The sequence below is a fragment of the Pseudoduganella albidiflava genome (genome assembly GCF_004322755.1).
GTDB lineage: Bacteria > Pseudomonadota > Gammaproteobacteria > Burkholderiales > Burkholderiaceae_D > Rugamonas > Rugamonas albidiflava.
This window is the reverse complement of record NZ_CP036401.1, coordinates 626,982-683,619: the sequence shown is the minus strand read 5'-3', so window position 1 is coordinate 683,619 and position 56,638 is coordinate 626,982. Positions and strand designations below refer to the sequence as shown.

Genomic DNA, 56,638 nt, shown 5'->3' with positions numbered 1-56,638 from the left:
ACCGCGCTTGAACGCTTCCAGCGCGGCCATGCGTTCCTGCTGCGTCTTGTCGCCGTGGATCGCGGAAGCCTTCATGCCTTCCTGTTCCAGGCCGCGCGCCAGGCGCGAGGCGCCGATCTTCGTATTCGAGAAGACGATCACCTGCTTCAGCTCGCGCTGGCGCAGGATATGGGCGACGGCGTCGCGCTTGTTTTCCTCGGTGACCTTGTAGACCACCTGGGTCACCTTGTCGGCCGTGGCATTGCTGCGCGCCACTTCGATGGTGACCGGGTTGCTCAGGAAGGTCGCCGCCAGCTTCTTGATCTCGGCCGAGAAGGTGGCCGAGAACATCAGGTTCTGGCGCTGCTTGGGCAGCAGGTTGATGATGCGCTGCAGGTCCGGCAGGAAGCCCATGTCGAGCATGCGGTCCGCTTCATCCATCACCAGCATCTGCACCTGCGACAGCGAGATGTTCTTCTGTTCCACGTGGTCCAGCAGGCGGCCCGGCGTGGCGATCACGATCTCGACGCCGCCGCGCATGATCGCGGCCTGCGGCTTGATGTCGACGCCGCCGTACACCACGGTCGAACGCAGCGGCGTGTGCTTGCAATAATTCGCGACATTCTCCGCCACCTGCACGGCCAGCTCGCGGGTCGGCGCGAGGATCAGCGCGCGCACCGGGTGGCGCGCGGGGCTCATGCTCGCGTTGGCGTGCGCCAGCAGCAGCTGGATGATGGGCAGCGAAAAGCCGGCGGTTTTACCGGTACCGGTCTGGGCCGCTCCCATCACGTCGCGTCCCTGCAACACCACCGGGATCGCCTGCGCCTGGATCGGCGTCGGGTGTTCGTAGCCCTGTTCGGTGAGGGCGCGCTGGATGTCGGGAGAGAGGCCGAAGTCGGAGAAACGCACCTGGGCGGGCGCCTCAGGCTGGGCGGTTGTTTCGATGTCAGACATAAATGATTGGTCGTACGACCATGCTTTCCGATAAATAACTACTGCTGTAACCGGGACTGCCAACCCCGCTGAGGCCGGGAGGCCAACCGCGCTGAGGCTGAACGGCCAACCACGCCAAGGCTGGAACACCAACCCTGTCAAGGGTGGAATGGCCAACCTCGAATAATACCTGTTTCAAGCGGGATACGCACAGAATAGCCGTACAGAGCGGCATTTTATTGCATAAAGGGAAAACGATTGCTGGCATAATCGCCGGATGCGCGCTCATCTCTTCTACCTGGCGCGGCCGCTGCGGGCCGCCGCAATGACAGCATTCACGGTGCTGCTTGTGCTAGCTGCCCTGCCCCCGGCCGCGGCGCTGGCCGACACCGGCGCACCGCCGACCTTGCGCTTCAAGAAGCTGGGGCCGCTCGGCAACGACGAACCGTCGATGCTGTCGCTGCTGCAGGATCGCCAGGGCTTCATGTGGATCGGCACCCACGTGAATGGCCTGTACCGCTACAACGGCTACCAGGCGGTGCGCTACCAGAACCGGGCAGGCGACCCGAAAAGCCTGCCGCACGACCGGGTTTCCACGCTCCACGAAGACCGCCAGGGCCGAATCTGGGCCGGCACGCAGAACGGCCTGGCGCTGTTCAACCCGGCCAGCAACGATTTCACCGTGTACGTGGCGCCACCGGGGCCAAGGGGTGCAAGCTCGGCGAACCGGGGCATCATCAAGCAGATCATTTCGGACGGCAAGGACGGCATGTGGCTGGCCAGCTGGGGCGGCCTGCAGCACTTCGATCCGGCCACCGGCAAGTTCACGGTCCACCAGCACGACGCGCAGCGCCCGGGCAGCCTGGCCAGCAACGACGTCAACGCGCTGGCGCGCGATGCGAAAGGCGGTTTGTGGGTGGCCACCTGGCCGGGCGGGCTCGATTACCTGCCGCCCGGCGGCAGCGAATTCGTGCACCACCATGTGGACCCGGCCGGGCAGACCGATCCGCGCACCAACATCGTGCGCGCGCTGCAGTTCGATGGCGACGGCGCGCTGTGGATCGGCACCGAGAGCGGTGTCCTGCGCTGGGATGGCAAGAGCGACTGGAGCACGCGCCAGCACGTGCCGGCACCGAACAGCCGCGTGACCAGCTTCTATATCGACCGCACCGGCACGCTGTGGGCAACCACGCTGTCCGCCGGCCTGCTGCGCTGGAACGCGGCGGCCGGCACGTTCACCCAATACCGCCACACGCCGAACGACCAGTATTCGCTGCCGGGCGACAGCACGCGGGCGATGCTGCAGGACCGCGGCGGCATGCTGTGGGTGGCCACCTTTACCGATGGCATCGGCCTCGTCAACCTGAACAGCACAGGATTCACCCGCTATGTGCCGCAGCAATTCGATCCCGGCGCGGGCGGGGCCGGCTTCGCCACCGGTATTGCCCCCATCAACACATCCAATAACGCGGCCAATACCGCCGTGCTGACGGTGGCGCGCGCGCCGGGCGGCAAGCTCTGGCTGGGCGGCAACGTGGGCATCAGCCTGTTCGACCCGGCCGCCAACACCGTGGTGCGGCGCCATACCTCCGATCCGCGCCAGCCGGGCTCGCTGTCGCAAAACATCGTCTACAGCCTGTACCAGGAAGCCGACGGTCCCCTGTGGGTCGGCACGTCGAATGGGCTGAACCGCCTGGACAATCCGGCCGGCCCGTTCAAGACCATCCACTTCGGCAACCCGGCCAGCGATTACATCAATGCCATCGCGCCGGGGCGCGGCGGCATCCTGTGGCTCGCCACCGGCAACAGCCTGATCCGCTATGAACCGGCCACCGGCCAGCACCGCATGTTCCAGAACGATCCGGCCGACCCGGCCAGCCGCGCCGTCAACGGTACCTCGTCGGTACTGGAAGACCGCGCCGGCCGGGTATGGATGGGCTCGGAGTGGAATGGCGGCGGCCTCGACCTGCTCGACCCGAAGACCGGCAAGTTCCGCCATTTCACCCACCGCGGCGGCAGCCCCGCCGGCCTGGCCGACGACAACGTCTCCTCGCTGCACGAGGATTCGCTGGGCCGTATCTGGATCGGCACCGCGAAAGGCTTGCAGCAGGTGGTGCAGTCGGGTGAGAACATCACGTTCCGCTCGTATGCCGAAGCGACCCGCGGCGCCAAGATCCTGTCGATCCGCAGCGACCTGGACGACCAGCTGTGGGTCAGCACGATCATCGGCCTGTTCCGCGTCGATCCGGCCACCGCGAAGTCCACGCTGTACACCGCGGCCGACGGCATGACCGACGGCTTCACCGTCAACTCGTCGACGCCCGGGCCGGACGGCATCCTGTACTTCGGCGGCGTGCATGGCCTGACGGCGGTCTCGCCGCGCGAGGTGCGCAGCCAGTCCGTGCCGCCGCAGCTGGCGATCACCGACATCAAGGTCTACAACCGCTCGCTGGCCGAGCCGGGCCCGCACGCGGGCGTGACACTGGACGGCACGGTGACCACCCCGCGCGTGCTGACACTGTCGTCGCGCGCGCCGGCCTTCTCGATCGAGTTCGCCGCCCTGCACTACACGGAACCGGCGCTGAACCGCTACGCGTACCAGCTGGAAGGGTTCGACCGCGACTGGATCGAGACGGACGCCACGCGCCGCGCCGCCACCTATACCAACCTCGATCCGGGGCGCTACGTATTCCGCGTGAAGGCGGCCAACCACCGCGGCCAGTGGAGCCCCGAGCCGGTCACGCTGGCGGTGACGATCACGCCGCCGTTCTGGGAAACCTGGTGGTTCCGCGCGCTGGCCGCGCTGCTGGTGCTGGCACTGCTGTGGGCCGTCTGGCACTGGCGCGTGCGCCAGCTCAAGGGCGTCAACCGCTTGCTGGAAGACCTGGTGCGGGCGCGCACCGCCGCGCTGGAGGAATCGCACCTGAAGCTGGCGGCGCAGGCGACCACGGACGGGCTGACCGGCCTGTCGAACCCGCGCGATTTCGGCGCCCGGCTCGATGCCGAATGGCGCCGGGCCGCCCGCACCGGCCAGGTGCTGTCGCTGGCCCTGGTCAATCCGGACTGGCTGCGGGAATACAACCACGAATACGGCCACGCCGCGGGCGACGACGTGCTGCGCGCCGTGGCCGGCGTGCTGAAGCGCCACGGCCGGCGCACCACCGATTTCGTGGCGCGCCACAGCGGCGGCGAGTTCGCCCTGCTGTGGGCCGCGGGCGATGGCGCCGCCGCGCTGAAGGAAGCGCAGGCGATCTGCGCCGAGGTGGCTGCGCTCGATATCCCGCACGGCAAGTCCCCGCTGGGCAAGCTGACCGTCAGTATCGGCGTCGCGGCGATGCAGCCGACTTCCGAGGCATCGGCCGAACTGGTGCGGCGCGCCGACGAGGCGGTGCTGCGCGCCAAGGAGCAGGGGAGGAATGGCGTGGTGCCTTCGACCGCGGACGCTTGAGCGCATTTCGCAAGAAAGTCCCGTCACCAACGACGACACCTGGTCAAAGCGAACAGCGCCTTCACTAAACAGGACGAAACACGGCCCCCTGCCGGGCACCGGCATTGCCGCGCCAGGTACGCGCCGCTACAGTGCGGCACCGGTGCCCTTCGGGTGGGCGCCCGCCACCACAGGATCACATACCATGTTTCGTACCGCGCGCCCGCGTTGCTGGATGCTTCACGCCATGTCGGCCCTGGCCGGATGGGCCGGTCTTGCCGGCGCCACCCCGGCGGCAACCGCCGCCCCCGAGACCTGCACCGTGAACGGCAAGGCCTGGGCCCTGTGCGCGCGCGGCGACGGCTGGGGCTTCGAACAGGGCGCCTACTGCATCGCGCGCAGCTTCTGCCCGGCCAGCCGCGACAGCCTGCCGGCCGGCACCGGCCGCGCCGCGCCGGTGGACGCGCAGGCCGACCGGACCACCCGCGAGACCTACGCCTGGCTGCGCGGCACCTGGGGCCGCGCCATCATCGCCGGGCAATCCGACCTGACGTGGAAGGATGCGATCGACATGGCCGGACGGGTCCATGCCGACACGGGCAGGTATCCGGCGCTGATGGGCTACGATTTCATGAACTACGGGATGACCGGCGCCGTGGATGGCCAGCGCCAGACCGAGGAAGCGATCGGCTGGGCCAGGCGGGGCGGCCTGGTGGCATTCAGCTGGCACTGGCGCGACCCTTCCCTGCTGCGCACGGCATCGGTCAACCGGGCCAACTTCTATGCCCGCGAGCCCGACCCGAACAAGAACACGTCATTCACGATTCCCGTCGCGCAGGGCGCGCTGGACAGGAACAGCCCGGCCCTGCGCCAGATCGACGACGGCATCGACCTGGTCGCCGCGGAATTGAAAAAACTGGCCGGCGCCGGCGTGACCGTGCTGTGGCGGCCGTTGCATGAAGCCTCGGGCAATGACGGGGATGGCTGGTTCTGGTGGGGCCGGCAGCGCACCGACGGGGTGCCGCAGGCCTATGCGAACATCCTGCTGTGGCGGCACATGTACGACCGGCTGGTCAACGTGCATGGCTTGCACAACCTGATCTGGGTCTGGAACGGCCAGGACCCGGCCTGGTATCCCGGCGACGACGTGGTCGACATCATCAGCTGGGACATCTACGACGATACCGACAACAAGACCTACGGGTCGCAGGCGCGGACCTACCTGAAGGCCCGCAAGACCACGGCCGACAACAAGCCGGTGGCGCTCAGCGAAAACAGCTACATTCCCGATCCGGACAAGATCGCCGCCGACGGGGCGTGGTGGCTGTGGTTCATGACATGGAACGACCGGGACACCCCGGCCGGCGTGACCGCCAGGGAGAATTTCTGGACCGGCGAGTACTACAACACCAACGCGCACAAGCGCAAGGTGTACGGCGATCCCCGCGTGATCACGCTGGAGCGGTTGCCACGGTTCGGCGCGCCACGCTGAGGCCACGGTGAGGTCACGCTGAGGCCACGATGAGGCCACGCTGAAGCCACGCCGAGGCTTCCGGCAGTTAATGGGGCTCCCACGCATCCTTGCCGGCGGCGCGGGGCAGCAAGGGCCGTGCGGCCGCGGCGCGCGCCGGCGTCACCACCGCCTGCGCGGCAACCCCGGCCATCGCATCGGCATTGACGCGGAACGTGGCGACCAGTTCGGCCAGCCGCGCAGCCTGCTGCTGCATCGCTTCGGCCGCCGCCGCCGACTCCTCGACCAGCGCGGCATTCTGCTGCGTGGCCTGGTCCATCTGCACCACCGCCTCGTTGACCTGCTCGATGCCGGCGCTCTGTTCGTTGCTGGCGGCGGTGATCTCGCTGACGATCTCCGACACGCGCGCGATGCTGGTGACGATCTCGCGCATCGTGTTGCCGGCCTCGTCGACCAGGCGCGAACCGGCGTCGACCCTGGCGACCGAATCGCCGATCAGCTGCTTGATGTCCTTCGCGGCGGCGGCCGAGCGGTGCGCCAGGCTGCGCACTTCGGAAGCAACGACGGCGAAGCCCCTGCCCTGCTCGCCGGCGCGGGCCGCTTCCACGGCGGCGTTCAGCGCCAGGATATTGGTCTGGAAAGCGATGCTGTCGATGGTGCCGATGATCTCGACGATCCGCTGCGACGCCGCGTTGATGGAGGCCATCGTGCCGACCACTTCGCCCACCACCTGCCCGCCGCGCACGGCGATGCCGGAAGCCGATTGCGCCAGCCCGTTGGCTTGCCGCGCGTTGTCGGCGTTCTGGCGCACGGTCGACGTCAGCTGTTCCATCGACGACGCCGTTTCTTCCAGCGAGCTGGCCTGCTGCTCGGTGCGCGATGACAGGTCCTGGTTGCCCGCCGCGATCTGGCCGGATGCGGTGGAGATGGTCTCCGTGCCGGCGCGCACTTGCGCCACCAGGCTTTGCAGGCTGGCCATCATGTCCTTCAAAGCCATCATCAATTCACCCGTCTCGTCGCGCGAACGCGCCACGATTTGCCGCGTGAGATCGCCGCCTGCCACCGTGCGCGCCACGTCGACCGCCTCGCGCAACGGCTTCGCGACGATGCCGGCCACCCACAGCGCCAGCGCGATGCCGGCCGTGATCGCGCCAACCAGCAGGGCGATCGTCCAGCCGCGGGTGCTGTCATACAGCTGGGTGGCCGCCGCGCTGGCCCGGTCGCCGCCCGCCACGTTCAGCTGCACGAGCTTGTCCAGCGTGCCGTTGATGTCGCGCAGCAGGCGCGACGCCGCGCCGTTGGCGATCGCCCGGGCCTCGTCGACGCGGCCGGCGCGGCCGAGCGCCATCAGGTTGCCATGCTCGGTGAGGAAGGATTGCCAGCTGCCCCGGAAACTGTCGAACAGCGCCCGCTCTTCGGGACTGGAGATCAGCTTCTCATAGCTGGCCACGTTGGCGCTCGAAGCCGCCAGCACCGTCTCCATCTGCTGGCCAATACGGGTTCTTTCCTCGGCATTGTCGGCCAGCAGGAAGGCCAGCTCCTGGCGCCGCAGATCGCCCGCGTCGGTGCGTACCTGCATCACCGCGCGCACGCTGGGCAGCCAGTTTTCCGCCAGGTCATCCGACGCGAAGTTAATCCGCGACATCGACTGCAGGCAGGCGATGCCGAGCAGCAGCATCAGCAATTGCACCACCGCGAAGGCAAGCAGCAGCTTGCGGGCGATCTTCAGGTCACGAAACCATTGCATGGCCGACTCCTTCCACTGGATGAAGACAGGCGCAGGTCCGGCGGGCCGGCGCCGCGTGACTTCCAGCATGCCACGCCTGCCAAGTACGGGGAGCCACGCTGGCCGGGGATGGCGCGCCTACCACACTTTCAAAACGGTCTTATTGGGAAAGATATAATGCCTTGTTGAAATTTAATGTAACCCGAGGTAGACTACGCCCCTGGCCAAAGAGTCGCCACCTTCTCACATCTGCTCCCTGCCCCGACAGATCCCCTCTTCAAGGAAGCTATGAATCATTCGACGATGACGAAAGCGCTGCTGTTGTGCGCCCTGGCGGCTGGCACGGTTGCACACGCTGCCAACGACAGCAAGCAGGTGGTCAAGGGACCGAAGATCGGCAAGGCCAGCGTGGACGATGTCAAGCTGGACAAGTTCGACGCCGACAAACTGGCCTTCTCCACCATCAATCCGATGCAGTACGGCGGCAATACGGCCGGCTTCGCGAACGTGTTCGGCACGAACGACTGGGAAGTGCTGGGCACGCAGGAAGCCAAGACCACGCTGGTCGATTCCTCGGACCTGTTCGACTTCACGTTCACGGGTGCCGGCGGCACCAGCGGTACCTGGACGATCACCAATACCGGCAGCAGGAACGCCGTGCTCGACCTGACGGTGGCGATCCACGCTTCCAAGGCCAGCACCGCCTTCCTGTTCGATGACCAGGCCGTGGCGGCCGGCCAGACGCTGAACGGTACCTGGCAGATCGAATGGCTGAACGGCGGCGGGCAGGTTCCCGGCTTCTCCAACGTGGTGTTCTTCGGGCGCGACGTTGCGTCGCCGGTACCTGAGCCGCATGTGTTGCCGATGACCCTCGCTGGCCTGGCCGTGCTGGGCACCGCTGCATGGCGCCGCCGGGGCAAAGGAAGCAGCGGCAACGTTGCATGAATGTGACATTTCCCAGGCGAATAGCGTATTTCTTTCTTGAAATTCTGCAAAAGCTTGTTTAATATCATTAACAGATTTCAACGCTCCAGCCCCGCTGGAGTACCGGAATAACATCAAGAACACCTCGTTGTACCCTCGGCCCGCAGTGCAAACTGCGGGCTTTTTCTTTGGCGCTGTCCAGCGCCGTTCCTCCTTCACGTAACCACCATCTGTGTGTGCGCGCACGCAAGGCGGCCGGTGTGCGCGCTACCTTTTCGTTTGTCATGAACACACTGGAAAGGGCCACGCCATGGGAGCTCCCCCGCGCTGTCCGCTGACGATCACCGTCAACGGGCAACAGCACACGATGAACATTGAAGCCTGGGTCACCTTGCTCGACCTGCTGCGCGACCGGATGGGGTTGACGGGCACCAAGAAAGGCTGCGACCACGGCCAGTGCGGCGCCTGCACGGTGCTCGTCGATGGCCGCCGCATCAACGCCTGCCTGACGCTGGCCGTGATGAACGACGGCCGCGAGGTCACCACCATCGAAGGCCTGGCCGACGGCGACGCCCTGCATCCGATGCAGCAGGCTTTCATCGAGCACGATGCCTTCCAGTGCGGTTACTGTACGCCCGGCCAGATCTGTTCCGCGGTGGGACTGGTGAACGAAGGCCGGGCGAGCTGTTCGGCCGAGGTGCGCGAGCTGATGAGCGGGAACATCTGCCGCTGCGGCGCCTATCCGCAGATCCTGCGCGCCGTGTCCCAGGTGGCCGGCGTGCCGGCGGACAGCGAGAATGCCGAAGGCCCCGTCATCATCGGGACGGTGCCGGCATGAACCCGTTCGCCTACGACCGCCCCGCCACCGTGGAAGCCGCGCTGCAGGCCATTGCCGCCCATGCCGCCCATGCCGCCAGTGGCACGACGAATACCGGCGCCGCCAACCAACACGAGAGCCGCTTCGTGGCCGGCGGCACCAACCTGCTCGACCTGATGAAGGAAGGCGTGACGATCGCGCCGCACCTGGTCGACATCAACCGCCTGCCGCTGGACGCCATCGAGGAAAGCCCGGACGGCGGCCTGCTGCTGGGTGCCCTGGCCCGCAACGCCGATACCGCCTACCACCCGCTGGTCGAGCAGCGCTACCCGCTGCTGTCGGCCGCCATCCTGGCGGGCGCCTCGCCGCAATTGCGCAACATGGCCAGCAATGGCGGCAACCTGCTGCAGCGCACGCGCTGCTGGTATTTCTACGACGTGGCCACGCCCTGCAACAAGCGCACGCCCGGCAGCGGCTGCTCCGCCAACGGCGGCATCACGCGCCAGCACGCGATCCTGGGCGCCAGCGAGCACTGCATCGCCACCCACCCATCCGACATGTGCGTGGCGCTGGCCGCGCTGGAAGCGGTGGTGCACGTGCAGTCGGTGCGCGGCAAGCGCGAGATCCCGTTCGCCGAATTCCACCGGCTGCCCGGCGACCGGCCCGACATCGACACCACGCTGGCTCCCGACGAGCTGATCACCGGCATTGCCCTGCCGGATGCCGCGCGGTTCGTGCGCCACTCGGCCTACCTGAAGCTGCGCGAGCGGCTCTCATATGCGTTCGCGCTGGTATCGGTGGCCGCCGCGCTGGACATCGGTGAAGACGGCACCATCGCCGAGGCGCGTATCGCGCTGGGCGGCGTGGCCCACAAGCCATGGCGCCTGCCCGAAGCGGAGCAGCTGCTGGCCGGCGCCGCGCCGGGCGAGGAAGCCTTCGGCCGCGTGGCCGATGCGCTGCTGCACGGCGCCGTGGGCCGCGGCGCCAACGACTTCAAGATTCCGCTGGCCCGCAACGCCATCGTGCGCGCCCTGCACGTGGCCAGCCAGGGAACGGTAACGAACCAGGGCATGCGGAAAGGGGAAGATCGATGACCGACCTGATCGAAGCACTGCAGGCACCCGTGGCGGACCGCGGCACCGGCCCGGTGCGTACCGGCACGCCGGTATCGCGGGTGGATGGCCGCGCCAAGGTGACGGGCCAGGCGAAATACGCGGCCGAACACGCGGCGCCGGACCTGGCGTACGGCGTGGTAGTCAGCTCGCCGGCCGCCAAGGGCACCATCGTGTCGATCGACACGCGCGCCGCGCTGGCGGTCGAGGGCGTGGTCGAGGTGCTGACCCACCTGAACCGCCCGAAGATCCGCTCCTTCGATATCGCCTACAAGGACATGACGGCGCCGGCCGGCTCGCCCTTCCGCCCGCTGTACGACAACCATGTGATGTACAGCGGCCAGCCGCTGGCGCTGGTGGTGGCGGAAACGTTCGAGGCGGCCCGCTATGCGGCATCGCTGGTGACTTTCGAGATCGACGAGGAACCACACGGCACCAAGCTGTCGGCCAACCTGGATCGCGCCTACAAACCGAAGCCGCTGAAGGCCGGCTACGAGCCGCCGCCGGACGAGAAAGGCGATACCGACGCGGCCTTCGATGCCGCCCCCGTGAAGATCGACGCGGAGTTCTACAGCGGGGTGGAACACCACAATCCGATGGAGCTGTTCGCCTCCACCGTGATCCGCGGCGACGACGGCCACCTCATCATCCATGACAAGACGCAGAGTTCGCAGAACAGCCGCTGGTACGTGTCGCACGTGTTCGGCCTGCCGAAGAACAAGGTCACCGTGCGCAATACCTACGTGGGCGGCGCGTTCGGTTCCGGCCTGCGCCCGCAGTACCAGCTCCCGCTGGCCGTGATGGCGGCGCTGCACCTGAAGCGTTCGGTGCGCGTGGTGCTGACGCGCCAGCAGATGTTCACCTTCGGCCACCGGCCCGAGACCGTGCAGCGCGTGAAGCTGGCGGCCGAGCGCGATGGCACGCTGCGCGCCATCTGGCACCAGGCCATCGCGGAAACCTCGCCGATCGAGGACTACGTGGAAGTGGTGGTCAACTGGTCGGGCCTGCTGTATGCCTGCGACAACATCAAGCTCGACTACAAGCTGGTGAAACTCGACCAGTACACGCCGATCGACATGCGCGCCCCGGGCGCCGCGCACGGCGTGCATGCGCTCGAGGTGGCGATGGATGAACTGGCCTACGCGCTGAAGATGGATCCGCTGGCGCTGCGCCTGAAGAACTACGCCGATCGCGTGCCGATCGAGGACAAGCCCTACTCCAGCAAGGAGCTGCGCGCCTGCTACGAGCTGGGTGCCCGGCGCTTCGGCTGGGACCGGCGGCCGCTGGAACCGCGCTCACGCAAGGAAGGCACCGAGTGGGTCGGCTGGGGCATGGCGACCGGCGTGTGGGATGCGATGCAGATGTTCGCCCGCGCCAGCGCCGTGCTGCATGCCGACGGCAAGCTGGTGGTGTCCAGCGCCGCCACCGACATCGGTACCGGCACCTATACCGTGATGGCGATGATCGCCGCCGAGGCCATGGGCCTGCCGCTGGAAGACGTGACGTTCCAGCTGGGCGACTCCACGCTGCCGGTGGCGCCGATCGAGGGCGGCTCGTCGCACGTGACCACGGTGGGTTCGGCGGTGGCCGGGGTGTGCGAAAAGCTGCAGAAGACCCTGTTCAAGCATGCGCAAAAGCTGCGCGGCTCGCCGTTCGCTGACGTGAAGTTCAAGGCCGTGGAATTCGCCGGCGGCATGCTGCGTCTGAAGGAGCGGCACGAAACGGCGATGCCGCTGACGGCCCTGTTGAACGACAGTGGCCTGGTCAGGCTGGAAGAAAAATACCTGATGCTGCCGAACATGCTCAAGCAGCGCAAGTTCCGCCGCCTGGTGCACTCCGCCGTGTTCGTGGAAGTGCGCGTCGACGAGCAGACCGGCATGGTGCGCGTGACGCGCGTGACGAGCGCGATCGCCGCCGGCCGCATCATGAACACGAAGACGGCGACCAGCCAGATCACCGGCGGCATCGTGTGGGGTATCAGCCAGGCGCTGCACGAGGAGTCGTACGCCGACCACCGGCTGGGCCGCTTCATGAACCACAACTACGCGGAATACCACGTGCCGGTGAATGCCGACATCCATGCGATGGACGTGATCTTCGTGGAAGAGGATGACCGGATCGTCAGCCGGCTGGGCGCCAAGGGCGTGGGCGAGATCGGCCTCGTCGGCGTGGCCGCCGCGGTCAGCAACGCCATCTGGCACGCCACCGGCAAGCGGCTGCGCAGTACGCCGATGACGCCGGACAAGGTGCTGGGCGGGGGGCCCTAGTCCGCGGCGGGTGAAATCCTGGTGTCAGACTCAATGCCGTTAAGTTAAGCAATACCCGGCACACTGAAAGCGCATGCATTCACCCCAACAGCGAAGGGCTGGGGTCAGACCCGCCGGGTCTGACCCCGGGGTCTGCATTTGGGGTTCTGCTTGAGCCCCAAACCCGCCAACCTCAGATGTAATAAATCAGCGCGCCCAGCCCGACGATCAGCGCCACCTTGGTGAGCTTGTACGCCGTCTTGTTCCACGCCTTGTAGCGGCGGCGGTAGATGCCGGCGTAGTGGGAAACGCGGAACAGCTTCGACACCATGCCCACCTGGTCGCCCGTTTCGTTCGGCGACGCGGCGGCCGTCATCATCGTGCGGCCCAGGAAGCGGTTGACGGCCTGTGCCCAGCGGAATCGCATCGGGCGTTCCACGTCGCAGAACAGGATGATGCGGTCGCTCTCGCTGCCGTTGATGGCCCAGTGGATGTAGGTTTCGTCGAACATCACGCCCTGGCCGTCGCGCCAGCTGTGGCGCACGCCGTCGACGTCGATGAAGCAGCGGTCGTCGTTCGGCGTGGCCAGGCCCAGGTGGTAGCGCAGCGAACCGGCGAACGGGTCGCGGTGCGGGTTGAGCTTGCCGCCCGGCGGCAGTTCCGCGAACATGGCCGCCTTCACCGACGGAATGCCCTGCAGCAGCGCATGCGTCTTCGGGCACAGCTCGGCCGCCGACGGGTGGCTGGCGTTGTACCACTTCAGGTAGAAGCGCTTCCAGCCCGCCTTGAAGAAGGAGTTGAAGCCGGCATCGTCATTCTTTTCCGACGCCTTGATCTTTTGCAGGCGGATCAGGTTCTCCGCCTCTTCCCGGATCACCTGCCAGTTCTCCTGCAGCGGCGCCAGTTCCTTGAAGTCCGCCACGGGCAGGTACGGCGTGGACGGCACGCGCGAAAAGAAGTGCATGAAGATGTTGATGGGTGCCATGAACGACGAGTGGTCGAACAGCTGGCGGCCGATCGGCAGGCGCACCTTGCCGCGGAAGTGAATGTGCAGCACGGACAGGACGTAGAAACCAACCAGGGCCCATTTCATTGCGCTTACCTCGAGTATTGCCGAAACCGGCCATTTTAACGCAGCTTTCCCGGCCGGGTTCGCGACCGGATTTGCGGCCGGATCGACGGCCTGATTCCCGCCCCGGCCGGCGTTATCGCGGCGTTATGCGTGGCGGGTACTTGCATATCTGTTTTTCGCCCAGGCGCGCGCTGCCGGCACGGCATCGATGTTAAAATTTCTCATAGGAAAAAATTGCAGGGTGCAAGCATGTCGGTTTCCGAACGTACGTCGCAGGTCCACGGTTCCGTCCTCGAGGCCATCGGCAACACCCCGGTGGTACGCCTGGAACGGCTGTTCCATGGCCATGACATCGTGGCCAAGCTCGAGTTCATGAACCCGGGCGGCAGCATCAAGGACAGGATGGTGCGCTACATGCTGCGCTACCTGCCGGCCGGCGTGGAACACGTGGTGGAAAGCTCGTCCGGCAATACCGGCGCGGCGCTGGCGATGGCGGCCGCGGTGCGCGGGCTGCGCTGCGATGTCACGCTGCCGGACCGCACCAGCAGGGAAAAGATGCGCCGCATCGAAGCCTACGGCGCCGAGGTGCACATGTGCGCGTCGGACGTGCCCGAGGCGCACGAAGCCAGCTATCACAGCATGGCCGAACGCATCGCCGCCGAGCATGGCGCCTTTCACCTCGACCAGTACCGCTCGGCCCTGAACCGGCAAGCCCACTACACGGACACGGCGCCCGAACTGTGGTTCCAGCTCGACGGGCGGATCGACTGCTTCGTGTGCGGCATCGGCTCGGGCGGCACCATTTCCGGCATCGGCCGCTTCCTGAAGGAACGCGACCGCCGCATCACGGTGATCGGCGTCGAACCGCTGCACTCGTCGTACCGGGCGGCGGTGACGGGCGCGGTGGCCGACGGCGAATTCGGCTCCGTCATCGAGGGCGTGGGCAAGCGCGCGCCCTCCGGCACGTTCGACGCGGACGTGGTGGACGACGTGATCCAGGTACCCGACGACGACGCCGTCGCCTGGTGCCACCGCCTGGCGCGCGAGGAAGGCATCCTGGCGGGCGGCTCGTCCGGCTGCGTGGCGGCCGGCATCGCGCGCCTGCTGCCGAAGCTGTCCGGCCGCGTGGTCACGGTTTTCCCGGACTCCGGGGTGAACTACCTGTCCAAGTATTTCTGACCGGCGCCAGCCAGCGCAGGCACAGCGCCAGGCCCGCGATCACGTAGGCCAGCCCGCCCGGGATCCACATCACCAGGCCGCCCAGCTGCTGGTCTTCCAGCGGCATCAGGCCGAAGGCCAGCGGCCCGTCGCCATAAGCCGGATACCAGACAGTGCCCGACAGCGCGAACAGCGCGCCGAGCGCACCGGTGTGCATCATCGTCGTGAACAGGTACAGCATGGCCGCGCCCGGCGCCGGGCCGCGCGCGCCCAGCACCGCCCACCAGAACAGCAGTGCCGGGAACAGGAAGCTGGCGTGCTGCCACGCATGCACGGTATCGTCGCGCAGCGCCAGCTGGAACAGGGGCGGCGCATGCCATACCCACAGCGCGGCGAAGTGGATCAGCCAGGCGGACATCGGCCGCGTGACGGCTTGCCAGGCCACCGCCCAGGGCCGCCAGTGCACGCCGTGGCCGATGGCGCGGCGCCAGGCGGCCGGCAGCGCCCACAGCCACGGCCCGAACGGCCGGCCCAGCACCAGCAGCGGTGCCGCCACGATCATCAGCAGCTCGTGCTGCACCATGTGGGCCGCGAACAGCATGGCGCCGGCCGGATCGAGCGGCGAGGCCAGCGCCGCCGCCATGGCCAGCCAGCCGGCGCCGAAATACGCGGCGCGGCCCAGCGCCGGTCCCCTGCCCTGCCCCAGCCGCGGCCACAGCTTTGCCAGCCCGGCCGCGTACAGCAGCAGCGACAAGGCCAGGCAGGCCAGCACCCACCAGTCAGCGCCCCAGCGGAGTGCTTCTGGCTGCGCTTTCGACACGATGTGCGCATGACCAGGCAAAGGAGCCACCAGCAAGATTGCAACCCCCAAGGCAAACCCTGGGGTCGGACCCGGCGGGTCTGCCCCCCGTTTCTGAAGTGGGGTTGAACAGCATCTCCCGCCCGCCCCCATCACATCCTCGCCCCGAAGTACACGGTGGCATAGACCGGCAGCCAGCTGCCCACCACGAAATACCAGTAGCCGGCATTTTCGCTGACGTCGACGAAGCGCTTGCCGTCGATCGGCCCGGTGTGCATCAGCACCGCCAGCACGCCGGAATCCCACATGTCCGTGACCAGGTGCAGCGTGTGCAGGCCCATCATCATCCACACGACGGAGCCGTAGGCATCGTCGTCCCATGCGCAGTTGAGCGCCGTGAACTCCAGCGCGCGCACGGCAAGGAAGGCGACGGAGAACGCCATGCACCAGATCAGGCTGGTGCGCACGCGCCGCAGGTCCAGCCGTTCCGCGGCGCGCCGGGCCATTTCGTTGGGGATCATGCTGAGCAGCAGCACGGCCGTATTGAGCGTGCCCCACAGCAGGTCCGGCGGCGGGCTGCCCGACAGCGGCCACGCATCGGCCAGGCCGCGCAGGTAGAAGTAGGTGACGATGACCAGCGCGAACACGGTCGACTCGATCGCCACCAGCCCCAGCGTGCCCCACCACATGGGGCTGCGGTGGCCGAACGCGAACGTGGGCAGGTGGCCGACGTGCAGGCAGCGCTCATCTTCCTCGCCGTTCTTCTCTGGCCCCGTCACGGCCGCACCTCACGCTGGTGGCGCTGTTCGCTTTCACTGCGCCGCGGCCAGAACCACAACGTGGCGGTGATCGCCACCGGCAGCGTGGCCCACACCACGGCCCACGGCGTGAAGATCGAGGCGACGAAGAACACCGTGGTGGCCAGCGCCGTGACGAAGGGCCAGGGCGATGGCGACGGCATCAGCATCCGGTGGTCCGGCTCGGCCGCGGTCACGCTCGTCAGCAGCACTTCGCGCAAGCCCGGATCGATGCCGGCCACCCGGTCCGGCAGCGCGGCCGGCTGCCACAATGGATAGCGGCCGTGCACTACCGGCAGCACGTCGAAATTGGCGGCCGGCGGCGGCGACGCGGCGCGCCATTCCAGCGTGCCCGCGCCCCACGGATCGGCACCGGCCAGCGCGCCCCGCCGCCGGCTGCGCCATGCGTTGACGATGAACAGCAGCACGCTGGTGGCGATCATGAACGCGCCAATGGTGGCGCCCAGGTTGATGGTGTTCCAGCCCATGCCGTCCGGGTACGTGTACACCCGGCGCGGCATGCCTTCCAGGCCCACGATATGCATCGGGAAGAAGGTCACGTTGAAGCCGGTGAAGAACAGCCAGAACTGCCACTTGCCCAGCTTCTCGCTCATCATGCGGCCGGTGAACTTCGGGTACCAGTAGTAGAACGCGCCGAACAGCGGGAAGACGGCGCCGCCCATCAGCACGTAATGCAGGTGGGCGACGACGAAGTACGTGTCGTGCAGCTGCGTATCGAGCGACACCGAGGCAAGCATCAGCCCGGTGAGGCCGCCCGCCAGCAGGATGACGAAGAAGGCCAGCACGAACAGCAGCGGGGTGCGCAGCACCAGGCGCCCGGTCCACAGCGTGGCGAGCCAGCAGAAGATCTGCACCGCCGTGGGGATCGCGATCATCAGGCTGGCGGCCGTGAAGAATGTCTTGCCCAGTTCCGGCAGGCTGGTGGCGAACATGTGGTGCACCCACAGGCCAAACGACAGGAAGCCGGTGGCGATCAGCGACAGCACCATGGCCCGGTAGCCCACCATCGGGCGCCGCGAGAACGTGGCGATGATGGCCGAGATCACGCCCAGCGGCGGAATGAAGATCAGGTACACCTCGGGGTGGCCGAAGAACCAGAACAGGTGCTGCCACAGCAGCGCGTCGCCGCCCAGTTCCGGGTCGTAGAAATGGGTGTCGACCAGCCGGTCGGTGATCAGCGCGGTACTGGCCAGCATCACGGCCGGCATCGCGAACAGCACGATAAACGAGGTGACCAGCATGGCCCAGGCGAACAGCGGCATGCGGTCCAGCGTCATGCCCGGCGCGCGCATCTTGAAGATCGTGACGATGATGACGATGGCTTCCATCAGCGCCGCGGTCTCGGTGAAGGTGATCATCTGCGCCCAGATGTCGATCCGCTTGCCGGGCGAGTAGTCGGCGTTCGCCAGCGGCACGTAGGCGAACCAGCCGGCGTCCGGTCCCATGCCGATCAGGAATGCCGCGAACAGCATCACGCCGCCGAACAGGAAGATCCAGAACGCAAACGCGTTCATGCGCGGGAAGGCGACGGTGCGGGTGCCCAGCATCAGCGGCAGCAGCCAGATGCCGATGGCCTGCATTACCGGCACGGCGAACAGGAACATCATCGTCGTGCCGTGCATCGTGAACAGCTGGTTGTACAGGTCCGGCCCGATCAGCCGGCTGTCGGGCCGCGCCAGCTGCAGCCGCATCAGCAGCGCCAGGATTCCGCCGAGGACAAAGAACGCAAACGCGGCGTAGAGGAAGCGGGCGGCGATGGTCTTGTGGTTGACGGCGCTCAGCCGGCCCCACAGCCCGGGCGGGTCGCGCCACGTCTGTTCCAGCACTTCGGCAGGGTCGGCAGGGCTGGCGGGGCCGGCAATCTCGGGGCGGCTCATTCCAGGCTCTCCAGGTAATCGAGCAGCGCATGCATGTCGCGCGCCGGCAGCGGGCTGGGCGGCATGTTCGCGCCCAGCTTGAAGCGGTGCGGGTCGACGATCCACGCCTGCAGGTTGGCGCGGTCGTTGGGCAGCATGCCGGCAGCCAGCGTGGGCCGGCTGGCCAGGTGCGTCAGGTCCGGCCCCAGCGTGCCGTTGGCCATCGTCCCCGCTACCGTGTGGCAGGCGGCGCAGGCGGCGCGCACGAAGACGTCGCGGCCCAGGCGCCGGCTGTCGGTGGCCGGTTCCGGCGCGACTTTGCCGCGCGCCTGCGTCCACCGGGCGAACTGCGCCGGCGCCACGGCCGTCACCGGTAAGGCCATCAGCGCGTGCTGCAGGCCGCAGAATTCGGCGCATTGCGCGCGATAGACGCCGGGCTGGTCGGCGCGCAGGGCGATCGTCGTGGTGCGGCCGGGGATCATGTCGCGCTTGCCGGCCAGGTTCGGCACCCACAGCGTGTGGATCACGTCGCGGCTTTTCAGCGTGACGACGACCGGCCGGCCGACCGGCACATGCAGTTCGTTGGCGGTGGTCACGCCCTCTTCCGGATAGCGCACTTCCCACCAGAACTGGTGGCCGGTCAGTTCCACCTTCACGGCTTCGTTCATCGGCAGGCGGGCCAGCATGCGGCCGGTCCACACGTCCGCCACCAGCAGCATCACGAGGCCCACGGTGGCGATCGCCGTGCCCCACAGCACCGCGCGGTGCACGCGGCGCTCGGGCTGCTGCAAGGATGCGAGGTCTGGCGCCAAGTCCGGTGCCAGACCCGGCGAGGCGCCCGCCGCCCGCCCTGCCTTGTGTGCCCGCCACAGCGCCACGCACAGCGCCAGCACGATCGCTGCGAACACCGCCGCGCACAGCGCCAGCGTGAAGTTCCACAGGCTGAAGATCGTCGCGGCCTGCACCCCGGCCGGCCGCAATGCGCTCTGCTGCACCGCCTGCGCGGCGGCGCCGGATGGCAGGCAGGCTAGCGGCAGGACAACCGTGGAAAGGACCAGGCGGAACATGTTTTCATTTTTACAATGCAGTGTTCCGACTGTGCCAAAAATCTCGGCCATGCGACGCACGCCTGTGGCTGCTCAACCACACCTTCGAATGAGATGCAGCGCCGCGAACGACCACCGGAACGACGACGAAAAAAAACCGGTGACAGGCTCGGATTATTTTCGAAACATTTCCGCAAAAATGGAGCCTGTCGCCGTTTTTCAAAAATGGAGCCTGTCACCGTTTTTTGCGCCCCCGTTTTTTGGGGGCCGGCCGGGCGGGTTACTTGAGGAAGTAGCCGGACACGCGCCACTTGCCGTCGGCTTCCCGCATCGGGGTCACCGTTTCCACGGCGTTGGCGCGGTCGGCAAAACGGGTGGTGTATTGCAGCACCACGTACTGGCCCTGCGGTGCGCCCGGCAGCGTGGTGGTGTAGGTGGACGATGCCAGCGTGCGCTCCTGCAAGGCGCCTACCGGCATGCGCACGGCGCGGCCGGCCTGTTCCCACTGCGCGACCGCGATCGCCTTGCGCAGCGGCTCGGCGGCCTGCTCCCAGGAAGCCTTGTACTGGCCGGCATCCACCAGGGCCAGCCACTCGGTGGCCGCCTGCTTTGCTTCATCGATGGCTTGCTGGTTCTGCGCGTCCTGCGCATGGGCGAAAGTGGTGGCGGACAACAGGAGCAAGGTGGCGAACAGCTTCATGAAGATCCTTTCATGGCGATAGTGGGGAAGCGCGGTAAACCCACCCGCGCGACCCGTGATGTTGCCATGAAATCAGCTGCGCCCCGGCGACGGTTGGGCCGCGTGCTACGCCACCTGCGGCAGCTTGTCGATCAGCTTGTCCAGCGTGACCGGATACTCGCGGATACGCACACCGATGGCGTTGTAGACGGCATTCGCGATCGCCGCCGCCACGCCGCAGATGCCCAGCTCGCCCACGCCCTTGGCCTTCATCGGCGACGACATGGGGTCGGTCTCGTCGAGGAAGATCACTTCCTGGTGCGGGATGTCGGCATGCACAGGCACCTCGTAGGTGGCCAGGTCGTGGTTGACGAAGAAGCCGATGCGCTTGTCCACCGCCAGTTCCTCCATCAGCGCGGCGCCGGCACCCATCGTCATGGCGCCGATCACCTGGCTGCGTGCCGATTTCGGGTTCAGGATGCGGCCGGCCGCGCACACGGCCAGCATGCGCCGGATGCGCACTTCGCCGGTGTAGGCATCGACCGCGACTTCGACGAAGTGGGCGCCGAACGTGGATTGCTGGAATTTCTTGTCCAGGTCGCCGTACTCCATCTTGTCCTCGGCCACCAGCTCGCCACCGGCCGCCGCCTCGCGTAACGGCACGGACTTGCCGCCGGCGCGCACGGTGCCGTCGGCGAATTCGGCGGTCGCGGCCAGGCCCAGCTTCTTCGCCACCGCTTCACGCAGTTTCACGCAGGCCGCGTACACGCCCGCCGTGGAACTGTTGCCGCCCCACTGCCCGCCCGAGCCGGCCGACACGGGGAAATCGGAATCGCCCAGCTTCACCACCACCTGGTCGAGCCCCACGCCCATCATCTCGGCGGCGGTCTGCGCGATGATCGTGTAGCTGCCGGTGCCGATATCGGTCATGTCGGTTTCCACGGTGACGATGCCCTTGCCATCGAGCCGCACGCGCGCCGCGGACTTCTGCACCAGGTTGTTGCGGAAGGCCGACGCCACGCCCTGGCCGATCAGCCAGCGCCCTTCGCGCACCTGGGCCGGTTGCGGATTGCGCTTGTTCCAGCCGAACCGGTCGGCGCCGGTACGCAGGCATTCCACATAGCGCCGCTGGGAAAACTTGCGGGTGCGCTTTTCCGGATCGACCGTGGTGTCGTTGACGATGCGCAGCGTGACCGGGTCCATCCTGAGTTTCTCGGCCAGTTCATCGACGGCGATTTCCAGCGCCATCATGCCCGGCGCCTCGCCCGGGGCGCGCATCGCGTTCCCTTCCGGCAGGTCGAGCACGGCGAGCTTCATCCGCGTCATCCGGTGCGGCCCCGCGTACAGCAGGCGGGTCTGGTTGACGGCCGTTTCCGGCTTGCCGCCCGGCAGGTCGCCGGACCAGCTTTCATGGGCGATCGCCGTGATGCGCCCCTCGCGCGTGGCGCCGATGCGGATGCGCTGGATGGTGGCCGGGCGGTGCGTGGTGTTGTTGATCATCAGCGCCCGCTGCAGCGCCACCTTCACGGGGCGGCCCGCCTGCTTCGCGCCCAGCGCGGCCAGCAGCGCCTCGGCACGCAGGAACAGCTTGCCGCCGAAACCGCCGCCGATGTAGGGCGATACCAGCCGCACCTTGTCCTTGGCGATGCCGAGGGTCTTCGCCATGTCGCCCTTGCCCCAGTCGATCATCTGGTTCGAGGTCCACACCGTGAGCTTGTCGCCCTGCCACGCCGCCACGGAAGCATGCGGCTCCATCATCGCGTGCGTCTGGTCCGGCGTGGTGTAGGTGGCGTCCAGTTTCACCGGCGCGCTGTCGAAGGCGCTTTGGAAATTGCCGGCACTGCTTTCCGGATCTTCTTCCTTCTTCGGCACCTTCGCCGAGTCCTTCGCCTTGGCCAGGTCGTACTCGCCCTTGATCGGCGAATACTCGACCTTGACGAGGGAAGCGGCGGCGCGCGCCTGTTCGAACGTTTCGGCCACCACCAGCGCGACAGCCTGGTGGTAATGCTCGACCTGCGGCCCGGCCAGCAGTTTCGCGGTGTTGTAGTCGCCCTTCTCCAGCTTGCCGGCGTTTTCGTGGGTGACGATGGCGATCACGCCGGGTGCGCGCCGCGCGGCGGCGCTGTCGATCGCCGTGATGATGCCCTTGGCGACCGTGGCGCCGACCACGTAGCCGTAGGCGGCATTCGGCGCCACGTCGTGCCGCTCGTAGGCGTAGCGCGCGGTGCCGGTGGTCTTGTAGGGGCCGTCGATCCGGTCGACGGGCTTGCCGACCACCTTCAGCTGGTCGATCGGGTTGGTGGTGGCGGGAGTGGTGAACTTCATCGCATCATCCTTTCTTTGCTTCCGCCAGCACGGCGTCGATCGTGCGCTGGACAAGGGGCACCTTGAAGGCGTTGTCGTGCATCGGCTTGGCGCCGGCGAGCAATTGCTCGGCCACCGCGCGGCCGCCGCGCGGCAGGCTCTGGTCCGCCGCCGGCACGCGCCACGGCTTGTGGGCCACGCCGCCCACGGCCACGCGGCCGGTGCCGTCGGGCTGCACGATGGCGGCCACCGACACCAGCGCGAACGCATACGACGCGCGGTCGCGCACCTTGTGGTACAGCTGGCGCCCGCCGACCGGCTTAGGTAGCGTTACCGCGGTAATCAGCTCGCCGGGCTGCAGCACGTGTTCGATGTGCGGCGTGTTGCCCGGCAGCTTGTGGAAGTCGGCGATCGGGATGGTGCGCGTGGCGCCGTTCGGCTGCACGGTTTCCACGCTGGCCTCCAGCGCCGCCATCGCCACCGCCATGTCGCTCGGGTGCGTGGCGATGCAGGCGTCGCTCGTGCCCACGATCGCGTGGTGCCGCGTGAAGCCGCCGATCGCGGAACAGCCGCTGCCCGGATCGCGCTTATTGCACGCCTGCGCCGTGTCGTAGAAGTACGGGCAGCGCGTGCGCTGCAGCAGGTTGCCGGCCGTGGTGGCCTTGTTGCGCAACTGGGCCGAGGCGCCGGCCAGCAGCGCGCGCGACAGCACGCCGTAATCGCGGCGCACCCGTTCATCCGCGGCCAGGTCGGTATTGCGCACCAGCGCGCCGACGCGCAGGCCGCCGTCGCGGGTCGGCTCGATCTTGTCGAGGTCCAGGCCATTGACATCCACCAGGTGCGGCGGCGTCTCGATTTCCAGCTTCATCAGGTCCAGCAGGTTGGTGCCGCCGGCGATGAAGCGGGCGCCGGGTACGCGCGCGGCGGCGGCCGCCGCCTCGGCGGGGGTGCGCGCCTTTTCATAGGTGAAGACTTTCATGCGGGCCTCCCGGACACTTCGACGATCGCGTCGACGATGTTCGAATAGGCGCCGCAGCGACAGATGTTGCCGCTCATCCGTTCGCGGATTTCCAGTTCCGTCAGCGGCGGGCGTTTCGTCAGGTCGGCGGTCACGTGGCTCGGGATGCCCTTCCTGATTTCATCGAGCACCGAGACGGCCGAACAGATCTGGCCGGGGGTACAGTAGCCGCACTGGTAGCCGTCGTGCTTGACGAACGCCGCCTGCATCGGGTGCATCTTCTCGGGCGTGCCGAGGCCCTCGATGGTGGTGATCTCGGCATTTTCATGCATCACCGCCAGCGACAGGCAGGAATTGATGCGGCGGCCGTCGGCGATCACCGTGCAGGCGCCGCACTGGCCCTGGTCGCAGCCTTTCTTGGTGCCGGTCAGGTGCAGCTGTTCGCGCAGCAGGTCGAGCAGGGTGGTACGGGTGTCGACGGCCACGCTGTGCTGCTGGCCGTTCACCTTCAGCGTGACTTTCGAGGAAACCGGGGTTTGCGGCTGGGCCGCTCCGGTCACGGTGGCGGCAGCGGGCTGCGCGCCCGCTACCGTGGGCACGGCGGCGGCCGTGGCGGTCAGTGCGCCGGCGATGAGCAGGTCGCGCCGGGTCGTGTCGATATCATCCATGTGTTGGCATCCTTTGGCGGTGGGGTATGGCCGGGGAAGGTTCGCTGCGGGCAGGCGGGCTCGTGGCCGGGCGCGAACCGACAATGATAGTAATGGCAATACGGGAAATGGCTCAACACGGTTGGGATGCCCCGGGAAGCACGCCGATACCGCGAGATGAAGCGCGAATAAAGACCGTTCGCGGCGGTAGTGGATGAAAAAAGGGCGCTGTTGCAAACAGCGCCCCTGGTGCTTCGATACGGATCACGCCGCCTGGATCAGAACTTCCAGAGCAGGCTGGCGGTGGCGCTGGTGATGTCGCTTCCCGGCTTTTGCAGTTCGACACGGGCGGACAGGTTGCCCATGACGTGGTAGCCCAGGCCTACGCCGAAGATGCCTGTGTCGACATGGCCCCCGCCGGGGTAGCCCGCGCGGTCGGCCTCGAACCGGCCGTAGCCGTAGCCCACGCGGGCAAACAGGTCAAGGTTACGGCTCAGCGGCGTCGAACCGACCATGGAGAACTGGGTCTCCTTCAGTTTGACGCCGGTGCCGTAGTAATGCCATTCGCCATGCTGGCGGTAACCGGCTTCGAACGCGAGACTCTGGTTGAAACCGTAGCCGGCGAAGGCGCCGAAGTGGGACTTGTTGCCGTCCAGGTCGCTGAAATGGGTGGCGCCGGCATTGACGCCGGCATACAGGCCGGTCGGGCCGGCGCAGGCGGACGATGCGGCCAGTGCCAGCGCGGCGGCGGCGAGAGAATTGCGAAACATGTTTTCCTGTCGTGGTTGCGATCCGTGCCGGATCGGAGGGCAGGAATTATGGTTCCGGATTGCGTGTTGCACAAGCTGGCTTGCCTGTTGCATGCGAATGGTACGATGCCCCCATGAATCGACCGATGAAATTCCTGCTGAAGGTGATTGGCGTGATCGCCGTGGTCCTCGCCGTGCTCGGCGCCTTCCTGCCGCTGCTGCCGACCACGCCGTTCCTGCTGCTGGCCTCGGCCTGCTTCGCGCGCAGCTCGGTGCGGGCGCACAACTGGCTCCGCACCAACCCGCTGTTCGGCAAATACCTGCGCGACTGGGAAGACGGCCGCGGCCTGCCGCTGCGCGGCAAGGTCGTGATCCTGCTGTTCATGTGGGGGTCGATGGGCTACTCGTTCACGCGCGTGGCGCACATCCCGGCGCTGGTCGCGCTGCTGGCGGCGATCGGCCTGGGCGTGACCGTCTTCCTGCTGCGCTTCGTGCCCACCAAGCGCTGAACCGCGGGGCTTCCTACCGCCCCTTGCGCCGCCGGGCCGCCAGGCCCAGCAAACCAAGCCCGCCGAGCAGCATGCCGTAGGTGGCCGGTTCCGGCACCGCGGCCACCGACAGGTGCAGGTCGTTGACGGTGACGAAGCTGTCCGGAATATCGTCTTTCCAGACGGTCAGCGAGGTCAGGTGGCCGTCCGACACGAAACCGACGAACGAGTGCACGTCCGGCGCGTCGATGGTCCACGTCAGCGTGGCACCGGTGCTGTCGGTGGCGGTCAGCTGGATCGCGTCGATCGGCATCGAGGTGCCGTTGTACCAGGAGCCGAAAAAATAACCGCCGGCGCCGGCGATGTCCGGGCCGAAGCCGTCGAAGGTCAGCGGGTTGTGGCTGTAGCCGGTGGACATCCACCAGTCCACGCCGTCATCGGTGGCGCCCCAGTATTCCGGGGCGGCGGCGCCGGCCGTGACCGTGTAGCCGAACCCGCCCGCCTGGCGCGGCGCGGGAGTCGGGTAATTCAGCAGCGCCAGGTCGTCGAACGTGTCGACACCGGTCGTGCCGGTGGCGGCCAGGTACTCCGCCTGGGTAGTGTAGGCGGTAATGCCCGCGTTGGCGGACGTGGCGAGGATCAGTGAAGCGACAGCAACGGCCTTGTGGGAGAGGGACATACGCACGATGGAACTCCTCGGGGTGGTTGGGAAGTGTCGATGGCATGGCAACATCAGCGCTGCGGCATTGGGTGAACCAACCCGCCCACTGTAGCGCTACCACGACCGCTCCGCACTCCCCCGATGGGGGAGCGGGTGATTCCGGAATGGAATCGCAAACACCGCCGCGTGATCGACGCGCCGGCGCCCGTGCCCGACGATGAAGCCGTTGCATTCATCGATGGAAGGGGCACGATGCAAGACACTTCAGGACGGGGCGCCAGCCGGCGGCAGGTGCTGGCGATGCTGGGCAAGACGCTGGGCGGCGCGGCGATGTACCACGGCATGGCCTCGCTGGGCTTTGCGCAGCCGTCGACGTTTTCCGGGCCGTTGCGCCTGGATGGGGCGCCGAAAGGCAGCCATGTGCTGGTGCTGGGCGCCGGCATGGCGGGCCTGTCGGCCGCCTACGAATTGCGCAACGCCGGCTACCAGGTCACGGTGCTCGAGTACAACGGGCGTGCCGGCGGGCGCAGCTGGGCGATCCGCGGCGGCGACCGGTATACCGAACTGGGCGGTGCCGAGCAGGTGTGCCACTTCGCCAAGGGGGAATACGTGAATCCCGGTCCGTGGCGGATCCCCTACCACCACCACGCCATGCTCGACTACGCCCGGCGCCTGAACGTGCCGCTCGAACCGTTCATCCAGGTGAACTACAACGCCTACCTGCACAGCACGGCCGCGTTCGGCGGCCAGCCGCAACGCTACCGCACCGTACAGGCCGACTACCACGGCCACGTGGCCGAACTGCTGGCCAAGGCTGCCAATGCGGGCCGGCTCGATGGCGACATCACCGCCGAGGACAAGGACAAGCTACTGGAATCGCTGGCGTCGTTCGGCGGCCTGAACAAGGACATGCTGTATGCGAAAGGCTTTCCCTCGAGCGACCGGCGCGGCTTCGACGTGGCGCCGGGCGGCGGCCTGATGCCCCGCGCGCAGTATTCGGCGCCCGGGGACCGCGCCGCGCTGATGCGCTCCGGCCTGTGGGCACACCTGGCCGTCGCGCACCAGTACGAGTTCCAGAGCAGCATCTTCCAGCCGAAACACGGCATGGACCAGATCGCGCTGGCGCTGTACCGCCAGGTCAGGCAGCACGTGCAGTTCCACGCGAAGGTCACGAAAATCGACCAGGATGCGCGCGGCGTGACCGTGACGGTGGAAGATGCGCGCCTTCCGGGCCAGGGCATCCGCCAGGTGAAGGGCGACTGGTGCGTGTGCACGATTCCGCTGTCGATCCTGAGCCAGGTGGACGTCACGGCCGGGCCGGACCTGCTGGCCGCGATCGGTGCCGTGCCCTACGCGGCGGCGTTCAAGGCGGGCCTGCAGTTCAGGCGCCGCTTCTGGGAGCAGGACGAAGGCATCTATGGCGGCATTTCGTATACCGACCAGCCGATCGGCCGGATCTGCTATCCGCCGTCGAACTTCCAGGCCAGGGGACCGGCCGTGCTGCTGGGCGCCTACATGTTCGGCCCGAACGCCTTTGAATTTTCCGCGATGGACACGGAAGAGCGGCTGCGCGAAGTCGTGCGCCAGGGCGGGCAGATCCACGCCCAGTATGAAAAGGAATTCGACAACGGCGTGACCGTCGGCTGGCACCGGGTACCGTGGATCAACGGCTGCCTGGGTATGTGGACCGAGCAGGCGCGCGCGCAGCACTACGACAAGCTGTGCGCGATCGATAACCGCCTCGTGCTGGCGGGCGAGCACGCCTCGTTCATCGGCGGCTGGCAGGAAGGCGCCGTGCTGTCGGCGCACGATGCGATCACCCGGCTGCACGCGAAAGCCAGGGCCACCACGGGGAAAGCGACATGAAAAAATTGATCCTGACGGCTGCCCTGTACGCGTCGGCCGCCGGCGCGGCCGACGTGCCGCAGATGTCCAGCGGCTATGTGTTCGCGCAAAAGGATGGCAAGGCGCTGTATGCGGCCAGCTGCCAGGGCTGCCACATGGCCAAGGGCGAAGGCGCGCGCGGCGCCGGTTTCTATCCCAAGCTGGCCGGCAATCCGCTGGTGCAGAGCCCGGAATACATCGTTTACCGCGTGGCCAACGGCTACCGGGGCATGCCCGCGTTCGCCGGCATGATGAACGACGAGCAGATCGCCGCCGTAGCGACCTATGTGCGCCAGTCGTTCGACAAGCCGGACGCGCCCGCCGTGACCGCCGGCGACGTGCGCAAGCTGCGCCAGCCTTGAAGGCGGCGCGCGTTCAGGCGAAAGCGAGATCGCGGATGCGCGCCAGCGACTTCGTCATCGACACGAATTCGGCCACGCCGCCATGCGGCTGGCGCGAACCCTTGGTGATGATGGCCACTTCGCGCTCGGCCACCGGCTGGCCCGCCACCGACATCTTGTGGATGCGCCGCGCCGCGACCGGGTGGCTGAAGACGCGCTCGGGCAGCAGGCAGCAGGTATCGGTGCTGGCGACCTGGTCGAGCGCCGCGATCAGTGAACTGGACGAGTATACGGTGGCCGGCATGCGCCAGCCCCAGCGCGCGAACACCTCGCGCAGCGCATCCTGCGGGTGCCTGGCACTGTTGGTCTCGCCGAGCACCAGCCAGGGCCGCTCGGCCAGCGCGGCGCCATCGGCCGCATCCGCCGGGCCGCCGCGGCAGGCGATGAACAGCGCTTCCCGGTAGATCGGCTCGACACACAGGTTGCCGGTGTTCAGCCCGCCGGGCAGCTCGGACACGACGAGGTCCAGGCGCCCTTCGCGCAGCATGTCCACCAGGTCGCCCGGCGCGCCCTGCTGGATATGCACGTTGGCCTGCTGGTTGCGGCGCTTGAAATCCTCGGCGACGCGGGGCACCAGGGTGAGCGCCGGATCGAGGCTGGCGCCGACCACGACCGTGATGCGTTCGGCCAGCCGTTTCGCATCGAGCATGGCCATCGCATCGTCGACGTCGCGCAGGATGGCCCGCGCGTAGCTGAGCAATTGCCGCCCCGGCTCCGTCAGCAGGACGCCCGATTGCAGGCGCAGCACCAGCTCCACGCCGTGCGCGGCCTCGAGCTTGAGCACGCTTTTCGTCAGCGCGGCCTGGGATACGCGCAGCGCCCGCGACGCCGCCCGATAGCCGCCGTGCTCGATGACGGCCACGAAGTCGCGCAATTGCTGCAGTGTCATGCTCCTCCCCGGACGTTGTTTTCCATCGATCGTTATGCGATTTTCGTGCCAACAACTTTTCCAGCGTTTCGCCATGCCCGGGGCCCATCCCGCGTCAAAGCGGTGCGGCCGGCTTCTCCGGCTGGTGCACCAGCACCGCCACCGTACCGAAATGTTGCGCGAAAAACGGTGACAGTCACCATTTTTGAAGAAACATTTCCTGGAAAATGGTGACTGTCACCGTTTTTTTTGTGTGCCGGGAAGCGGCGTACGGGCCGCTGTCACATCGTGTTACATCGGGTACTTTGCCGCGATTGAAGCCTGGCGGAATGGGCGTATATTCGGTACACGAATCGAAAAGGACTTTTATCATGAAGAAATTCATACGCATGGCAGGCGTTGCCGTGCTGCTGGCAGCGTCCAGCGTGGCCAGTGCCGGTGCCAAGGTGACTTATGTGGAAACCGCGAAGATGACCGATGTGCCGCGGTTCTCGACCGACCGGGAATCGATGGAAATCCACTTCCGGGAGCACCTGGAGTTGCTGTCGAAGCAATTACCGGCGGGCCAGCAGCTGAATGTGGAATTCCTCGACATCGACCTGGCCGGCGACCAGTTCCCCCGCGTGGCGATCCAGGACGTGCGCGTGCTGAAGGGCCGTGCCGACTGGCCGCGCATGCATTTCCGCTACACCATCGAGCAGGATGGCAAGGTGGTCAAGAGCGGCGAGCCGAAGCTGGCCGACCCGAATTACCTGATGGGCTCGAATCGCTGGAACAACGAGCAGTACAGCCACGAGAAACAGATGCTGGAAGACTGGTTCCGGAAGGACGTGCTGGGCAAATCGCGGTAGGCGGTGCGGGGTCGCGCCGGGCGGCGGCCAGCGGCGGAATGCCCGGGCACGGGCAATCATGACGGTGGCCGCCTGAACAGATACCTTGCGAGATAGCCAATATATGCGCGCGCATGTATGATTGCGGATCATCCACTGTCCGATCTCCATGTCAGCGTCCATCGCAGCCACAGAAGAAAAGCAGAGCAGCGGTGCGAGCTCGAACGACATTGCCGACGATATCGCTTCAGCCATCGCGGCGCGCAAGCTCCCCCCAGGCACCAAGCTGCGCGAGGAAGCACTGTCACGCCTCTACCATGTCAGCCGCACCAAGATCCGTGCCGCGCTGCTGATCCTGTCCAAGGACAAGCTGATCCGCATCGTGCCGGACAAGGGCGCATTCGTCAGCCAGCCCAGCGAAAAGGAATCGCGCGACATCTTTGCCGCGCGGCGCATCATCGAGGGCGCGCTGGCCCGCGAATTCGTCGCCAAGGCCACCGCGGCCGACTACCGCAAGCTGGAAAAGCACCTGGAAGCGGAGCGCCGCTCGCTGGAAGGCGACCACAAGGTGCGCTCGCGCCTGCTGGGCGATTTCCACGTGGTGCTGGCCGAAGTGGTGGGCAACGACGTGGTGCGCGAGATGCTGCATGAACTGGTGGCGCGCAGCTCGCTCATCACGATGCTGTACCAGTCCGACCGGGATGCGGCCTGCTCGGCCGACGAACACGCTGACTTCATCGCCGCCGCGCGCTCCGGCGACGCCGACCTGGCGGCGCGGGTGATGCTCGATCACCTCACCCACGTGGAAGCGGCGCTGCGCTTCGATAGCGGTACCCAGGTCGAAAAAGATCTGGTGTCGGCGTTGCTGAAGTAATCCGGCCGGGGAGCACCTTCTGGACGAGTCGAGCGGCGCCCCGGGCGCCGCTTTTCGCATCACGAGCCAGTGCTCACCCTCGCGGCTCCCCGGCTCAGGCGGCTTTGCGCGTACCCGTCTTCAGCGCCAGCTCGCTGGCCAGCGCATTGTGCCGCTCGATCACCACCGGCAGGTCGACCGTTTGCAGCTGGCCGTCGCGCACCACCACCTTGCCGTTGATGACGCTGTGCGTGACGTTCGACGGCGTGCAGAACACCAGCGCCGCGACCGGATCGTGCAGCGCGCCGGCAAAGCCGATCTGGTCGAGCCGGAAGGTGACGATGTCGGCCGACATGCCCGGCTTCAATGCGCCGATATCATCCCGGTTCAGCACTTTCGCGCCGCCCAGCGTGGCGATTTCCAGCGCCTGGCGCGCCGTCATCGCATCCGGACCGAAACCGACGCGCTGCAGCAGCATCGCCTGGCGCGCCTCGCCCAGCATGTGGCCGGCATCGTTCGACGCGCAGCCATCCACGCCCAGCCCGACCGGCACGCCGGCATCGATCATCTTGCGGATCGGCGCGATGCCGGAAGCCAGGCGCATGTTCGAGCACGGGCAGTGCGCGATCCCCGTGCCGGTGCGGCCGAACATGTACACGCCGTCGTCGTCCAGCTGCACGCAGTGGGCATGCCACACGTCGTGGCCGACCCAGCCGCAATCCTCTGCGTACTGGGCCGGCGTCATGTTGAACTTCTCGCGGCTGTAGGCGATGTCGTTGACGTTTTCCGCCAGGTGCGTGTGCAGCGACACGCCGTAGCTGCGCGCCAGGCTGGCCGCTTCCTTCATCAGCTCGCGCGACACGGAAAACGGCGAGCACGGCGCCACCACGATGCGCTGCATCGCATGGCGGCCGGCATCGTGGAAGGTTTCGATCAGGCGCTGGGTATCCTTCAGGATCGCCGCTTCCTCCTCGACCACGGCGTCCGGCGGCAGGCCGCCCTTCGACTGCCCCACGCTCATCGCGCCGCGCGCGGCATGGAAGCGCATGCCGATCTTCTGCGCGGCCTCGATGCTGTCTTCCAGCCGGCAATCGTTCGGGTAGATGTACAGGTGGTCGCTGCTGGTGGTGCAGCCGGACAGGATCAGTTCCGACATCGCCGTGAGGGTGGAGACATGCACCATCTCGCCGGTGAGGTTGGCCCAGATCGGGTACAGGTTGGTCAGCCAGTTGAACAGCTCGCCGTTCTGCGCGGCGGGGATCACGCGCGTCAGGCTCTGGTACATGTGGTGGTGGGTATTGACGAGGCCGGGCATGACGACCTGGCCGGTGGCGTCGATCACCTCGTCCGCCGTTTGCGGCAGGTCGGCGGTGGCGCCGACCGCTTCGATGACGTTGCCGCGCACGAAGATGGCGCCATCGTCGATTTCGCGGCGGTCGTCGTCCATCGTCACGACGACGCGGGCATTCTTGATCAGCAGTGTTTTGGTCATGTCATTGATTCCATCAAGGAGTATGACACTGCGGAAACAATGCTAGTGGTTCGCACTACGGCACCGCGGAAACAATGTCGAAAAAACCGCGCGGCCTTTCGTTGGCCGCGCGGCGTCAGGAGAGGAAGCTTACGCCGCCTCGATGTTTTTGACCAGCAGCGGTTGAGGCGGTTCTTCGGACTCCTCGTCGTGCGCTTCCGCTTCGCGGCCCGGCAGCACCAGGTTCAGCAGCACGGCGACGATGGCGCCGGTGCTGATGCCCGAACCGAAGATCTCGCTGACGATGGCCGGCATCTTCGCCAGCAGTTCCGGACGGGCGCTGACGGCCAGGCCGCAACCCAGCGACACGGCGATGATCAGGCCGTTGCGCTTGTTGTGCTCCATGCTGGCCAGCATCTGCACGCCGGCGGCCAGGATCATGGCGAACATCATCAGGCCGGCACCGCCCAGCACCGGCTGGGGAATCGTGACCACGACGGCGCCCAGAACCGGGAACAGGCCGGCCAGCAGCAGGAACGCGCCGGTCAGCGCCACCACGTGGCGGCTGGCCACGCCGGTCAGCGAGATCACGCCGACGTTCTGAGCAAAGGTCGACACGGCCGGGCTGCCCAGCACGGACACGAAGGCCGAGCCCAGGCCATCGCACAGCACGCCGCGGCACAGGTGCTTGCCGCGTACTTTCGTGTTGGTGGCCGTGCCCAGCGCCATGAAGGTGCCGGTGGTTTCCACGATCGTGACCACGTAGGCCAGGCCCATGGCGAGGATGCCGCTGATCGGGAAGGTCATGCCGTATTGCAGCGGTTGTGGCAGCGCGAAGGTGGTGGCCTTGGCAACCGAGCTGAAATCGACCAGGCCCAGCGCCAGGCAGACGATATAGCCGATGGCCATGCCGATCACGACGGCGGCGGCGGAGATGATGCCTTTGCCGAACTGCACCAGGCCGATCACGGTCACCAGCACGAACAGCGCGATGCCCAGGTTGATCGGCGCGGCGTAGTTGGCGGCGCCCTTGCCGCCGGCGGCCCAGTCGATCGCGACCGGCACCAGCGACAGGCCGATCATCGTGACGACGACGGCCGTGACGGTGTGCGGGAACAGCTTGCGGATCTGCGGCATGAAGAAGCTGCCGACGATCATGATCGCCGAACCGGCCAGCGACGAACCGAGGATGCCGGGCACGCCGTGCTCGAAGCCGATGCTGATGGCGGCGCCGACGAAGGCGAAGCTGGTACCCATCACGCAGGGCAGGCGGATGCCGACCGGCCCCACGCCCTTGCACTGGATGATGGTGACGATGCCGGAGCCGAGCAGCGCCGCGTTGACGAGTGCGACGATCTGGTCGGCCGGCAGTTTCAGCACGGCGCCGATCACCAGGGGCACGGCGATGATCCCGCCCAGCGCGGCAAGCATATGCTGGGCGGCCAGCAAAACAGTGGTGAGCATCGGCGGACGGTCGTCCACCTGGTAGAGCAGGTTGTTCATCTGTGTCTCCAAGATGTTGTGGTTGAACTTGCGTTCTGTTCGGCATGCCTCGCTGGCGGATCGTCGCGTCCGCTGGTCAGGTCGAGGCCGGGCGTGTGAGTTGAACCGTTGCCGTCGCCGGCGCCCCCGTCGGGCGCCGGCTTCGGCTGGCAGCGCAAGCCGAGCTTATCGGCGCCGCGCTGCCTGGACGGTTTTCCAGGTGCCCCGGCACTGCTCTTTGGCAGGTTGGATGGGAAGTCATGGTGCCCAGTCGCGAAAAAGTTGTCAACAGATTTTGTATACAATTTCAGGCATGATGGGTATGGCATGGCGTGTAGGTCACACCGGAAAGTGCCAGGGTGTGCGCGCTGATATTGGCCCATGGAAATGTGGATGCGCCGCCTGTCGCCCGGGGACGATGAAACGCGTATATTGGCCGCGCGATGTCCAACCAACCAACCAACCAACCAACCAAGGAGACCATGACATGAACGATGCGGCCGCGGCCCCCTCCCCCACCGACCTGATCGACGCGCGCATCCACGAACTGGCCGACTGGCGCGGCGCCGCGCTGGCCCGCGTGCGCGACGTGATCCGCCAGGCCGATCCGGGCGTGGTCGAGGAGTGGAAATGGAATGTGCCCGTGTGGTCGCACGGCGGCATCCTGTGCACCGGCGAAACCTACAAGAAAGCCGTGAAGCTGACGTTCGCCAAGGGCGCCGCGCTGGCCGATCCGGCCGGCCTGTTCAATTCCAGCCTGGACGGCAACACGCGGCGCGCCATCGATATCCACGAGGGCACGACGATCGATGCCGCCGCCTTGCAGGCGCTCGTCAAGGCGGCGATCGCGCACAACGCGGCGACGGCGAAGAAGACGGCACGCAAGCCTGCCTAGGCCGCGTGCGGGTAGCCGGGCATGGCGGCGAATCCGCTGGCATTCCCTAAACGCTGTTTGGAAGAGCTCACCCCAAGTGCAAATTCCGGGGTCAGACCCGGCGGGTCTGACCCCTGCCCTTCGCTGTTGGGGTGAATGCATGCGCTTCCAATGTTTCGGGTAACGCTTTACTTAGCGCCGTTACTGCCATTTCCGGTCTTTGCGGCTTTTATTGGCGCTTGCCGCCTCTTCGTAACCCTTACTAGCGCTTGTTGCCGCTGGCCGCCACATCCTGGCGCTTGCCCATGATGTAGGTGCGCTCCACCGTGCGGTCGTCGCCCAGCGTTTGCAGCACGAACAGCTTTTCTTCCAGCGTGGTGGCGCGCGCCGAACGGAACTTCAGCAGCTCGGTGGCATTCGGATTGAGCACGACGAAGTCGGCCTCGTTGCCGGCCTTGAAGCTGCCGATCCGGTCGTCCAGGTCGAGTGCCTTGGCCGCGCCCAGCGTGGACAGGTAGAACGACTTCAGGGCGGTCAGCGGCTTCTTCTCGGCCGGGGTGTCCGTGAAGGCCTTGTGCAGCTGGATCACCTTGTAGGCCTCGCCCATCGTGCGCAGCGCCGAGAAGCTGGTGCCGGCGCCCACGTCGGTGCCCATGCCCACTTTCACGCCATGCTTTTCGGCGGCCTGCAGGTCGAACAGGCCGCTGCCCAGGAACAGGTTCGAGGTGGGGCAGAATGCGATGGCCGAGCCGGTCTTCGCCAGCGAGGCGAATTCGTCGTCACGCAGGTGCACGCCATGCGCATACACCGAACGCTTGCGCGACAGGCCGAAGCTGTCGTACACGTTCAGGTAGCCGGTGGACGACGGGAACAGTTCCTGCACCCAGGCGATCTCGCCCTTGTTCTCGGACAGGTGGGTGTGCATGTACACGTCCGGGTATTCCTGCAGCAGCTTGCCGGCCATGGTCAGTTGTTCCGGCGTGGAAGTCGGCGCGAAGCGCGGCGTGACGGCATACAGCGCGCGGCCGCGCTTGTGCCAGCGGTTGATCAGCGTCTTCGAATCGGCATACGAGGTTTGTGCCGTATCGAGCAGGTAGTCGGGCGCGTTCCGGTCCATCATCACCTTGCCGGCGATGATACGCATGTTGCGCTTTGCCGCTTCCTCGAACAGCGCGTCGACCGATTCCGGATGCACGGTCGCCATCACCAGCGCGGTGGTGGTGCCGTTCTTCACCAGTTCGTTGACGAAGGTCTTGGCGACACCTTTCGCATAGTCCTTGTTGCCGAACTGCTTTTCGGTGGGGAAGGTGTAGGTGTTCAGCCACTCCAGCAGCTGCTCGCCGAAGGAACCGATCATTTCCGTCTGCGGGTAGTGCACATGGCTGTCGATGAAGCCCGGCACGATCAGGCGGCCGCGGTAATCGACCACCTGCACGTTCTGGTGGTTCGACAGCACGGTGCTGGCCGGACCGATGGCCTTGACCTTGCCGTCCGCGCCCACCAGCAGCACGCCATCCTCGTAGTACTCGTACGACTGCTGGGTGGCCGACGGATCGCCGGTGAAGTGCAGGACGGCGGCGCGGTACGCCACGCTGCCCTGCTGCTGTTGCTGCTGCTGGTTTTGCTGGCTGGCCTGCGCGGAGGGCGCGGCCGTCGCGGCGGTGGCGGCCAGGGCGGCGGCGATCGCGGCGGTCAGGCATGACAGACGTGCTTTGTTCATGGTGTCTCCAATGTTGGGTTGTTATGGTGCTGTGATGCGGTGCTGTGGTCGCACCTTGTCAGTGGATGCAGAAGTTCTCCCTGCCGGGCTGCCAGCCCTCTCCGGTTCTTGCGCGCAGGCGTACCCGCATGGCCGTTCCTGGCGGCCATGGCGTGTCGTCCCAACGTGGTGTCAGTGTCTGTACTGTTGTTGAACCGGCGTGACGGCCGGTGCGCAGCGTGAGGAAGAGTGCTGTCGAATTCGACAGTGGCGGAAGAGAATGTACCGCCAGAAGCCGGCCGGCTTATATGGCGCCGGATATCATGCTTATCAGCATTGGCTACTGGCGGCGAGGCAAAAGGCGCGCTGCCTAGCCCTTGCTGCCGCGCGCCCAGCGCAGGCCGAAGCCGTACTTCCGGTCCATCGCCTCGTGGTTGCTCATCTTGCCGTCCGAGACGATGTAGTCCACCAGCTTGGTGACCTGCAGCTGGCCGTTGCGGTTCTCGATCGACGCGATGGCGCACATGCCGCCGGCGCCGCCGTGGTCGAGCCGCACTTCGACCGGCGCATTGTCCGGCACCTCGATCGTGACGACGCCATCGGTGGCGGCCCAGTTCGGCACGCCCTGGTAGATGAACGTGAACACGAGGATGCGCTTGATCTGGTCGAACTGGTCGCCGTTGATGAACAGGTTCTCGCCGTTGGTGCTGGTGCCGGTGCGGTCGTCGCTATCGAGCTTGATGAACGGCCGGCTGTCGAAGCTGCCCCACGAGTCGCCCAGTGCCTGCACGCCGCCCGGCGTGCCATCGGCCAATTCGTACAGGCAGCCCAGGTCCAGGTCGACACCGTTCGCGCCTTTCGGCCGCAGGGCGCCACCGAGCATGCCGAACAGGCCGCCGCTCTTCTGCTCCGGCTGCACGCCGGAAGGATTGCGGTTCCAGTTCAGGTTGACGCGGATGCGGCCAAAGCCGCGGCGCGATGCGCCCTTGGCCAGCGATACCTTGTCGCCGCGTTTTTCCAGCGTGACTTTCGACAGCGACACCTTGGGTGCCGGTGCCGGTGTCGGTGCTGCCGCGGGTGCCGGCGCAGGTGTGGACGCAGCGGCAGCCTCGGTGCCGCCGAAGTGCGCCAGCAGCGCGGACAGGCCGCCATTGAAGCCCTGGCCCACGGCACCGAAGCGCCACTGGCCATCCTTGCGATACAGCTCGCCCAGCATCACGGCCTTTTCTTCCTGGAAGTCGGCGCCGGACAGCGCGAACGTGGCCGCCTCGCCCAGCACCATGGCGCCGCTGCCGATGCCGCGCATGGTGCCGCTCCCATCGATCGCGCCGGTGAAGACCAGCTTGTCGATGGCGGCCGGCAGCGCATCCAGGTTCAGCTGGAACTGCGCCCGCGAACCGGACAGGTTCACGCGGATCGCCCCTTCGGGACTGGCCAGCTGGTTAAAGAAAATCATGTAGCGGTCGTCGGCCAGTTTGCCGGCCGCATCGAGACCGAAGCACGATAGGTCGACCGACATGCCGCTGGCCGGCAGGTCGATCGTCACGTTGAAGGCGGAGCCCAGGCCAAGGTCGGACAGTTTGGTTTTCTGGCCGCGGATGATGGTTTTCATGGAGGTCGTTCCCGTTCTGGTTATTACTGCTTATATCACTACTTATCACTGGAAATGGCGATGGTAAGGCATGCGCGGCGGAGGCGATACCGTCCCCCGCTTACGCCGCAGTTCTTGTAACCGCCCGGCACAAAAGGCCAGGCACCATCGATTTTCTATAGCGTAAGCATATGGTAAGCAAGGGTACTTAGGATCAACCATAGCCGACTTATCTTAATAAGCTGTGCCTCATAAAATTATTGGAGACAAAAAATGGAACAAGACATGGTTCGACGGGTCAAGGCCGACCCCAATTACCAGAAACTGGTCAAGACCCGCTCGCGTTACGGGTGGATGCTGACCTGGGCCGTAATGATCGCCTATTACGGTTTCACCGCGCTGAATGCGTTCGACAAGGAATTCATGGCCGCCAAGATCGGCGACGGCGTGATGTCCCGCGGCGTGCCGCTCGGGCTGTTCGTCATCCTGTTCACGGTGGCTGTCACGGCCATCTACGTGCGCCGCGCCAACCGCGAGTTCGACGCGCTGACCGACGCCATCCACGCCAACGCCGCCGCCGGCCAGGCTTCCTCGACCGGCGCCGCCAATGCCGCACCGAAAGAGGTGCGCGCATGAACCGCCCCGTGACCCGTACCGCCGCCGCCCTGGCCTGCCTGGCCGTGGCCGGCAGTGCCCTGGCCGCGCCCGACCTGGGCGAAGCCACCAAGCAAGCCACCAACTGGACCGCGATCGCCATGTTCGCGGCGTTCGTGCTGCTGACGCTGTTCATCACCAAGTGGGCCGCCAAGCGCACCCGTTCGGCATCGGACTTCTACACGGCTGGCGGCGGCATCACCGGCTTCCAGAACGGCCTGGCGATCGCCGGCGACTTCATGTCGGCCGCGTCCTTCCTCGGTATTTCGGCCGCCGTGTTCGTCAGCGGCTTCGATGGCCTGATCTACGCGATCGGCTTCCTGGTCGGCTGGCCGGTGCTCACCTTCCTGATGGCCGAGCGCCTGCGCAACCTGGGCCGCTTCACCTTCGCCGACGTGGCCGCCTACCGCTTCGCCCAGAAGCCGGTGCGCATGTTCGCGGCATCCGGCACGCTGGTCGTGGTGCTGTTCTACCTGATCGCCCAGATGGTCGGTGCCGGCCAGCTGATCAAGCTGCTGTTCGGCCTGGACTACTGGATCGCCGTGGTGCTGGTCGGCGTGCTGATGATGGTGTACGTGCTGTTCGGCGGCATGACGGCCACCACCTGGGTGCAGATCATCAAGGCCGTGATGCTGCTGGGCGCCACCAGCTACATGGCGTTCGCCGTGCTGGCGCTGTATGACTTCAGCCCGTCGGCGCTGTTCGGCAAGGCCGTGGAAGTGCATGCCAAGGGCGACGCCATCATGGGCCCGGGCGGCTTCATCAAGGATCCGATTTCCGGCATTTCGTTCGGCATGGCGCTGATGTTCGGCACCGCCGGCCTGCCGCACATCCTGATGCGCTTCTTCACGGTACCGAGCGCCAAGGAAGCGCGCAAGTCCGTGCTGTGGGCCACCACCTGGATCGGCTACTTCTATGTGCTGGTGTTCATCATCGGCTTCGGCGCCATCGTGCTGGTCGGTACCAACCCGGTCTTCAAGGATGCCGCCGGCGCCCTGCTGGGCGGTAACAACATGGCCGCCGTGCACCTGGCGAACGCCGTCGGTGGCGACATCTTCCTGGGCTTCATCTCGGCCGTGGCCTTCGCCACCATCCTGGCGGTGGTGGCCGGCCTGACTTTGTCCGGCGCGTCGGCCGTGTCGCACGACCTGTACGCCACCGTGATCAAGAAAGGCAAGCCGGCGCCGGGCAGCGAACTGCGCGTGTCGAAGTTCACCACGATCGTCCTCGGCGTCATCGCCGTGTTGCTGGGCATCGTGTTCGAGAAGCAGAACGTCGCCTTCATGGTGTCGCTGGCCTTCGCCATCGCCGCCTCGGCCAACTTCCCGGTCCTGTTCATGTCGGTCCTGTGGAGCAAGTGCACCACGCGCGGCGCCACCGTCGGCGGCTTCCTCGGCCTGATCACCGCCGTGACGCTGACCGTGCTGTCGAAATCGGTGTGGGTCGACGTGTTCCAGAACGCCGAAGCGATCTTCCCGTACACCTCGCCGGCACTGTTCTCGATGACCGCGGGCTTCGTCGGCATCTGGCTGTTCTCGGTGACCGATTCGAGCAAGCGGGCCGCCATCGACAAGGCCGGCTTCGAGGCGCAGGAAGTGCGTTCGGAAACCGGTATCGGCGCATCGGGAGCGCACGCGCACTGATGTCCTGATCCGGATCCGACGGCCCGGGCGTGCGAGCGCCCGGGCCGTTTTTCATGCTGCCCGGCCCATCCCATGCACGCTGGCTGGTGATTAGCTGACCGGCTCTACTGCGGGCGTGGCGCCGGCAAGGTCGGCAGGGCCGTATCGCGCATCCGCTGCAGCGTCCTTCAGCCATTCCCAGAGCAGTTGCGCTGGCTTGCTCAACGCGCGTCGCGGCTTCACGAGGTAGAACGCGCTCGGCGATGGCACCAGGTCGGCAAGCGGCGCGACGAGGCGGCCGGAAGCCAGCAAATCCATGACCAGGCCCGACCTGCCCATTGCCACGCCGATGCCATTGAGGGCCGCGTCGAGCACGAGATTGTAGTCATTGAACACGGTACCCCGGTGCGGCCCAAGCAGGTCCGCGCGGCCTGCCGCTTCGAGCCACGCGCGCCAATGCATGTCATTGGAATCATGCAGCAACGGCAGTTCGAGGCGGCCGTCGCACAGCGCTGCAACCTGCGGCAGCAGGTCCGGCCGGCATACCGGTGTCAGCGTATCCCGAAACAGCAGCTCAGCCTGCATCCCGGCCCAGTTTCCCGATCCATATCGCACGGAAAAATCGAACGGTGACCGCTCCAGCCTGGCCAGCGCCAGCGAGGCATCGAGTTGCACGGTGACTTGCGGATGCAATGCATTGAACCGCGCAAGGCGTGGCAGCAGCCAGTGCGATCCGAACGACGGCGTGATGCTGATGCTGACTTCTCCGCCTGGAACGTCGTCGCGCAACTCGCGCGACAGAACTTCCAGGTCGCCCAGCATCGCCTGCACCGTCTGGTACAGGCGGCGCCCGGCCTCGGTCGGCGTAACGCCTCGCGCCATGCGGGCAAAAAGCGGCCTGCAGAAATGCTGTTCAAGCAGCGCAACCTGGCGGCTGACCGCGCCATGCGTGAGATGCAATTCATTGGCGGCCTTGGTAAAGCTGTGCAGGCGTGCCGCCGCCTCGAAGGCGACCAGGGCTTTCATCGGAGGGAGTGGCATCTGCTTTACCTGTGACTTTTTCTCATGGCTAAAGTGAGATCTTATCGTTTGTGCGTATCGCTTTCCACTCATAAGCTTCTTCAGGCAGGTCGACATCGACAGCATGGCGGCCACCGGAGCGCCCGCGCGTGCGCGGATGCCCGGCGATGGCCCGAATTCAAGGCAAATGGGGGAACAGTGAAAAAGGTTGGGTTGGTAGGCTGGCGTGGCATGGTCGGATCGGTACTTCTCAGGCGGATGGCGCAGGAAGGCGATTTCGGGAAGATATCGCCGCACTATTTCAGCACGTCCGCAGTCGGGCAAATCCATATCGATGCACAGGGCAAATCGCATACCTTGCGCAACGCAAAATCGATCGCGCAACTGGCGGAAATGGACATCGTCATCAGCTGCCAGGGCGGCGACTACACCAAGGCGGTGTATGCCGATCTGCGCGGAAGCGGCTGGGATGGCTACTGGATCGACGCGGCTTCGGCAAAACGCATGGATAGCGATTCCGTCATCGTGCTCGATCCGGTAAACCGTGTCCAGATCGACGGGGCACTCGATGCCGGCATCAAGAATTTCATCGGCGGGAATTGCTCGATTACGCTGAGCTTGCTCGGGCTGGCTGGACTCTTCCGCGCCGGGCTGGTCGAGTGGATGAATGTCATGACGTACCAGGCGGCCTCCGGTGCCGGCGCCGCCCATGTCCGCGAGTTGTTGGGCCAGATGTCGCAGGTATCGTCCGCGGTAGGTGCCGGGCTGGCCAACCCGGCCACACCTGTGCTGAGCCTGCTCGAAAGTGCCCGCCGCGCGATGGATGAAGAGGCATTCCCGATAACCCGGTTCGGCGCGCCACTGGCCGGGAGCATCATTCCATGGATCGATACGGATCTTGGCGATGGCCGCAGCCGCGAGGAGTGGAAAGGCGAGGTTGAAACAAACAAGATCCTGAATCTGCCGCCCGGCACGATCGCCGTGGATGGCTTGTGCGTGCGCGTCGGCGCGCTGCAAAGCCATTCGGCGGCGATAGCGTTGCAGTTGAAGGAGAATGTGCCACTCGGAGAGCTCGAGGCGCTGGTCAGCACTGCCCATGCATGGGTTGATTTCGTACCGAATACGAAAGCGGACAGCATGCAGCGATTGTCGCCTGCCGCGGTCAGCGGTTCGCTCAAGGTCGCCGTCGGCCGGCTGCGCCGGCTGAACGTCGGCAGCAATCTGTACAGTGTCCTGACGACAGGAGACCAGCTGCTGTGGGGGGCCGCGGAGCCGCTTCGCCGGATGCTGAACATTCTGCTGGAAAGGTAAGGCTCGATCGCCCCGGCCAACGCCCCGATTCCTGCTGGGCCCATGGCGCCTCCGGATATATATGCAGTATCTCGAAGGCGTTCGAACAGTGGTGCCAGCGGGAAGTTTCCATTCACGGGGCACGGTGCCGTTTCATTCCTGCCGGCCCAGCACGGCCTGCGCGGCCGCACGCGTGGCTTCCATCGCGAGCAGGTAAGGCGCAGGGCCATGGCTGATGCGCGCGACGCCCGCTTCGGCAAGGCTGCGGCTGTCCGCCATGCCGGGCATGACCATCACGTTCAGCGGCAGCGCGATGGTGGCCGCCAGTTCGCCGATCAGCGCCAGGTCAACCAGGCCGGGCACGAAAAAGCCGGAGGCCCCCGCCCTGGCATAGGCGGCCGCGCGCTCCCTTGCTTCGTCCAGCAATGCGCCGGGCCGGGCCTGCGCATCGAAGAACAGGTCCGTTCGCGCATTGATGAACAGGTCGGCGCCGCGTGCGCTGGCCATGGCGCGGATTGCGGCAATGCGTTCGCACTGCGCATCGATGCCGTACAGGCCGGCGCCGCCGATCACCCGGTCCTCGACATTGATGCCGGCCACGCCGTGATCGAGCAGGAGGGACACGTTGTGCGCGCAGGCTTGCGGGTCGGCGCTGTAGCCGCCTTCGATATCGACGGTGACCGGCAGCGCGACCGAGCAGGCGATCCGGCCAAGCACCTGCTCGACCAGCGACAGCGGAATCGCCTCGCCATCGTCGTAGCCATGCGCGGCGGCGACGGCCCAGCTGCTGGTGCCGATCGCCCGTGCGCCGGCGCCGGCGATGGCTTTCGCGCTGCCGGCATCCCAGGCGTTGTACAGCACCAGCGGCTCTCCCTTGCGGTGCAGGGCGGCGAAGTGGCGGGCGAGTTCGTTCGATGGGTTCATGCAAGGCTCCTTCAGGCTTGGCGTGGTGGGAACCGGATCATCGCGCCATGCCGCGCAACGATCAATTACCGGGCATTGCGCGCCGCCATAACCTCGCAGGTTATGGAGCAGCGCTGGACAATTGGTTAAGATCGCGGGATGGAAAACGGATCTATCAGTTATGCGGCCGGCGCGGATGTCGGCGCGATGCTGCGCGAATGGCGCCTGCTCCGGCGCCTCTCCCAGCTGGACCTGGCACTGCACGCGGATGTCTCGGCGCGGCACCTGAGCTATGTGGAAACCGGCCGCTCGAAGCCGAGCCGGGAAATGATCGTGCGGCTCGCCGAATCGCTGGCGGTGCCGCTGCGGGAACGCAATGCGCTGTTCATGGCCGGCGGTTTCGCGCCGAAGTATCCGGAAAGCGGCCTGGATACGCCACGCCTGGCGCAGATACGCTACGCGGTCGATGCCATCCTCGCCCAGCAGGAGCCCTACCCGGCCTACCTGTGCAACCGCCACTGGGACATCCTGATGGAGAACCAGGCCGCGAAGCGGCTTAACCGCTACCTGCTCGATGGGCGCGACAGCAGGCACGCCAACATGCTGCACCAGTTCTTCGATCCCGCCGACTTGCGCGGCGCCGTGGAGAACTGGGAAGAGATCGCCGGCAGCCTGCTGCGCTACCTGCACAACGAAGTGGCCGCTGCCAGGGCCGAAACGCGGGCCGAAACCCGGGCCGCCGGCCTGCTCGAGGAAATGCTTGCCTATCCCGGCGTGCCGGCGCACTGGCGCCACCGGGAGCTGGGCACGGCACCGGCGCCCGTGCTCACCACGTGCTTCGGGCACCATGGCACGCGGCTGGCATTCTTCTCCACCATCACGACCTTCGGCACGCCGCGCGACGTGACGCTGGACGAAGTGTTCATCGAGTCGTGCTTCCCGGCCGATGAAGCCACGGCGGCATTCTGCCGGCGCCTGCAGGCGGACAGCGCCTGATCTACCGGGCCGCTGGCAGGTAGCGATAGTGCCCGGTCACCGGGTAGGCAAACAGGACATCCTCCAGCTTCGCGCCCGAGCCGATATTGTGGATCACCAGCGGCGTGCCGGCCGGCGACACCTGGTCGGCAACGATGCCGATATGATTCAGGCCCCCCTGCAGGCGCCACGTGACGACATCGCCGGGGCGATAGTCGCCAGGCTTGGCGCTGGGCGGCAGCGAAGTGCCGTGGCGGCGGAAGAAGGCGGCCTGGTTCGGCACGCGGCGATGGTCGATGTTGCGGTCGGTGGCTTTCCCGGCTGCGCGCAGCTGTTCGTGCACGCGCTGCTGCAGGTCGATGCCGATGGCGCGATAGGCGCGGATGACCACATCGGTGCAGACACCCCGCTCGCGCGGCACGTCGCCGTTCGGATAGGCGATGCGCTGGTAAGCGGGATCGTAGCTGAGGGTGACGCCGATCTGCGCGCGGGCGGCGCCCACCAGGTCTTCGGCCGGGCCGGCCAGGGCTTGCGGTGCGAGGGTGACGGCGAACAGCAGGGGAATCAGGCGGGGCATGAAATCTCTCAAAAGATGCAAACTCTGGCTTTCAGGGTGTCCGGATCCCTGCAAGCGCATCAAGCCACTGACGAGCGGCGCTTTTTCACTTCCCGGAGGGACCTTTTGAAAGCTTTCAGGTCTCCGGCCGAAAACAGCTGGTTTCGCCCTACTTCGCCCGATGGCTTGATGCGCCCATGACTGACATGCCGGCGGAATGTGGACATCGATACTTCGAGATATTCGGCTGCTTCCTGCGCAGTGAATTCTTCATCGGCAAGGTGGCCGAATACCTGCTCATGCGAAAAATCCTCGCGCAGCAAACTGGGCTCGGCAAGCAAGGCAAAAAATTTTGCACGCTCGCCAGCGGGAAGCTTTGTAAAATTTTTATAAACGGTCTCCGCGGTAATCTGGCTCATTACACCCCCCGTTTCAGGTACTTCTTCAATGACGCATAAAAATTCTCGTGCGTACCCAGCTGGTAGAAATCGATGAACAACAGTTCCAGCCGGGCGTCCTTTCGCTTCAAGGCTTCACTCGTGGGAGCGCGATACGCCATCAGGTACTCCTGGCGCTGGTATTTGAACTTGTGAACACGGATCCCCTGTAGATCACCGGTCTTCGCTTCTCCGATATCAGGATGCGCGCAAACGTCTTCAACTGCATCCTCGATCGCCAACTGAAAGGGCTTGTGCTGCTTCTTTACAAACGACACAAACGGAGCCTTGTAGTTCGGCTTCATGGGATGAGCCTTTAAAGTATCAGATCTGAGTATATGTGATAGCACCAGCATCTGCAACCTGCCCTTTCCGGCAGTGTTGCCGGCATCCGCTGGGCAATGCATGGCACGGGCAACAAAACACCGCGGCCAAACATTGCTCAAGGTCAACATTGCAGAAGGCTTACCAACCGACAATGCGGAGAAAAAGGGAGGTCATATGTGGAAAGTTCTCTGTGCTGGTGCATTGTTGACCAGCAGCGCCGCGCTGGCTCTCGGCGCTCAACCCTGGGCATTCGAATACCGTCCATTCAAGGGGAGCTACCAGATCTATGGAGGCAGTCTGGGCGATACGATACGACCGACAAACCGCAGCAGGAATATCCAGTACAACGTCAAAGGTCCGGTTGCCAGGCAGATGTTCGATTCGATGGGGCCCGACCTCAAGAACGTTTGCGGCGCGGACGATGAGCAACGCCTGCGCCAACGCGCCGACGTAGCCTGCACGTTCTCTGCAAAGAACGGCTATTCCTGCACTTTTGGCTTCGACCTGGTCACGGGAAGGAGTATCGCGGGATCGATATGCTGACGCGGACTCTGATGACGATTGGCGTGTCGTGCTGCGTGCTCGCGATTGGCAGCAGCGCTCGTGCGGGCTGGGATTACAGGCACGGAGCATTCTCGGGACAGTACATCATCTATGGCGACGAGCCCAGCGCAACCGCGGCACGCATACCGACTCCCGGCGATACCAAGATCGCTTTCAGCATCAGGGGCCGTGCGGCAAGGGATCTGTTCGATGCGATCGGGCCTGCGCCAAGGGAAATGTCGCGTGGCGAAGAACGCTGCGAGGGAAATCCAAAGATCCGGGTACGCCGTCTGGACACCATTTTTTGCCGCCATTATGCCAAGGATGGCTACTGGTGTACCTTCGGCTTCGACCTGTCGACCGGACTTAGTACCTGGGGAAAGGCAGGCGACGCCGGGTGTGATTGACGTGCCGACCCGGCGCGCAAAGCCGAGGCGTTTTTATTGAACTGGATTGAGTTACCGGGTCGCGCGGCGCCGTCCTACTCCGCAATCAGCAGCTCGATGCCGGCATCCAGCAAGCCATCGCGGTATTGCGCGCTGATGCCGGCATCGGTGATGACGGTGTGCACGCGATCCAGCTGGACGATGCGATGCAGGCTGACGCAGCCGAATTTCGACGCATCGGCAAGCACGATGACCTTCCTGGCGCGCTCCACCATCTTGTGGTTCAGGCTTGCTTCGGCCTCGTGGTGGGTGGTCACGCCGAACTGCAGGTCGAAGCCGTCGACGCCGAGGAACAGCTTGTCGAAACTGTAGGCCTGCAGGCAAGCCTCGGCCTGCAGGCCCTGGATCGACAGCGATTGCTTGCGCAGCAGGCCGCCGGTGAGGATCAGGTCGACACCGGGCGCGTCGGCCAGTTCCCAGGCGATGTTCAGGCCATTCGTCATCACGGTCACGTTGTGGGCCTCGCGCAGGTGGCGCGCCAGCGAGATGGTGGTGGTGCCCGAATCGATGATGATGTTCTCGCCCGGCTTCACCAGGCGCGCAGCCAGGGCGCCGATGCGCTCCTTCTGCTCATGATTGAGGGCGTCCTTCTGCGGCACCGTGTGTTCGGTCGGTGGCGTGCGCGCCAGTGTGGCGCCGCCGTGGCTGCGGCTCGCCAGGCCCTGCGCCTCGAGCGCGCTGAGATCGCTGCGGATGGTCACCGCCGAGACGTTCAACTGCTTCACGAGTTCGTTGACTTGTACCGACCCGTGTTCGGTAAGTGCTTTCAGGATGTTGGCGCGGCGCTGACCGGTTTGTCCCATGGTTGGGCGAATAGTTCTGAACAAAATAGCAGCTTAACAGATCGGAGCTGGGGCGGGACCAGTTGGGAGAACTGAGCCATCGCCCATGGCGGGGCAAGGAAAGGATCTCCTTTCGCTGCCTGGCAAAAACGCTAAGCGGAAATCAGCCTCGCTCCGGGACACAATCCTGATCGCATGACGAACCTTCGGGACGCGTGGGATTGCGGCAGAAGAAAGAAGCAGGTTGCGGTAGTGCCAGGGCAATAGCAAGGGAGACACGGCAGGAAATGGTGGTAGGCCTCCCCGGAGTCGAACCGGGCACCAACGGATTATGAGTCCGCTGCTCTAACCAAGCATGAGCTAGAGGCCCTGAGGTAGTGCGGATGCGCCGTACGAATGCATGGCGCGATGTGACGGAGCCGATGCGGCCTGCCCTGACACGGTTCGTTGAGCAAACATCTACAAAACGAACTCGGCAGAATAGGGCCTGCACCGGCTCCAGTCAAGACTTTGTTAAGTCACCAGTGACCGATCAAACGGGACAAAAAAATCAGTTCCCTTCGAGGAAGCTCTTCAGCTTGTCCGACCGCGATGGATGCCGCAGCTTGCGCAGCGCCTTGGCTTCGATCTGCCGGATGCGTTCGCGCGTCACGTCGAACTGCTTGCCCACTTCTTCCAGCGTGTGGTCGGTCGACATTTCGATACCGAAGCGCATGCGCAGCACTTTCGCTTCACGCGGCGTCAGCGAATCGAGCACATCCTTCACCACGCCGCGCATGGAAGCATGCAAGGCCGCATCCGATGGCGCGAGGGTGTTGTTGTCCTCGATGAAGTCGCCCAGGTGGGAATCGTCGTCGTCGCCGATCGGCGTTTCCATCGAGATCGGTTCCTTGGCGATCTTCATGATCTTGCGGATCTTGTCTTCCGGCATCTCCATCTTGATCGCCAGGGTGGCCGGATCGGGTTCGGCACCGGTTTCCTGCAAGATCTGGCGGCTGATCCGGTTCATCTTGTTGATCGTTTCGATCATGTGCACCGGGATGCGGATCGTGCGCGCCTGGTCGGCGATCGAGCGCGTGATGGCCTGGCGGATCCACCACGTGGCATACGTGGAGAATTTATAACCGCGGCGGTACTCGAACTTGTCCACGGCCTTCATCAGGCCGATATTGCCTTCCTGGATCAGGTCGAGGAATTGCAGGCCGCGGTTCGTGTACTTCTTGGCGATCGAGATTACCAGGCGCAAGTTCGCTTCCGTCATTTCGCGCTTGGCCTTGCGCGCCTTCATTTCGCCGGCCGCCATCTGGCGGTTGATGTTGCGCAGGTCCGGCAGCGGCAGCACGACGCGCGCTTGCAGGTCGATCAGCCGTTGCTGCAGTTCCTTGATCGTGGGAATGTTACGGCCCAGGATCGCGCTGTACGCGTGGCCGGCGGCCACTTCGCTGTCGACCCATTCCAGGTTCGTTTCATTGCCGGGGAAGACCTTGATGAAGTGGGCGCGCGGCATGCCGCACTTGTTCACGGCCACGTCGAGGATCTGCTTCTCGATGTGGCGCACTTCGTCGACCTGGCCGCGCAGCGTGTCGCACAGCTTTTCCACCACCTTGGCCGTGAAGCGGATGCCCAGCAGTTCGTTCGAGATCGCATCCTGCGCCTTCACGTACGACTTCGAGCTGTAGCCTTCCTTCTCGAAAGCCTTGCGCATCTTGTCGAACTGGTTGGCGATTTCATCGAACTTGGCCAGCGCATTGTTCTTCAGCGTTTCCAGCTGCTCGGCCGAGTAGCCGGCCGCCGCGCCCGAAGCGCTGGCCTCTTCTTCTTCCTCTTCTTCCTCTTCTTCTTCCGCTTCCTCGTCGTCCTCGTCGTCGGCCGCGACCGGCGGTGCCGGTGGCGCGGGCGCATCCTCGTTTTCATCGACGAGGCCGTCGACGATCTCGTCGATCTTGATCTCGTCCTGGCGGATGCGGTCGGAGGTAGCGATGATTTCGGCGATCGTGACCGGGCAGGCGGAAATCGCCTGGATCATGTCCTTCAGGCCATCCTCGATGCGTTTCGCGATCTCGATCTCGCCTTCGCGCGTCAGCAGTTCGACGGAACCCATCTCGCGCATGTACATGCGCACCGGGTCGGTCGTGCGGCCGAAGTCGGAGTCGACGGTGGACAGCGCGGCCTCGGCCGCGGCTTCCGCTTCATCATCGCTGGTCACCGTGGCAACGTTATCGGACAGCAGCAGCGTCTCGGCATCGGGCGCGTGTTCGTACACGGCAATGCCCATGTCGTTGAACGTGCCGATGATGCCTTCGATCGCTTCCGGGTCGACGATATTGTCCGGCAGGTGATCGTTGATCTCGGCGTACGTGAGGAAGCCGCGTTCCTTGCCGAACTTGATCAGCGTTTTCAGCTTCTGGCGGCGGCGTTCGAGCTCTTCCTCGGTGGCTTCCGTATCCGACGAGAACGCATCCTTCAGCAGCGCCTTTTCCTTGGCCTTGCGGTCCTTGGCTTTCGCCTTGTCCACGGCTTTCAGTTCGGCGCGCTCGACGGCGTTCAGCGCGGCGACTTCGTCGTTCTCGGGCTGGAACTCCTTTGGCTTGCGACCGCGCCGGCCCGGTACTTTCACGGACGGGAGCACGTAGCCGGACGTGTCGATCGCGGCAAGGGTGGCCGCATCGGTGGTCTGGCTGACCCCTGGCGGTGCCGCGGGCGCGCGCGACTCCACGCCCGCCTCCGTGCTGATTTCGGACTTGTCGGCCGTCTTCGCTGCCTTGGCGGTCACTTTGCTGGGCTTTTCAGCCGCTTTGGTTTCAGGTTTCTTTGCTGGCACAGGCGCTTTCGATGTCACAACGACTTGCTTTACGGGTTAGGACGATGCCGTAATCACCGGAGCCCACGCAGCAACCGCTGCGACACACTGCGGGACTCCCATCCGGCACTGCTACAAAACTTCCTTGCTCATTCCCGGCGACAGTCCTGAAGCTGCCGGCAACCGCTCGATGTTATTGAACGGCCATGTTTGGCAGAAATTCTACTGTATGACTGCGCGCGGGGGCTAGGGGCACGAATGGTGTGAGGGTCCAGGCTGTTTTGCCTGTGCGGCGACAAGAAACTCGCGCCGTCTCAACCAAGTCCGGACCCGGCCTCCAGCACACCGCATTTACCATGCATCCTGCACCGGCCATGAGCCCAACTTACTGAAAACAAACACAAATTTTGAATTGAAGTACCTTGCCAAGGTATTGAAATACTTAGCGTTTTATTATAGCACGCCACCTTTTCAATGCCAGGAGTGCGGCCTTGGCACCGCATCTCCCGGGTGATTCGGGATTATCTGTTACTCAGCGTCGATTGCTCTTCACGCGATAACATGTCCTGCATCGCCTTTAATTCGTGATAACGGGTCCGCAACTCGTCGGTCAGCTTGCCTGACGACAGAATCTGATCAAGTTCAGCTTTCACCGTTTGCTCCTTCAGCTGGCGTATCGTGGCTTTCAGCCACAGCCGCTCGCCTTCGATATCGGGCTCTTCCGCGGCGGCGATTTCACCGATGAGCGCATCGTATTCCGGCCCCTCTTCCTTCATTTGCTGGGCCAGCGCGGCAAAGGTGGCGCTGTCGCCCAATGCCTGCGCCGTTTGCACTAGGTGCACCAGGTATTCGCACTGTTCGGCGCCGAACTGGCGGAACGCTTCCATCGCAGACTCGTCGATCTGCAGCGACAGCGACGGGTGCGTGATGAGGCAGCGAATGATCTTCAATTCCAGCCCCACCGGCTCCTGGCGCTTCGACTTCGGCGGCGCCCGCCGGCTGGCCGCCACCGGCTTGCTCAGCTCGAACAACGCCTCGATTTCGCCAGGCGTGCTCTGCGTCATCGATGCCAGGCCCCGCACGATCTGCAGGCGCAGGGCCGACGGCGCCATGGCCTGCAGCATCGGCTTGGCATCGAATTGCGCGCGGGCGCGGCCTTCCGGTTCGCCCAGGTCATGCTCGCCCGCCGCTTCGCGCAACAGGAACTGCGACAGCGGCATGGCTTCCTGCACCTGCTGCTCGAAGCCTTCGGCGCCGAACTCGCGGATATAGCTGTCCGGGTCGTGTTCCGAGGGCAGGAACAGGAACTTGATGGTCTTGTCGTCCGCCGCGTAGGGCAGGCAGGCTTCCAGCGCGCGCCGCGCCGCCTTGCGGCCGGCCCGGTCGCCATCGAAGCTGAACACCACGTTATCCGTCTGCCGCAGCAGCTTTTGCACATGGATCGGCGTGCACGCGGTGCCCAGCGTGGCGACCGCCTGCGGAAAGCCCATCTGGGCCAGCGCCACCACGTCCATATAGCCTTCGGTCACCAGCACATACCCCGCATCGCGGATCGCCTGGCGTGCCTCGAACAAGCCGTACAGTTCCGAACCCTTTGAAAATAAAGGCGTTTCGGGGGAATTCAAGTACTTTGGCTCGCCCTGTTCCATGATCCGGCCGCCAAAGGCGATCACCTGCCCCTTGGTATTGCGGATCGGGAACATCACGCGTTCGCGGAAACGGTCGTAGCGCTTGATGTGGCGGCCTTCCTCGTCGACCTTGTCGATGACGAGGCCGGCTTCGGCCAGCACCGGCGCATCGTATTGGGGGAACACGGCGCGCAGGTTGTCCCAGCCTTCCGGGGCATAGCCGAGCGCGAAGCGGGCCGCGATCTCGCCCGTCAGGCCGCGGCCCTTCAGGTAGCCGATCGCATTCGGCGCCTTGCGTAGCGCGCCTTTATAGAAATCGGCGGCCAGCGTCATCGCCTCGGACAGCGCCAGGCTCTGCGCCTGCATCTGCGCGCGCTGGGCCGGCGGGATCTTGTCGTCCGCTTCCGGTACCGTCATGCCCACGTTTTGCGCCAAGTCCTTGACGGCATCGACGAAGCCCAGGCCGGAATATTCGATCAGGAAGCCGATCGCGGTGCCGTGCGCCTGGCAGCCGAAGCAGTGGTAGAACTGCTTGGTGGGGCTGACGGTGAAGCTGGGCGATTTTTCGTTGTGGAACGGGCACAGGCCCTGGAAATTGGCGCCGGCCTTTTTCAGTTGCACATAGCGCCCGACCACGTCGACGATGTCGACGCGGTTCAGCAAGTCGGAAATGAAGGATTGTGGAATCACTGTGGCAACCGCGGTTCTTCCATATTGTTACAGATCAGGCTATAACGCCGTGCCTGGCTGGAACTTGATCCAGCTCAACGGCACATGACGTCTGCAAGATGCCAGCAAAAAGCGGCGGGTTCAGGCGCCCGTCAGCGCTTTCTTGACGAGACCGGACACGGCGGTCATGTCGGCACGGCCAGCCAGCTTCGGCTTCAGGATGGCCATCACCTTGCCCATGTCCTGCGGGCCGGCGGCACCGGATTCGGCCACGGCGGCCTTCACTTCGGCGGCCACTTCCTCGTCCGACAGGCCGGCGGGCATGTAGGCGGCCAGCACGGCCAGCTCGGCCTTCTCGATGTCGGCCAGGTCGGCGCGGCCGCCGGCTTCGAACTGCGTGATCGAATCCTTGCGCTGCTTGATCATCTTTTCCACGACGGCCAGCACCTGGGTATCGTTCAGTTCGATCTGCTCATCCACTTCCTTGCGCTTGATGTCCGCCAGGATCAGGCGGATCGTGGCCAGCTTGCCGGCCTCCTTGGCGCGCATCGCGGCTTTCATGTCATCGGAAATCTGGGCTTTCAGGCTCATGGGTGTCCTCGGGCAAATGTCACTGGTAAAAACAGTGCGGTAAAAACGAAAACCCGCTGCGGACGATGCCGGAGCGGGTGATCGCTACGCAAGCGGACCGGAGGCGAAAAGCGCCGTCGACGGCCCGGTCTGCGAAGGCGAGAATTAGTACAGCTTCTTCGGCAGTTGCTGGCTGCGGATGCGCTTGTAGTGACGCTTCACGGCAGCGGCCAGCTTGCGCTTGCGCTCTGCGGTCGGCTTTTCGTAGAACTCGCGTGCGCGCAGTTCGGTCAGCAGACCGGTTTTTTCGATGGTGCGCTTGAAGCGGCGCATGGCAACTTCGAACGGCTCGTTTTCTTTAAGGCGGATAGTGGTCATGTAAAATTCAAACCGTTAGAGGGTTTTTAGGAAGACGGCGATATTATCAGCTTTTGTCCAGACAGACAAGAGGCTTCGTGCCTCCCCCCGTGCCTACTCTCATGCTTGCCAATACACATCCGAACACAACAGAACCCGCACCGTGACAGCGTTGGCGGGTCCGGCATCATATCAGACTGCCAGCCCGGCGGCCATCCCCGAGGCCCAGGCCCACTGGAAGTTGTAGCCTCCCAGCCACCCCGTGACGTCGACGGATTCGCCGATGAAATACAGGCCGGGCACGCGGTTGGCCATCATGGTCTGCTGCGACAGCTCTTTCGTGTCGACACCGCCCCGTGTCACCTCGGCCTTGCGGTAGCCCTCGGAGCCGTTCGGCGTAATGGTCCAGGCGTTGACGGCCTGGCCGAGGCGGCGCAGTTGGGCGTCCTGCATGTCGGCCAGGCGCGCATCGGCCTGGAAGCCATGGGCCTGCAGCAAGCCTTCGGCCAGGCGCGCCGGCAGCCATTGCGCCAGCACGTTGCCCAGGTGCTTCTTGATCGTACCCTTCCCTTCCAGCAGCGTGGCGGCCACGTCGAGTTCCGGCAACAGGTTGATCGTGATCGGCGTGCCGGGTTGCCAGAAACTGGAAATCTGCAGGATCGCCGGGCCGGACAGGCCGCGGTGCGTGAACAGCAGGTCTTCGCGGAAACGTGCCCCCGTGGCCTTGCGGCCCTTCAGCGTACCGGTCTCCACGTCGACTTCCAGCGACACCCCGGCCAGCGGCACGAACGGCTGCCACTGCTGGGCATCGAAGGTGAGCGGCACCAGCGCCGGGCGGGGCTCGACGATCGCCAGCCCGAACTGGCTGGCGATGCGGTAGCCGAAATCGGTGGCGCCGATCTTCGGGATCGACAGGCCGCCGGTGGCGATCACCACGGCACCCGCATCGATCAGGCCGGCACTGGTCTGCACCAGGAAACGCTCGCCTTGCTGTTCCACGCCCTGCACCGTGGCGGGCATGCGCCAGCGCACGTTGCCGGCGTTGCACTCGGCTTTCAGCATGTCGATGATTTGCTCGGCCGAGTCGTCGCAGAACAGCTGGCCCCTGTGCTTCTCGTGGTAAGCGATGCGGTATTTCTTCACCAGCGCGAGGAAATCCTGCGGCGTATAGCGCGACAGCGCACTCTTGGCGAAGTGCGGGTTCTCGGACAGGAAATGGGCCGGCCCCGCACTGATATTGGTAAAATTGCAGCGCCCGCCGCCGGAAATGCGGATCTTCTCGGCCAGCTTCTCGGCATGGTCGACCAGCACGACGCGCTTGCCGCGCTGCCCCGCCGCCGCCGCGCACATCATTCCGGCCGCGCCCGCACCGATTACCACCACGTCAAACTGTTCCGCCATCACGCCCGTCCCGCCAGTCAAACCGGGCATTCTACCGCAATGGGGGAAGGCTGGGCTATTGCCTCAGCCGTGACGGGCACGCACTTCGCGGGCGACGGTGACGATGTGGCCCACCTGCTGGGCGATCGGATCGGGCACCGGGACCTCGCCGCGCAGCACGGCCTGGATCCAGGCGGCGGTGGCGGCGGCGCTCTTGTCTTCAGGCAGCGCGGGCTCGGTGTCGGCGATCATTTGCCGCTCGACGAGCACGGTGCGCTCGCCATCGTGGAACCAGTCGATCTTTTGCGCCTTGTTGGCGTTCGCCACCGTTTCCCCTTCGGTGCCGCGCATGAGGAATGCGTCGCCGCGGGCATGCGGAGCGGCCGTGGTGAAGTACTCGCCCAGCGTTTCCAGGTATTCCGGATGCGTGTACGACACCAGCCGCAGCGCCGGAGCGGCGAACGGCTGCAGGATCTTGACGATCGTGTGCGTGGAATTGCGCACGCCGAGGATGCGCCGCAGTTCCAGCTGATGGGCCAGCCTGGGCGCCAGCGTGTCGATCGTGATGAAGCTGACGTGGCCTTCGGCCAGCGCGCGTTCCGCTTCCGCGACCGTGGTGGCGGCGGCGATGCCCAGCTCGGCCAGCACCTCGGCGGTGGCGATGCGGCCCACGTTATGCGCGACGCCGTGCACCAGCACCGGCACGCCTTCGCGCGCCAGCAGCAGCGCCAGCAGCGCTGTCAGGTTGGCCATCTTGCGCGCACCGTTGTAGGTGGGAATCAGCACCGGCGCATACGGACCGGCGGGCGCCTGCAGCGGCGTGAACGACGCTTCGGCGGCATCCAGGAAGCCGGCCAGCTCGTCCACGGATTCGCCCTTGATGCGCATGGCCAGCAGGATGCCGCCCAGCTCCAGGTCGGACACGCGGCCATGCAGCATGGCGTCATAGAGCGTAAAGGCATCGGCACGGCTCATGCTACGCGCACCCTTCACGCCGCGGCCGATTTCCTTGATGAATGGCGCGGCAATGAAACGGTCCGCCGCGGGTGCCGATGTGGACGCCAGGGTGGATACCGATGTGGACGCCGATGAGGCCGGCGAGGTGGATGGCAAAGTGGAAGAAGATGTGTTTTCGATACTCATGGAAACAGCTTACCGCATTTCGGCTACACTAATCGACTACCCATAAGAAAACCTGAAGCCGACAGTGCATTACCGAAGCATAGTCGCGAGCCATGGCCACGAAGCCTCCAGGAACAGCCCGATACATCGTCCCCAAGCACAGAAACAAGCCATAGAACTGAAGCCATGACTGCCCTCGACCTCGAAAACATCAATGTTACCTCGTTCGCGTCCATGCCCACGCCGGCCGAACTGCACGCGAAGCTGCCCATGACGGACACGGCATTCGCCACCGTCACCAGGGGCCGCGAAGACCTGCGCAACATCCTCGACCGCAAGGACAGGCGCCTGTTCGTGGTGGTCGGGCCCTGCTCGATCCACGATCCGGTGGCCGGCCTGGACTATGCCCGCCGCCTGAAGGCGCTGCAGGAAGAGGTCAAGGACACGATGCTGCTGGTGATGCGCGTGTATTTCGAGAAGCCGCGCACCACCACCGGCTGGAAGGGCTACATCAACGACCCGTTCATGGATGATTCGTTCCGCGTGGATATCGGCATGGAAAAGGCGCGCCAGTTCCTGCTCGACGTGTGCGAGCTGGGCCTGCCCACCGCGACTGAGGCGCTCGATCCCATCTCGCCGCAATACCTGGGCGACCTGATCGCCTGGACCGCGATCGGCGCGCGCACCACCGAATCGCAGACGCACCGCGAGATGTCGTCGGGCCTGTCGACGCC

At 65.5% G+C, this 56,638-nt stretch carries 51 protein-coding genes and 1 tRNA gene (2 of these 52 only partly in view); 21 read left to right on the top strand and 31 right to left on the bottom strand.

Annotation, left to right across the window (positions count from 1 at the left end; genetic code table 11):
• On the bottom strand, positions 1-933 hold the 5' portion of the coding sequence (locus EYF70_RS02985; RefSeq protein WP_131144070.1) for a DEAD/DEAH box helicase. 567 nt of this gene lie to the left of the window's left edge; 933 of the gene's 1,500 nt are visible here — the first part of the coding sequence; it begins with the start codon at positions 931-933; the stop codon falls past the left edge of the window.
• A gap of 256 nt (positions 934-1,189) precedes the next feature.
• Between EYF70_RS02985 and EYF70_RS02980 the strand changes: the two genes are divergently transcribed.
• Both EYF70_RS02980 and EYF70_RS02975 read left to right on the top strand, forming a co-directional pair.
• Entirely contained in the window at positions 1,190-4,360 is a 3,171-nt protein-coding gene (locus EYF70_RS02980) for a ligand-binding sensor domain-containing diguanylate cyclase (RefSeq protein ID WP_229420680.1), read from the top strand.
• A 226-nt stretch (positions 4,361-4,586) separates the two neighbouring features.
• On the top strand, positions 4,587-5,831 hold the full coding sequence (locus EYF70_RS02975) for a glycosyl hydrolase (RefSeq protein ID WP_218943750.1): 1,245 nt from the start codon (positions 4,587-4,589) through the stop codon (positions 5,829-5,831).
• A 67-nt stretch (positions 5,832-5,898) separates the two neighbouring features.
• Here the strand turns inward: EYF70_RS02975 and EYF70_RS02970 are convergent, their stop codons facing one another.
• On the bottom strand, positions 5,899-7,557 hold the full coding sequence (locus EYF70_RS02970; RefSeq protein WP_131144068.1) for a methyl-accepting chemotaxis protein: 1,659 nt from the start codon (positions 7,555-7,557) through the stop codon (positions 5,899-5,901).
• A 267-nt stretch (positions 7,558-7,824) separates the two neighbouring features.
• On the opposite strand from EYF70_RS02970, the gene EYF70_RS02965 reads away from it, so the two are divergent.
• From EYF70_RS02965 to EYF70_RS02950, 4 genes are all read left to right on the top strand, one after another.
• Entirely contained in the window at positions 7,825-8,481 is a 657-nt protein-coding gene (locus tag EYF70_RS02965) for a PEP-CTERM sorting domain-containing protein (RefSeq protein ID WP_131144067.1), read from the top strand.
• A 289-nt stretch (positions 8,482-8,770) separates the two neighbouring features.
• Positions 8,771-9,298, top strand: a complete 528-nt coding sequence (locus EYF70_RS02960; RefSeq protein WP_131144066.1) for a (2Fe-2S)-binding protein — start codon at positions 8,771-8,773, stop codon at positions 9,296-9,298.
• Positions 9,295-10,371 carry an FAD binding domain-containing protein gene (locus EYF70_RS02955; RefSeq protein WP_131144065.1) on the top strand — a complete coding sequence of 359 codons (1,077 nt, stop codon included), beginning with the start codon at positions 9,295-9,297 and terminating at the stop codon, positions 10,369-10,371. Before EYF70_RS02960 ends, EYF70_RS02955 begins: the two co-directional genes overlap by 4 nt.
• Positions 10,368-12,656: a xanthine dehydrogenase family protein molybdopterin-binding subunit gene (locus tag EYF70_RS02950; protein ID WP_131144064.1), complete on the top strand. Its 2,289-nt coding sequence runs from the start codon at positions 10,368-10,370 to the stop codon at positions 12,654-12,656. The genes EYF70_RS02955 and EYF70_RS02950 overlap by 4 nt, the downstream gene beginning before the upstream one ends.
• 172 nt (positions 12,657-12,828) lie before the next feature.
• Here EYF70_RS02950 and lpxO read toward each other — a convergent pair whose 3' ends face one another.
• A complete protein-coding gene (gene lpxO / locus EYF70_RS02945; protein ID WP_131144063.1) occupies positions 12,829-13,728 on the bottom strand; it encodes a lipid A hydroxylase LpxO in 900 nt (299 codons plus the stop codon).
• Positions 13,729-13,956: 228 nt separating this feature from the next.
• Here lpxO and EYF70_RS02940 point away from each other — a divergent pair, with 228 nt between their 5' ends.
• Entirely contained in the window at positions 13,957-14,886 is a 930-nt protein-coding gene (locus EYF70_RS02940; protein WP_131144062.1) for a PLP-dependent cysteine synthase family protein, read from the top strand.
• Here EYF70_RS02940 and EYF70_RS02935 read toward each other — a convergent pair.
• From EYF70_RS02935 to EYF70_RS02895, 9 genes are all read right to left on the bottom strand, one after another.
• On the bottom strand, positions 14,837-15,685 hold the full coding sequence (locus EYF70_RS02935; protein WP_229420679.1) for a cytochrome c oxidase assembly protein: 849 nt from the start codon (positions 15,683-15,685) through the stop codon (positions 14,837-14,839). The two genes, EYF70_RS02940 and EYF70_RS02935, sit on opposite strands and share 50 nt — an antisense overlap.
• A 131-nt stretch (positions 15,686-15,816) precedes the next feature.
• Entirely contained in the window at positions 15,817-16,443 is a 627-nt protein-coding gene (locus EYF70_RS02930) for a cytochrome c oxidase subunit 3 (RefSeq protein WP_229420678.1), read from the bottom strand.
• Entirely contained in the window at positions 16,440-18,359 is a 1,920-nt protein-coding gene (ctaD, locus tag EYF70_RS02925) for a cytochrome c oxidase subunit I (RefSeq protein WP_131144061.1), read from the bottom strand. Before ctaD ends, EYF70_RS02930 begins: the two co-directional genes overlap by 4 nt.
• The gene (gene coxB, locus EYF70_RS02920) at positions 18,356-19,405 is read right to left on the bottom strand and encodes a cytochrome c oxidase subunit II (RefSeq protein WP_131144060.1); all 1,050 of its coding nucleotides are present in this window, start codon (positions 19,403-19,405) and stop codon (positions 18,356-18,358) included. Before coxB ends, ctaD begins: the two co-directional genes overlap by 4 nt.
• Before the next feature lie 259 nt (positions 19,406-19,664).
• Positions 19,665-20,084, bottom strand: a complete 420-nt coding sequence (locus EYF70_RS02915) for a DUF4019 domain-containing protein (protein ID WP_131144059.1) — start codon at positions 20,082-20,084, stop codon at positions 19,665-19,667.
• Positions 20,085-20,189: 105 nt separating this feature from the next.
• Entirely contained in the window at positions 20,190-22,388 is a 2,199-nt protein-coding gene (gene paoC, locus EYF70_RS02910; RefSeq protein ID WP_131144058.1) for an aldehyde oxidoreductase molybdenum-binding subunit PaoC, read from the bottom strand.
• Between the two features lie 4 nt (positions 22,389-22,392).
• Entirely contained in the window at positions 22,393-23,346 is a 954-nt protein-coding gene (locus EYF70_RS02905; protein ID WP_131144057.1) for an FAD binding domain-containing protein, read from the bottom strand.
• Complete coding sequence (gene paoA / locus EYF70_RS02900) at positions 23,343-23,993, bottom strand: aldehyde dehydrogenase iron-sulfur subunit PaoA (RefSeq protein WP_131144056.1); 651 nt, start codon at positions 23,991-23,993, stop codon at positions 23,343-23,345. The genes EYF70_RS02905 and paoA overlap by 4 nt, the downstream gene beginning before the upstream one ends.
• 257 nt (positions 23,994-24,250) lie before the next feature.
• Positions 24,251-24,742 carry an outer membrane beta-barrel protein gene (locus tag EYF70_RS02895; RefSeq protein WP_165497564.1) on the bottom strand — a complete coding sequence of 164 codons (492 nt, stop codon included), beginning with the start codon at positions 24,740-24,742 and terminating at the stop codon, positions 24,251-24,253.
• A gap of 113 nt (positions 24,743-24,855) precedes the next feature.
• Between EYF70_RS02895 and EYF70_RS02890 the strand changes: the two genes are divergently transcribed.
• A complete protein-coding gene (locus tag EYF70_RS02890) occupies positions 24,856-25,230 on the top strand; it encodes a YbaN family protein (RefSeq protein WP_229420677.1) in 375 nt (124 codons plus the stop codon).
• Between the two features lie 13 nt (positions 25,231-25,243).
• Here EYF70_RS02890 and EYF70_RS31475 read toward each other — a convergent pair whose 3' ends face one another.
• Positions 25,244-25,894, bottom strand: a complete 651-nt coding sequence (locus EYF70_RS31475) for a PEP-CTERM sorting domain-containing protein (protein ID WP_443094096.1) — start codon at positions 25,892-25,894, stop codon at positions 25,244-25,246.
• Positions 25,895-26,122: 228 nt separating this feature from the next.
• On the opposite strand from EYF70_RS31475, the gene EYF70_RS02880 reads away from it, so the two are divergent.
• Together EYF70_RS02880 and EYF70_RS02875 are read left to right on the top strand one after the other, a co-directional pair.
• On the top strand, positions 26,123-27,736 hold the full coding sequence (locus EYF70_RS02880; RefSeq protein WP_131144054.1) for an NAD(P)/FAD-dependent oxidoreductase: 1,614 nt from the start codon (positions 26,123-26,125) through the stop codon (positions 27,734-27,736).
• Entirely contained in the window at positions 27,733-28,116 is a 384-nt protein-coding gene (locus tag EYF70_RS02875) for a c-type cytochrome (RefSeq protein WP_131144053.1), read from the top strand. Before EYF70_RS02880 ends, EYF70_RS02875 begins: the two co-directional genes overlap by 4 nt.
• 13 nt (positions 28,117-28,129) lie before the next feature.
• Here EYF70_RS02875 and EYF70_RS02870 read toward each other — a convergent pair whose 3' ends face one another.
• A complete protein-coding gene (locus EYF70_RS02870; RefSeq protein ID WP_165497563.1) occupies positions 28,130-29,044 on the bottom strand; it encodes a LysR family transcriptional regulator in 915 nt (304 codons plus the stop codon).
• A gap of 350 nt (positions 29,045-29,394) precedes the next feature.
• On the opposite strand from EYF70_RS02870, the gene EYF70_RS02865 reads away from it, so the two are divergent.
• The gene (locus tag EYF70_RS02865; protein ID WP_165497562.1) at positions 29,395-29,874 is read left to right on the top strand and encodes a DUF3016 domain-containing protein; all 480 of its coding nucleotides are present in this window, start codon (positions 29,395-29,397) and stop codon (positions 29,872-29,874) included.
• A gap of 148 nt (positions 29,875-30,022) precedes the next feature.
• The gene (locus EYF70_RS02860) at positions 30,023-30,727 is read left to right on the top strand and encodes a GntR family transcriptional regulator (protein ID WP_131144050.1); all 705 of its coding nucleotides are present in this window, start codon (positions 30,023-30,025) and stop codon (positions 30,725-30,727) included.
• A gap of 94 nt (positions 30,728-30,821) precedes the next feature.
• Here EYF70_RS02860 and EYF70_RS02855 read toward each other — a convergent pair whose 3' ends face one another.
• Both EYF70_RS02855 and EYF70_RS02850 read right to left on the bottom strand, forming a co-directional pair.
• A complete protein-coding gene (locus tag EYF70_RS02855) occupies positions 30,822-32,198 on the bottom strand; it encodes an 8-oxoguanine deaminase (RefSeq protein ID WP_131144049.1) in 1,377 nt (458 codons plus the stop codon).
• A gap of 129 nt (positions 32,199-32,327) precedes the next feature.
• Positions 32,328-33,680, bottom strand: a complete 1,353-nt coding sequence (locus EYF70_RS02850; RefSeq protein ID WP_131144048.1) for a uracil-xanthine permease family protein — start codon at positions 33,678-33,680, stop codon at positions 32,328-32,330.
• Between the two features lie 466 nt (positions 33,681-34,146).
• Here EYF70_RS02850 and EYF70_RS02845 point away from each other — a divergent pair, with 466 nt between their 5' ends.
• Positions 34,147-34,554: a DUF1801 domain-containing protein gene (locus tag EYF70_RS02845; protein ID WP_131144047.1), complete on the top strand. Its 408-nt coding sequence runs from the start codon at positions 34,147-34,149 to the stop codon at positions 34,552-34,554.
• Positions 34,555-34,795: 241 nt separating this feature from the next.
• Here the strand turns inward: EYF70_RS02845 and guaD are convergent, their stop codons facing one another.
• The gene (gene guaD, locus EYF70_RS02840; RefSeq protein ID WP_131144046.1) at positions 34,796-36,253 is read right to left on the bottom strand and encodes a guanine deaminase; all 1,458 of its coding nucleotides are present in this window, start codon (positions 36,251-36,253) and stop codon (positions 34,796-34,798) included.
• A 349-nt stretch (positions 36,254-36,602) separates the two neighbouring features.
• Positions 36,603-37,844, bottom strand: coding sequence for a TerD family protein (locus EYF70_RS02835; RefSeq protein ID WP_131144045.1), 1,242 nt, complete (start codon positions 37,842-37,844; stop codon positions 36,603-36,605).
• Between the two features lie 252 nt (positions 37,845-38,096).
• On the opposite strand from EYF70_RS02835, the gene EYF70_RS02830 reads away from it, so the two are divergent.
• Entirely contained in the window at positions 38,097-38,459 is a 363-nt protein-coding gene (locus EYF70_RS02830; RefSeq protein ID WP_131144044.1) for a DUF485 domain-containing protein, read from the top strand.
• Positions 38,456-40,120, top strand: a complete 1,665-nt coding sequence (locus EYF70_RS02825) for a cation acetate symporter (RefSeq protein WP_131144043.1) — start codon at positions 38,456-38,458, stop codon at positions 40,118-40,120. Before EYF70_RS02830 ends, EYF70_RS02825 begins: the two co-directional genes overlap by 4 nt.
• Positions 40,121-40,210: 90 nt before the next feature.
• Here the strand turns inward: EYF70_RS02825 and EYF70_RS02820 are convergent, their stop codons facing one another.
• On the bottom strand, positions 40,211-41,125 hold the full coding sequence (locus EYF70_RS02820; RefSeq protein ID WP_165497561.1) for a LysR substrate-binding domain-containing protein: 915 nt from the start codon (positions 41,123-41,125) through the stop codon (positions 40,211-40,213).
• Positions 41,126-41,350: 225 nt separating this feature from the next.
• Here EYF70_RS02820 and asd point away from each other — a divergent pair, with 225 nt between their 5' ends.
• On the top strand, positions 41,351-42,430 hold the full coding sequence (gene asd / locus EYF70_RS02815; RefSeq protein ID WP_229420676.1) for an aspartate-semialdehyde dehydrogenase: 1,080 nt from the start codon (positions 41,351-41,353) through the stop codon (positions 42,428-42,430).
• Positions 42,431-42,562: 132 nt separating this feature from the next.
• On the opposite strand, the gene EYF70_RS02810 is transcribed toward asd, so the two are convergent.
• Positions 42,563-43,333: an isocitrate lyase/PEP mutase family protein gene (locus EYF70_RS02810; protein ID WP_131144040.1), complete on the bottom strand. Its 771-nt coding sequence runs from the start codon at positions 43,331-43,333 to the stop codon at positions 42,563-42,565.
• A gap of 138 nt (positions 43,334-43,471) precedes the next feature.
• Between EYF70_RS02810 and EYF70_RS02805 the strand changes: the two genes are divergently transcribed.
• A complete protein-coding gene (locus EYF70_RS02805; RefSeq protein WP_131144039.1) occupies positions 43,472-44,308 on the top strand; it encodes an MmyB family transcriptional regulator in 837 nt (278 codons plus the stop codon).
• A gap of 1 nt (position 44,309) precedes the next feature.
• Here EYF70_RS02805 and EYF70_RS02800 read toward each other — a convergent pair whose 3' ends face one another.
• The 3 genes from EYF70_RS02800 to EYF70_RS02790 are packed head-to-tail and all read right to left on the bottom strand — an operon-like array spanning position 44,310 to position 45,585.
• Positions 44,310-44,864 (bottom strand): DUF1287 domain-containing protein, encoded by a 555-nt coding sequence (locus tag EYF70_RS02800; RefSeq protein ID WP_131144038.1) that lies wholly within the window; start codon positions 44,862-44,864, stop codon positions 44,310-44,312.
• A gap of 59 nt (positions 44,865-44,923) precedes the next feature.
• Positions 44,924-45,262, bottom strand: a complete 339-nt coding sequence (locus EYF70_RS02795) for a helix-turn-helix domain-containing protein (protein ID WP_131144037.1) — start codon at positions 45,260-45,262, stop codon at positions 44,924-44,926.
• Positions 45,262-45,585 carry a type II toxin-antitoxin system RelE/ParE family toxin gene (locus EYF70_RS02790; RefSeq protein ID WP_131144036.1) on the bottom strand — a complete coding sequence of 108 codons (324 nt, stop codon included), beginning with the start codon at positions 45,583-45,585 and terminating at the stop codon, positions 45,262-45,264. Before EYF70_RS02790 ends, EYF70_RS02795 begins: the two co-directional genes overlap by 1 nt.
• Before the next feature lie 100 nt (positions 45,586-45,685).
• Between EYF70_RS02790 and EYF70_RS02785 the strand changes: the two genes are divergently transcribed.
• The gene (locus EYF70_RS02785) at positions 45,686-46,150 is read left to right on the top strand and encodes a hypothetical protein (RefSeq protein ID WP_131144035.1); all 465 of its coding nucleotides are present in this window, start codon (positions 45,686-45,688) and stop codon (positions 46,148-46,150) included.
• Entirely contained in the window at positions 46,144-46,557 is a 414-nt protein-coding gene (locus tag EYF70_RS02780; RefSeq protein WP_165497560.1) for a hypothetical protein, read from the top strand. Before EYF70_RS02785 ends, EYF70_RS02780 begins: the two co-directional genes overlap by 7 nt.
• Before the next feature lie 74 nt (positions 46,558-46,631).
• On the opposite strand, the gene EYF70_RS02775 is transcribed toward EYF70_RS02780, so the two are convergent.
• The 8 genes from EYF70_RS02775 to ybiB all read right to left on the bottom strand — a co-directional run bounded on the left by EYF70_RS02775 (position 46,632) and on the right by ybiB (position 55,757).
• A complete protein-coding gene (locus tag EYF70_RS02775) occupies positions 46,632-47,399 on the bottom strand; it encodes a DeoR family transcriptional regulator (RefSeq protein ID WP_131144033.1) in 768 nt (255 codons plus the stop codon).
• A gap of 270 nt (positions 47,400-47,669) precedes the next feature.
• Positions 47,670-47,748: transfer RNA gene (locus EYF70_RS02770), tRNA-Ile, on the bottom strand.
• 180 nt (positions 47,749-47,928) lie between these two features.
• Positions 47,929-50,151 (bottom strand): RNA polymerase sigma factor RpoD, encoded by a 2,223-nt coding sequence (rpoD, locus tag EYF70_RS02765; protein ID WP_371861701.1) that lies wholly within the window; start codon positions 50,149-50,151, stop codon positions 47,929-47,931.
• 548 nt (positions 50,152-50,699) lie between these two features.
• A complete protein-coding gene (dnaG, locus tag EYF70_RS02760) occupies positions 50,700-52,496 on the bottom strand; it encodes a DNA primase (protein WP_131144031.1) in 1,797 nt (598 codons plus the stop codon).
• A 120-nt stretch (positions 52,497-52,616) separates the two neighbouring features.
• Complete coding sequence (locus EYF70_RS02755; protein ID WP_131144030.1) at positions 52,617-53,066, bottom strand: GatB/YqeY domain-containing protein; 450 nt, start codon at positions 53,064-53,066, stop codon at positions 52,617-52,619.
• A 144-nt stretch (positions 53,067-53,210) separates the two neighbouring features.
• Positions 53,211-53,423, bottom strand: coding sequence for a 30S ribosomal protein S21 (gene rpsU, locus EYF70_RS02750; RefSeq protein WP_005665410.1), 213 nt, complete (start codon positions 53,421-53,423; stop codon positions 53,211-53,213).
• A gap of 171 nt (positions 53,424-53,594) precedes the next feature.
• Entirely contained in the window at positions 53,595-54,803 is a 1,209-nt protein-coding gene (locus EYF70_RS02745; RefSeq protein WP_131144029.1) for a BaiN/RdsA family NAD(P)/FAD-dependent oxidoreductase, read from the bottom strand.
• Positions 54,804-54,866: 63 nt separating this feature from the next.
• A complete protein-coding gene (ybiB, locus tag EYF70_RS02740; protein ID WP_307722117.1) occupies positions 54,867-55,757 on the bottom strand; it encodes a DNA-binding protein YbiB in 891 nt (296 codons plus the stop codon).
• Here ybiB and EYF70_RS31470 point away from each other — a divergent pair.
• Both EYF70_RS31470 and EYF70_RS02735 read left to right on the top strand, forming a co-directional pair.
• A complete protein-coding gene (locus EYF70_RS31470) occupies positions 55,756-55,971 on the top strand; it encodes a hypothetical protein (protein WP_229420983.1) in 216 nt (71 codons plus the stop codon). The two genes, ybiB and EYF70_RS31470, sit on opposite strands and share 2 nt — an antisense overlap.
• 119 nt (positions 55,972-56,090) lie before the next feature.
• Positions 56,091-56,638, top strand: the 5' portion of a protein-coding gene (locus EYF70_RS02735) for a 3-deoxy-7-phosphoheptulonate synthase (RefSeq protein ID WP_131144027.1). 511 nt of this gene lie beyond the right edge of the window; the window shows 548 of its 1,059 coding nt (coding positions 1-548); its start codon is at positions 56,091-56,093; the stop codon falls past the right edge of the window.

Excerpts from the sequence above, each read along its gene's own strand:
- EYF70_RS02980 (WP_229420680.1), top strand. The coding sequence starts at position 1,190 with ATGCGCGCTCATCTCTTCTACCTGGCGCGGCCGCTGCGGGCCGCCGCA.
- EYF70_RS02975 (WP_218943750.1), top strand. The coding sequence starts at position 4,587 with ATGTCGGCCCTGGCCGGATGGGCCGGTCTTGCCGGCGCCACCCCGGCG.
- EYF70_RS02970 (WP_131144068.1), bottom strand. The coding sequence starts at position 7,557 with ATGCAATGGTTTCGTGACCTGAAGATCGCCCGCAAGCTGCTGCTTGCC.
- EYF70_RS02965 (WP_131144067.1), top strand. The coding sequence starts at position 7,825 with ATGAATCATTCGACGATGACGAAAGCGCTGCTGTTGTGCGCCCTGGCG.
- EYF70_RS02960 (WP_131144066.1), top strand. The coding sequence starts at position 8,771 with ATGGGAGCTCCCCCGCGCTGTCCGCTGACGATCACCGTCAACGGGCAA.
- EYF70_RS02955 (WP_131144065.1), top strand. The coding sequence starts at position 9,295 with ATGAACCCGTTCGCCTACGACCGCCCCGCCACCGTGGAAGCCGCGCTG.
- EYF70_RS02950 (WP_131144064.1), top strand. The coding sequence starts at position 10,368 with ATGACCGACCTGATCGAAGCACTGCAGGCACCCGTGGCGGACCGCGGC.
- lpxO (WP_131144063.1), bottom strand. The coding sequence starts at position 13,728 with ATGAAATGGGCCCTGGTTGGTTTCTACGTCCTGTCCGTGCTGCACATT.
- EYF70_RS02940 (WP_131144062.1), top strand. The coding sequence starts at position 13,957 with ATGTCGGTTTCCGAACGTACGTCGCAGGTCCACGGTTCCGTCCTCGAG.
- ctaD (WP_131144061.1), bottom strand. The coding sequence starts at position 18,359 with ATGAGCCGCCCCGAGATTGCCGGCCCCGCCAGCCCTGCCGACCCTGCC.
- coxB (WP_131144060.1), bottom strand. The coding sequence starts at position 19,405 with ATGTTCCGCCTGGTCCTTTCCACGGTTGTCCTGCCGCTAGCCTGCCTG.
- EYF70_RS02915 (WP_131144059.1), bottom strand. The coding sequence starts at position 20,084 with ATGAAGCTGTTCGCCACCTTGCTCCTGTTGTCCGCCACCACTTTCGCC.
- paoC (WP_131144058.1), bottom strand. The coding sequence starts at position 22,388 with ATGAAGTTCACCACTCCCGCCACCACCAACCCGATCGACCAGCTGAAG.
- EYF70_RS02905 (WP_131144057.1), bottom strand. The coding sequence starts at position 23,346 with ATGAAAGTCTTCACCTATGAAAAGGCGCGCACCCCCGCCGAGGCGGCG.
- paoA (WP_131144056.1), bottom strand. The coding sequence starts at position 23,993 with ATGGATGATATCGACACGACCCGGCGCGACCTGCTCATCGCCGGCGCA.
- EYF70_RS02895 (WP_165497564.1), bottom strand. The coding sequence starts at position 24,742 with ATGTTTCGCAATTCTCTCGCCGCCGCCGCGCTGGCACTGGCCGCATCG.
- EYF70_RS02890 (WP_229420677.1), top strand. The coding sequence starts at position 24,856 with ATGAATCGACCGATGAAATTCCTGCTGAAGGTGATTGGCGTGATCGCC.
- EYF70_RS02880 (WP_131144054.1), top strand. The coding sequence starts at position 26,123 with ATGCAAGACACTTCAGGACGGGGCGCCAGCCGGCGGCAGGTGCTGGCG.
- EYF70_RS02875 (WP_131144053.1), top strand. The coding sequence starts at position 27,733 with ATGAAAAAATTGATCCTGACGGCTGCCCTGTACGCGTCGGCCGCCGGC.
- EYF70_RS02870 (WP_165497563.1), bottom strand. The coding sequence starts at position 29,044 with ATGACACTGCAGCAATTGCGCGACTTCGTGGCCGTCATCGAGCACGGC.
- EYF70_RS02865 (WP_165497562.1), top strand. The coding sequence starts at position 29,395 with ATGAAGAAATTCATACGCATGGCAGGCGTTGCCGTGCTGCTGGCAGCG.
- EYF70_RS02860 (WP_131144050.1), top strand. The coding sequence starts at position 30,023 with ATGTCAGCGTCCATCGCAGCCACAGAAGAAAAGCAGAGCAGCGGTGCG.
- EYF70_RS02855 (WP_131144049.1), bottom strand. The coding sequence starts at position 32,198 with ATGACCAAAACACTGCTGATCAAGAATGCCCGCGTCGTCGTGACGATG.
- EYF70_RS02850 (WP_131144048.1), bottom strand. The coding sequence starts at position 33,680 with ATGAACAACCTGCTCTACCAGGTGGACGACCGTCCGCCGATGCTCACC.
- EYF70_RS02845 (WP_131144047.1), top strand. The coding sequence starts at position 34,147 with ATGAACGATGCGGCCGCGGCCCCCTCCCCCACCGACCTGATCGACGCG.
- guaD (WP_131144046.1), bottom strand. The coding sequence starts at position 36,253 with ATGAACAAAGCACGTCTGTCATGCCTGACCGCCGCGATCGCCGCCGCC.
- EYF70_RS02835 (WP_131144045.1), bottom strand. The coding sequence starts at position 37,844 with ATGAAAACCATCATCCGCGGCCAGAAAACCAAACTGTCCGACCTTGGC.
- EYF70_RS02830 (WP_131144044.1), top strand. The coding sequence starts at position 38,097 with ATGGAACAAGACATGGTTCGACGGGTCAAGGCCGACCCCAATTACCAG.
- EYF70_RS02825 (WP_131144043.1), top strand. The coding sequence starts at position 38,456 with ATGAACCGCCCCGTGACCCGTACCGCCGCCGCCCTGGCCTGCCTGGCC.
- EYF70_RS02820 (WP_165497561.1), bottom strand. The coding sequence starts at position 41,125 with ATGAAAGCCCTGGTCGCCTTCGAGGCGGCGGCACGCCTGCACAGCTTT.
- asd (WP_229420676.1), top strand. The coding sequence starts at position 41,351 with ATGGTCGGATCGGTACTTCTCAGGCGGATGGCGCAGGAAGGCGATTTC.
- EYF70_RS02810 (WP_131144040.1), bottom strand. The coding sequence starts at position 43,333 with ATGAACCCATCGAACGAACTCGCCCGCCACTTCGCCGCCCTGCACCGC.
- EYF70_RS02805 (WP_131144039.1), top strand. The coding sequence starts at position 43,472 with ATGGAAAACGGATCTATCAGTTATGCGGCCGGCGCGGATGTCGGCGCG.
- EYF70_RS02800 (WP_131144038.1), bottom strand. The coding sequence starts at position 44,864 with ATGCCCCGCCTGATTCCCCTGCTGTTCGCCGTCACCCTCGCACCGCAA.
- EYF70_RS02795 (WP_131144037.1), bottom strand. The coding sequence starts at position 45,262 with ATGAGCCAGATTACCGCGGAGACCGTTTATAAAAATTTTACAAAGCTT.
- EYF70_RS02790 (WP_131144036.1), bottom strand. The coding sequence starts at position 45,585 with ATGAAGCCGAACTACAAGGCTCCGTTTGTGTCGTTTGTAAAGAAGCAG.
- EYF70_RS02785 (WP_131144035.1), top strand. The coding sequence starts at position 45,686 with ATGGCACGGGCAACAAAACACCGCGGCCAAACATTGCTCAAGGTCAAC.
- EYF70_RS02780 (WP_165497560.1), top strand. The coding sequence starts at position 46,144 with ATGCTGACGCGGACTCTGATGACGATTGGCGTGTCGTGCTGCGTGCTC.
- EYF70_RS02775 (WP_131144033.1), bottom strand. The coding sequence starts at position 47,399 with ATGGGACAAACCGGTCAGCGCCGCGCCAACATCCTGAAAGCACTTACC.
- EYF70_RS02755 (WP_131144030.1), bottom strand. The coding sequence starts at position 53,066 with ATGAGCCTGAAAGCCCAGATTTCCGATGACATGAAAGCCGCGATGCGC.
- rpsU (WP_005665410.1), bottom strand. The coding sequence starts at position 53,423 with ATGACCACTATCCGCCTTAAAGAAAACGAGCCGTTCGAAGTTGCCATG.
- EYF70_RS02745 (WP_131144029.1), bottom strand. The coding sequence starts at position 54,803 with ATGGCGGAACAGTTTGACGTGGTGGTAATCGGTGCGGGCGCGGCCGGA.
- EYF70_RS31470 (WP_229420983.1), top strand. The coding sequence starts at position 55,756 with ATGCTACGCGCACCCTTCACGCCGCGGCCGATTTCCTTGATGAATGGC.
- ybiB (WP_307722117.1), bottom strand. The coding sequence starts at position 55,757 with ATGAGCCGTGCCGATGCCTTTACGCTCTATGACGCCATGCTGCATGGC.